This is a genomic window from Kitasatospora sp. NPDC001527 (assembly GCF_040298605.1).
GTDB lineage: Bacteria > Actinomycetota > Actinomycetes > Streptomycetales > Streptomycetaceae > Kitasatospora.
Genome location: NZ_JBEPAM010000008.1, coordinates 168,363 through 224,546, shown reverse-complemented (window position 1 = coordinate 224,546; position 56,184 = coordinate 168,363). Strand labels below are relative to the sequence as shown.

The 56,184-nt window shown below is 73.8% G+C and carries 53 protein-coding genes (2 of these 53 running past the window's edge); 37 read left to right on the top strand and 16 right to left on the bottom strand.

What is annotated here, in order from left to right; translation table 11 throughout:
* Positions 1-1,059: the 3' portion of a radical SAM family heme chaperone HemW gene (gene hemW, locus ABT238_RS11750; RefSeq protein ID WP_350566347.1), read on the top strand. The gene continues 171 nt to the left of window position 1, outside the view; the window shows 1,059 of its 1,230 coding nt (coding positions 172-1,230); the start codon falls outside the window, past its left edge; the stop codon is at positions 1,057-1,059.
* 40 nt (positions 1,060-1,099) lie between these two features.
* Positions 1,100-1,657: a Uma2 family endonuclease gene (locus tag ABT238_RS11745; protein ID WP_350756747.1), complete on the top strand. Its 558-nt coding sequence runs from the start codon at positions 1,100-1,102 to the stop codon at positions 1,655-1,657.
* Here ABT238_RS11745 and ABT238_RS11740 read toward each other — a convergent pair.
* The 4 genes from ABT238_RS11740 to htpX are packed head-to-tail and all read right to left on the bottom strand — an operon-like array spanning position 1,648 to position 4,877.
* Positions 1,648-2,481, bottom strand: a complete 834-nt coding sequence (locus ABT238_RS11740) for a DUF3097 domain-containing protein (protein WP_350566351.1) — start codon at positions 2,479-2,481, stop codon at positions 1,648-1,650. The genes ABT238_RS11745 and ABT238_RS11740 overlap by 10 nt on opposite strands.
* A gap of 20 nt (positions 2,482-2,501) precedes the next feature.
* A complete protein-coding gene (locus tag ABT238_RS11735; protein WP_350756744.1) occupies positions 2,502-3,281 on the bottom strand; it encodes a DUF2785 domain-containing protein in 780 nt (259 codons plus the stop codon).
* A 42-nt stretch (positions 3,282-3,323) separates the two neighbouring features.
* Positions 3,324-3,911 (bottom strand): PspA-associated protein PspAB, encoded by a 588-nt coding sequence (gene pspAB / locus ABT238_RS11730; protein WP_350566355.1) that lies wholly within the window; start codon positions 3,909-3,911, stop codon positions 3,324-3,326.
* Between the two features lie 45 nt (positions 3,912-3,956).
* The gene (htpX, locus tag ABT238_RS11725) at positions 3,957-4,877 is read right to left on the bottom strand and encodes a zinc metalloprotease HtpX (RefSeq protein ID WP_350566356.1); all 921 of its coding nucleotides are present in this window, start codon (positions 4,875-4,877) and stop codon (positions 3,957-3,959) included.
* Positions 4,878-5,150: 273 nt separating this feature from the next.
* Between htpX and hrcA the strand changes: the two genes are divergently transcribed.
* From hrcA to ABT238_RS11650, 15 genes are all read left to right on the top strand, one after another.
* Positions 5,151-6,185 (top strand): heat-inducible transcriptional repressor HrcA, encoded by a 1,035-nt coding sequence (gene hrcA / locus ABT238_RS11720; protein WP_350566358.1) that lies wholly within the window; start codon positions 5,151-5,153, stop codon positions 6,183-6,185.
* A gap of 73 nt (positions 6,186-6,258) precedes the next feature.
* Entirely contained in the window at positions 6,259-7,401 is a 1,143-nt protein-coding gene (gene dnaJ / locus ABT238_RS11715) for a molecular chaperone DnaJ (RefSeq protein ID WP_350566360.1), read from the top strand.
* 81 nt (positions 7,402-7,482) lie between these two features.
* A complete protein-coding gene (locus ABT238_RS11710) occupies positions 7,483-8,232 on the top strand; it encodes a 16S rRNA (uracil(1498)-N(3))-methyltransferase (protein WP_350566361.1) in 750 nt (249 codons plus the stop codon).
* A 75-nt stretch (positions 8,233-8,307) separates the two neighbouring features.
* Entirely contained in the window at positions 8,308-11,550 is a 3,243-nt protein-coding gene (locus ABT238_RS11705; protein WP_350566363.1) for a S41 family peptidase, read from the top strand.
* Positions 11,551-11,681: 131 nt separating this feature from the next.
* Entirely contained in the window at positions 11,682-12,035 is a 354-nt protein-coding gene (locus tag ABT238_RS11700; protein WP_350566365.1) for a histidine triad nucleotide-binding protein, read from the top strand.
* 5 nt (positions 12,036-12,040) lie between these two features.
* Positions 12,041-12,961 (top strand): ribonuclease Z, encoded by a 921-nt coding sequence (locus tag ABT238_RS11695; protein ID WP_350566366.1) that lies wholly within the window; start codon positions 12,041-12,043, stop codon positions 12,959-12,961.
* 197 nt (positions 12,962-13,158) lie between these two features.
* Positions 13,159-14,283: a PhoH family protein gene (locus ABT238_RS11690; protein WP_502884270.1), complete on the top strand. Its 1,125-nt coding sequence runs from the start codon at positions 13,159-13,161 to the stop codon at positions 14,281-14,283.
* A 14-nt stretch (positions 14,284-14,297) separates the two neighbouring features.
* A complete protein-coding gene (gene ybeY, locus ABT238_RS11685) occupies positions 14,298-14,792 on the top strand; it encodes an rRNA maturation RNase YbeY (RefSeq protein ID WP_350566368.1) in 495 nt (164 codons plus the stop codon).
* A gap of 19 nt (positions 14,793-14,811) precedes the next feature.
* On the top strand, positions 14,812-16,137 hold the full coding sequence (locus ABT238_RS11680) for a hemolysin family protein (protein ID WP_350566370.1): 1,326 nt from the start codon (positions 14,812-14,814) through the stop codon (positions 16,135-16,137).
* A 33-nt stretch (positions 16,138-16,170) separates the two neighbouring features.
* On the top strand, positions 16,171-16,407 hold the full coding sequence (locus ABT238_RS11675) for a hypothetical protein (protein WP_350566372.1): 237 nt from the start codon (positions 16,171-16,173) through the stop codon (positions 16,405-16,407).
* A gap of 48 nt (positions 16,408-16,455) precedes the next feature.
* The gene (locus ABT238_RS11670; protein ID WP_350566374.1) at positions 16,456-16,995 is read left to right on the top strand and encodes a DUF4383 domain-containing protein; all 540 of its coding nucleotides are present in this window, start codon (positions 16,456-16,458) and stop codon (positions 16,993-16,995) included.
* A gap of 33 nt (positions 16,996-17,028) precedes the next feature.
* A complete protein-coding gene (locus tag ABT238_RS11665; RefSeq protein ID WP_350756741.1) occupies positions 17,029-17,382 on the top strand; it encodes a cytidine deaminase-like protein in 354 nt (117 codons plus the stop codon).
* A 148-nt stretch (positions 17,383-17,530) separates the two neighbouring features.
* Positions 17,531-17,689 (top strand): hypothetical protein, encoded by a 159-nt coding sequence (locus ABT238_RS11660; protein ID WP_350566378.1) that lies wholly within the window; start codon positions 17,531-17,533, stop codon positions 17,687-17,689.
* A 55-nt stretch (positions 17,690-17,744) separates the two neighbouring features.
* Positions 17,745-18,674 carry a GTPase Era gene (era, locus tag ABT238_RS11655; protein WP_344337568.1) on the top strand — a complete coding sequence of 310 codons (930 nt, stop codon included), beginning with the start codon at positions 17,745-17,747 and terminating at the stop codon, positions 18,672-18,674.
* Positions 18,675-18,720: 46 nt separating this feature from the next.
* A complete protein-coding gene (locus ABT238_RS11650) occupies positions 18,721-19,434 on the top strand; it encodes an alpha/beta fold hydrolase (protein ID WP_350566380.1) in 714 nt (237 codons plus the stop codon).
* A 29-nt stretch (positions 19,435-19,463) separates the two neighbouring features.
* Here the strand turns inward: ABT238_RS11650 and ABT238_RS11645 are convergent, their stop codons facing one another.
* Both ABT238_RS11645 and ABT238_RS11640 read right to left on the bottom strand, forming a co-directional pair.
* Positions 19,464-19,730 carry a protealysin inhibitor emfourin gene (locus tag ABT238_RS11645; RefSeq protein WP_344337572.1) on the bottom strand — a complete coding sequence of 89 codons (267 nt, stop codon included), beginning with the start codon at positions 19,728-19,730 and terminating at the stop codon, positions 19,464-19,466.
* Between the two features lie 67 nt (positions 19,731-19,797).
* The gene (locus tag ABT238_RS11640; RefSeq protein ID WP_350756738.1) at positions 19,798-20,829 is read right to left on the bottom strand and encodes a M4 family metallopeptidase; all 1,032 of its coding nucleotides are present in this window, start codon (positions 20,827-20,829) and stop codon (positions 19,798-19,800) included.
* A 360-nt stretch (positions 20,830-21,189) separates the two neighbouring features.
* Here ABT238_RS11640 and leuA point away from each other — a divergent pair, with 360 nt between their 5' ends.
* The 4 genes from leuA (at position 21,190) to ABT238_RS11620 (ending at position 25,725) form a co-directional block, all read left to right on the top strand.
* Positions 21,190-22,986: a 2-isopropylmalate synthase gene (gene leuA / locus ABT238_RS11635; RefSeq protein WP_350566384.1), complete on the top strand. Its 1,797-nt coding sequence runs from the start codon at positions 21,190-21,192 to the stop codon at positions 22,984-22,986.
* Between the two features lie 280 nt (positions 22,987-23,266).
* Positions 23,267-23,920 carry a TerB family tellurite resistance protein gene (locus ABT238_RS11630; protein WP_350756808.1) on the top strand — a complete coding sequence of 218 codons (654 nt, stop codon included), beginning with the start codon at positions 23,267-23,269 and terminating at the stop codon, positions 23,918-23,920.
* Between the two features lie 208 nt (positions 23,921-24,128).
* The gene (recO, locus tag ABT238_RS11625; RefSeq protein WP_350566388.1) at positions 24,129-24,875 is read left to right on the top strand and encodes a DNA repair protein RecO; all 747 of its coding nucleotides are present in this window, start codon (positions 24,129-24,131) and stop codon (positions 24,873-24,875) included.
* A 4-nt stretch (positions 24,876-24,879) separates the two neighbouring features.
* Positions 24,880-25,725 (top strand): isoprenyl transferase, encoded by an 846-nt coding sequence (locus ABT238_RS11620; protein ID WP_350566390.1) that lies wholly within the window; start codon positions 24,880-24,882, stop codon positions 25,723-25,725.
* 90 nt (positions 25,726-25,815) lie between these two features.
* Here ABT238_RS11620 and ABT238_RS11615 read toward each other — a convergent pair whose 3' ends face one another.
* The 4 genes from ABT238_RS11615 to ABT238_RS11600 are packed head-to-tail and all read right to left on the bottom strand — an operon-like array spanning position 25,816 to position 29,005.
* A complete protein-coding gene (locus ABT238_RS11615) occupies positions 25,816-26,226 on the bottom strand; it encodes a Fur family transcriptional regulator (RefSeq protein ID WP_350566391.1) in 411 nt (136 codons plus the stop codon).
* Positions 26,227-26,261: 35 nt separating this feature from the next.
* Positions 26,262-27,230 (bottom strand): metal ABC transporter permease, encoded by a 969-nt coding sequence (locus ABT238_RS11610; protein WP_350566393.1) that lies wholly within the window; start codon positions 27,228-27,230, stop codon positions 26,262-26,264.
* Positions 27,227-28,006, bottom strand: a complete 780-nt coding sequence (locus ABT238_RS11605; RefSeq protein WP_350566395.1) for a metal ABC transporter ATP-binding protein — start codon at positions 28,004-28,006, stop codon at positions 27,227-27,229. Before ABT238_RS11605 ends, ABT238_RS11610 begins: the two co-directional genes overlap by 4 nt.
* A 12-nt stretch (positions 28,007-28,018) precedes the next feature.
* Positions 28,019-29,005, bottom strand: a complete 987-nt coding sequence (locus ABT238_RS11600) for a metal ABC transporter substrate-binding protein (protein ID WP_350756735.1) — start codon at positions 29,003-29,005, stop codon at positions 28,019-28,021.
* Positions 29,006-29,196: 191 nt separating this feature from the next.
* Between ABT238_RS11600 and ABT238_RS11595 the strand changes: the two genes are divergently transcribed.
* Positions 29,197-30,579, top strand: coding sequence for a glycine--tRNA ligase (locus ABT238_RS11595; RefSeq protein ID WP_350546272.1), 1,383 nt, complete (start codon positions 29,197-29,199; stop codon positions 30,577-30,579).
* Between the two features lie 94 nt (positions 30,580-30,673).
* Here ABT238_RS11595 and ABT238_RS11590 read toward each other — a convergent pair whose 3' ends face one another.
* The gene (locus ABT238_RS11590) at positions 30,674-32,011 is read right to left on the bottom strand and encodes a hypothetical protein (protein WP_350756732.1); all 1,338 of its coding nucleotides are present in this window, start codon (positions 32,009-32,011) and stop codon (positions 30,674-30,676) included.
* A 190-nt stretch (positions 32,012-32,201) separates the two neighbouring features.
* On the bottom strand, positions 32,202-32,795 hold the full coding sequence (gene ybiA / locus ABT238_RS11585; protein WP_350566401.1) for a riboflavin biosynthesis intermediates N-glycosidase: 594 nt from the start codon (positions 32,793-32,795) through the stop codon (positions 32,202-32,204).
* Positions 32,796-33,079: 284 nt separating this feature from the next.
* Here ybiA and ABT238_RS11580 point away from each other — a divergent pair, with 284 nt between their 5' ends.
* From ABT238_RS11580 to ABT238_RS11565, 4 genes are all read left to right on the top strand, one after another.
* Positions 33,080-35,389 (top strand): DUF7927 domain-containing protein, encoded by a 2,310-nt coding sequence (locus ABT238_RS11580; protein WP_350756729.1) that lies wholly within the window; start codon positions 33,080-33,082, stop codon positions 35,387-35,389.
* 379 nt (positions 35,390-35,768) lie between these two features.
* Positions 35,769-36,326 carry a hypothetical protein gene (locus ABT238_RS11575; RefSeq protein ID WP_350756726.1) on the top strand — a complete coding sequence of 186 codons (558 nt, stop codon included), beginning with the start codon at positions 35,769-35,771 and terminating at the stop codon, positions 36,324-36,326.
* Between the two features lie 308 nt (positions 36,327-36,634).
* The gene (locus ABT238_RS11570) at positions 36,635-37,141 is read left to right on the top strand and encodes an RNA polymerase sigma factor (RefSeq protein WP_350756805.1); all 507 of its coding nucleotides are present in this window, start codon (positions 36,635-36,637) and stop codon (positions 37,139-37,141) included.
* Positions 37,141-37,407 carry a hypothetical protein gene (locus tag ABT238_RS11565; RefSeq protein ID WP_350566407.1) on the top strand — a complete coding sequence of 89 codons (267 nt, stop codon included), beginning with the start codon at positions 37,141-37,143 and terminating at the stop codon, positions 37,405-37,407. Before ABT238_RS11570 ends, ABT238_RS11565 begins: the two co-directional genes overlap by 1 nt.
* Before the next feature lie 65 nt (positions 37,408-37,472).
* On the opposite strand, the gene ABT238_RS11560 is transcribed toward ABT238_RS11565, so the two are convergent.
* On the bottom strand, positions 37,473-38,945 hold the full coding sequence (locus ABT238_RS11560; RefSeq protein ID WP_350566409.1) for an MFS transporter: 1,473 nt from the start codon (positions 38,943-38,945) through the stop codon (positions 37,473-37,475).
* A gap of 100 nt (positions 38,946-39,045) precedes the next feature.
* Here ABT238_RS11560 and ABT238_RS11555 point away from each other — a divergent pair, with 100 nt between their 5' ends.
* Positions 39,046-39,954 (top strand): helix-turn-helix transcriptional regulator, encoded by a 909-nt coding sequence (locus ABT238_RS11555; protein ID WP_350566411.1) that lies wholly within the window; start codon positions 39,046-39,048, stop codon positions 39,952-39,954.
* A gap of 368 nt (positions 39,955-40,322) precedes the next feature.
* Here ABT238_RS11555 and ABT238_RS11550 read toward each other — a convergent pair whose 3' ends face one another.
* Positions 40,323-40,949, bottom strand: coding sequence for a hypothetical protein (locus tag ABT238_RS11550; protein ID WP_350566413.1), 627 nt, complete (start codon positions 40,947-40,949; stop codon positions 40,323-40,325).
* A 134-nt stretch (positions 40,950-41,083) separates the two neighbouring features.
* Between ABT238_RS11550 and ABT238_RS11545 the strand changes: the two genes are divergently transcribed.
* The 6 genes from ABT238_RS11545 (at position 41,084) to ABT238_RS11520 (ending at position 49,271) form a co-directional block, all read left to right on the top strand.
* The gene (locus ABT238_RS11545) at positions 41,084-42,313 is read left to right on the top strand and encodes a sensor histidine kinase (RefSeq protein ID WP_350566415.1); all 1,230 of its coding nucleotides are present in this window, start codon (positions 41,084-41,086) and stop codon (positions 42,311-42,313) included.
* Positions 42,301-42,945 carry a response regulator gene (locus ABT238_RS11540; RefSeq protein ID WP_350566417.1) on the top strand — a complete coding sequence of 215 codons (645 nt, stop codon included), beginning with the start codon at positions 42,301-42,303 and terminating at the stop codon, positions 42,943-42,945. Before ABT238_RS11545 ends, ABT238_RS11540 begins: the two co-directional genes overlap by 13 nt.
* Positions 42,942-43,835, top strand: coding sequence for a DUF4097 family beta strand repeat-containing protein (locus tag ABT238_RS11535; protein ID WP_350566419.1), 894 nt, complete (start codon positions 42,942-42,944; stop codon positions 43,833-43,835). Before ABT238_RS11540 ends, ABT238_RS11535 begins: the two co-directional genes overlap by 4 nt.
* A 259-nt stretch (positions 43,836-44,094) precedes the next feature.
* On the top strand, positions 44,095-45,168 hold the full coding sequence (dusB, locus tag ABT238_RS11530) for a tRNA dihydrouridine synthase DusB (protein WP_502884272.1): 1,074 nt from the start codon (positions 44,095-44,097) through the stop codon (positions 45,166-45,168).
* 563 nt (positions 45,169-45,731) lie between these two features.
* On the top strand, positions 45,732-48,440 hold the full coding sequence (gene ppdK / locus ABT238_RS11525) for a pyruvate, phosphate dikinase (RefSeq protein WP_350566422.1): 2,709 nt from the start codon (positions 45,732-45,734) through the stop codon (positions 48,438-48,440).
* 288 nt (positions 48,441-48,728) lie between these two features.
* Positions 48,729-49,271, top strand: coding sequence for a ribonuclease domain-containing protein (locus ABT238_RS11520; protein ID WP_350566424.1), 543 nt, complete (start codon positions 48,729-48,731; stop codon positions 49,269-49,271).
* Between the two features lie 130 nt (positions 49,272-49,401).
* Here the strand turns inward: ABT238_RS11520 and ABT238_RS11515 are convergent, their stop codons facing one another.
* The gene (locus ABT238_RS11515) at positions 49,402-50,403 is read right to left on the bottom strand and encodes a putative endonuclease domain-containing protein (protein ID WP_350756723.1); all 1,002 of its coding nucleotides are present in this window, start codon (positions 50,401-50,403) and stop codon (positions 49,402-49,404) included.
* Between the two features lie 110 nt (positions 50,404-50,513).
* Here ABT238_RS11515 and ABT238_RS11510 point away from each other — a divergent pair, with 110 nt between their 5' ends.
* Entirely contained in the window at positions 50,514-51,764 is a 1,251-nt protein-coding gene (locus tag ABT238_RS11510) for an ADP-ribosylglycohydrolase family protein (protein WP_350756720.1), read from the top strand.
* Between the two features lie 3 nt (positions 51,765-51,767).
* On the opposite strand, the gene ABT238_RS11505 is transcribed toward ABT238_RS11510, so the two are convergent.
* Positions 51,768-52,496 (bottom strand): GNAT family N-acetyltransferase, encoded by a 729-nt coding sequence (locus ABT238_RS11505; RefSeq protein WP_350566430.1) that lies wholly within the window; start codon positions 52,494-52,496, stop codon positions 51,768-51,770.
* Between the two features lie 706 nt (positions 52,497-53,202).
* On the opposite strand from ABT238_RS11505, the gene ABT238_RS11500 reads away from it, so the two are divergent.
* The 3 genes from ABT238_RS11500 to ABT238_RS11490 form a co-directional block, all read left to right on the top strand.
* Entirely contained in the window at positions 53,203-54,147 is a 945-nt protein-coding gene (locus tag ABT238_RS11500) for a PAC2 family protein (protein WP_350566432.1), read from the top strand.
* A 161-nt stretch (positions 54,148-54,308) separates the two neighbouring features.
* Entirely contained in the window at positions 54,309-55,307 is a 999-nt protein-coding gene (locus ABT238_RS11495) for an SGNH/GDSL hydrolase family protein (protein ID WP_350566434.1), read from the top strand.
* Between the two features lie 132 nt (positions 55,308-55,439).
* A protein-coding gene (locus ABT238_RS11490) for a deoxyguanosinetriphosphate triphosphohydrolase (RefSeq protein WP_350566436.1) crosses the window boundary here: on the top strand, positions 55,440-56,184 show its 5' portion. 572 nt of this gene lie beyond the right edge of the window; the window shows 745 of its 1,317 coding nt (coding positions 1-745); the start codon lies at positions 55,440-55,442; the stop codon falls past the right edge of the window.

The window sequence follows — 56,184 nt, the reverse complement described above, 5'->3', positions numbered from 1 at the left end:
TCCTCGGGCACCGTCGCCTCGCAGGAGACGTACGCGGACAACGTGGTGGCCGAGGTCCGGCTGGCCCGGCGGGTCCTCGGCGCGGACGCGCCGCCGGTGCGCACCGTCTTCCTGGGCGGCGGCACCCCGACCCTGCTGCCGGCCCGTGACCTGGTGCGGATGCTCGCCGCGATCCGCGAGGAGTTCGGGCTCGCCGAGGGCGCCGAGGTCACCACCGAGGCCAACCCGGAGTCGGTGGACCCGGCGTACCTGGCGGAGCTGCGCGAGGGCGGCTACAACCGGATCTCCTTCGGCATGCAGTCCGCCCGCCCGCACGTGCTGAAGCTGCTCGACCGCCACCACACCCCCGGGCGCCCCGAGGCCTGCGTCGCCGAGGCCCGCGCGGCCGGCTTCGAGCACGTCAACCTCGACCTCATCTACGGCACCCCCGGCGAGTCCGACGACGACTGGCGGGCCTCCCTGGACGCCGCGATCGGAGCCGGCCCCGACCACGTCTCCGCCTACTCGCTGATCGTCGAGGAGGGCACCCGGCTGGCCGCCCGGGTCGGGCGCGGCGAACTGCCGATGATCGACGACGACGTGCACGCCGACCGCTACCTGATCGCCGAGGAGGCGCTGGGCGCCGCCGGCTACTCCTGGTACGAGGTCTCCAACTGGTCCACCACCCCCGAGGGCCGCTGCCGCCACAACGAGCTGTACTGGACCGGCGGCGACTGGTGGGGCGCCGGCCCCGGCGCGCACAGCCACGTCGGCGGCGTCCGCTGGTGGAACGCCAAGCACCCCGCCGCCTACGCCCGGGCCCTCGCCGAGGGGCGCACCCCCGCCCAGGGCCGCGAGCGCCTCACCGCCGAGGACCGCCGCGTCGAGCGCGTCCTGCTGGAGCTGCGCCTGGCCGAGGGCATCCCGCTGGACCTGCTGACGGAGACCGGCCTGAAGGCCGCGCGGCAGCACCTGGCCGACGGCCTCCTCGCCCCGGAGCCCTGGTCCGGGGGCCGCGCCGCCCTCACCCTCCGGGGCCGCCTGCTGGCGGACGCGGTGGTGCGCGACCTGGTGGACTGAGTGTCGTTAACGTGGTGTCAGCCGTCGGAGGGAGCGCGCAGTGACCGCCATCGATGACCGGATGACGGGGATCTTCGAGAACCTGGAGGTCCCGGAAGGCTTCAAGGCCGAGCTCATCAGGGGGGAAATCGTGATGACGGCGGGGCCGGACATGGCCCACGACCTCATCGTCGAGTCGATCGTCGACCAGATCCCGCGCACGCGGTGGCACCGGCTCCAGACCCAGGACGTGGCGTTCCCCGCCGACGCGAGCGAGCCGCAGCCGGATCTGGTGGTGATCGAGCGAGGAACCGTCGAGGGGCCGGGGCGTCTGGTGCCCGCGCCGGCCGTGACGTTGGTCGTCGAAGTCGTGTCGAAGACCAGTGTGCTGCGCGACTACCGCACCAAGCGGGAGCTCTACGCGGAGGGTGCTGTCCCCCTCTACCTGATCGTCGATCCGATCAAGGGCCTCTGTGTGCTGCTGGCCGAGCCGACCGAGGCGAGTGCCTCGGGGCTGCCGGACTACGTGGCCGAGCGGACCACCAAGTTCGGCGAGCCGGTGCCGCTGGACCTGTTGGGCGTCGTTCTCGACACCTCGGAGTTCCGGACCTACTCCTGAGGCGGCAGGGTCACGAAGTCGATCAGCTCCTCGACCTTGCCCAGCAGCTCGGGCTCCAGGTCCCGGTAGGAGTCCACCCTCGACAGGATCCGCTTCCACGCCGCCGGGGCGTCCTCGGGCCAGCCCAGGCGGCGGCAGGTGCCGGTCTTCCAGTCCTCGCCCCTGGGGACGGCGGGCCACGCGGGGATGCCGACGGAGGAGGGCTTCACGGCCTGCCAGACGTCGATGTAGGGGTGGCCGACGACCAGCACGTGCGGGCCGGTGACCCGGGCGGCGATGCGGTGCTCCTTGGTGCCCGGGAGCAGGTGGTCGACCAGGACGCCGAGGCGGCGGCCCGGGCCGGGGGCGAAGTCGGCGACGATCGCGGGCAGGTCGTCGACGCCCTCCAGGTACTCGACGACCACGCCCTCGATCCGCAGGTCGTCGCCCCAGACCCGCTCCACCAGCTCGGCGTCGTGCCGGCCCTCGACGTAGATCCGCGACTCGCGGGCCACCCGGGCCCGGGCACCGGGGACGGCGACCGAGCCGGAGGCGGTCCGGCCCGGGGCGCGTGCGGGGGCCGGGCCCGGGGGCCGGACCAGGGTGACCGTCCGGCCCTCCAGCAGGAAGCCGCGCGGGACCATCGGGAAGACCCGGTGCTTGCCGAAACGGTCCTCCAGGGTGACGGTGAAGCCCTCGGCGGTCTTCTCGCAGCGCACCACCGCCCCGCAGAAGCCGCTCGCCGCCTCCTCGACCACCAGGTCCCGCTCGGCGGGCACCTCGGGGGCGGGGGTCTGTTTCTTCCACGGCGGGGTCAGGTCGGGTCCGTACTGGCGGCTGCGCATTCCACGGAGTCTACGAGGCGTCAGCCGGTGAACGGCGAGTTCACCACCAGGATCCCGGCGATCCGTTCGCGCAGCGCGGCCGAGTGCGGCAGCGGCACCGGGTCGCCGCCGCGCTCCATCCGCACGCCCCGGTCGGCGAGCACGTACAGCATCCGCAGCGTGCGCAGGGTGTTGGAGACGACGGCGGGCACGGCGCCGGTGGTCGCCGAGGGGCGGCGCGGCGGCTGGGCGGCGATCACGTCGAGCCAGCCCAGTGCCTGCCGCTCGGTCAGCTCGGGGCGAGTGAGGATCTGCGCGAGGGCGCGGCCGAGCCGGTCGTCCTCCAGGGCGTCCAGGACGTGGTCGGTGGGGGCGAGCAGCCGGGCGGCGACCAGCTCCAGCAGCGGCGTCGGGTCGGCGAGCAGCGGGCCGCGCCCGAGGGCGGCCAGGTAGTCGGCGCCGTGCGCGAGGGCGTGCAGCCAGCCGAGTTCGGCGTCGAAGCCGCGCAGGTCGGTCTCGGCGAGGTACCAGCGGGCGAAGGCGTCCAGCCAGGCGCCCCGGTGCGCACCGAGGTCGGCGAGGTCGGCGAGGACCAGCGGGGCGAAGGTGCGGGCCTGGATCTCGGGGTCGGACAGCCGCTCGGCCATCTCGTCGCCGAGGGCCAGGCGCTGCTCCGGGGTGAGCAGGGGCACCCAGCGGCACAGCTGCTCGTAGGCGCGGCTGTCGCGGGTCTCGGGGTCGGGCGAGCGCAGGGCGGCGCTCACCGCGGCGAGCAGGTCGGGGGTGGGTTCGGCGGTCTCGATACCGGTCCAGTCGATCATGGTCGGACCCTAGGGGCGCCGGACCGCCGCGGCCACCGGTTTTCACAGCCCCGGCGCGCCCCAGACCGGGAACCAGCGGGTGAGGTCCTTCTCCAGCCGCAGGTCGTTGCCGAGCATCGCGTTGACCTCCAGCTCCAGTGGGCTGTCGCGCTTCTCCCCGCCGCCCGGCAGCGGCGCGAAGGGGTAGAAGGTGCCGCGCTTGTACAGGTAGACCAGGGCCAGCGGCCGGCGCCCGTCGGCGTCGCGGAAGCCGACCAGCGAGCAGAGCAGCTGCGGCCCGAAGCCGTGCGCCTCCAGCTCGCTGTTGACCGCGTGCAGGTCGTTGACTAGCTCCGGCAGCTCCTCGGGGGTGTGCCGGGCCAGCAGCCAGGAGTAGCCGTACGCGTCCCTGGACGCCTCGACGGGGACGCCGCCGCGCTCGGTGTCGGCGTCCAGCAGGGCCCGGACCTGGCGTTCGACCTCGTCGAAGGCCCCGCCCTCGACCGAGGCGAAGCAGACCGAGCCGAGTCCGGTGGGCCGCAGTCCCGCTCCCGCCTCCAGGGTCAGCGCGGCGGAGGGAACCCCGAACAACTGGTCGAGGTCCGGCTTGACGGGCTTGGTGCGGCCGAACAGCGCGTCCAGGATTCCCACGGCGGTCCTTCCGGGTCGGGGCCGGCGGCTGAGCCGGTCGGCGGGTCAGCGGCCGAGCCGCGCGGAGATCTTCGCCAGCTGGGCCAGCCGCTGCTCCAGCGAAGGGTGGGTGGAGAACAGCTGGGTGGCGGCCTCGCGGGCGCTCAGCGCGGGGGCGAAGTAGAAGGCGTTGTAGGCCTGCGCCTGGCGCAGGTCCTTGGTCGGGATGGCGGCGATCTGGCCGGTCACCTTGGTGAGCGCCGAGGCCAGCGCGCTGGGCCGGCCGGTGAGCTGGGCGGCGGCCCGGTCGGCGGCCAGCTCCCGGTAGCGGGACAGCAGCCGGGTCAGCAGGAAGCTGATCGCGTAGACCGCGATCGACACCAGCGGAATGACCAGCGCGGCGATCGCCGCGTTGGAGTCGTTGCTGTTGCGCCCGCCGCCCATGAAGCCGCCGTACATGGCGATCCTGGTCATCGCGCCGGCCAGCACGCCGAGGAAGCCGGCCACCGTCATGACGGCGACGTCCCGGTGGGCGACGTGCGACAGCTCGTGCGCGAGCACGCCTTCCAGTTCCTCCGGCTCCAGCCGGCGCAGCAGGCCGGTGGTGACGCAGACCACCGCGTTCTGCGGGTTGCGGCCGGTGGCGAAGGCGTTCGGCATGTCGTTGTCGGCGACGGCGACCCGGGGCTTGGGCATGTCGGCGAGCGCGCAGAGCCGGTCGACGGCGCCGTGCAGCTGCGGGTACTGCTCGGGGGAGACCCGGTGGGCGCCCATCGCCCGCTCGGTGATCTTGTCGCTGAACCAGAACTGGGCGACGAACAGGCCGCCGGAGATCAGGACGATGATCGGCCAGGCGCCGCGCAGCAGTGCGATCAGCAGCCCGGTGAATCCGACGTACAGCAGTCCGATCAGGAACATCGTCCCCACCATCCGGCCGGTCAGGCCGCGGTCGGGGGCGAAACGGGTGTGCTGGCCCGGGGTCGACATCGCTGTTCCTCCGTTCGCCGTCCGCTTCCGATGCTGCCACCCGGACGGGCCCGCGGCATCATCCGCGCGCCGCGAACTGCGGGCAGGATCACCCCGGCCGGGCCGTTCCTGCCGTCGGACCCGGGCCTTACACTGGCAGGTACGGTTCTGGCACTCGGATGGTCGGAGTGCCAAGGCCGGGCCCTGCGGGGCCGGCCCGAAGCTCGGAACACGGACACGTGCCACAACGGCGTGTCACAACGGACAACGCGTGAAGACGGAGGTGCGTGCCCCATGGCCGGTGAGGTCCGCCAGCTCGACGACCGCAAGCTCGCGGTGCTTCGCGCGATCGTCCAGGACTACGTGGGGACGGAGGAGCCGGTCGGCTCCAAGGCCCTGGTGGACCGCCACAACCTCGGGGTCTCCCCGGCCACCGTCCGCAACGACATGGCCGCGCTGGAGGAGGAGGGCTACATCCACCAGCCGCACACCAGCGCCGGGCGCATCCCCACCGACAAGGGCTACCGGCTGTTCGTCGACAAGCTGGCCGAGGTCAAGCCGATGAGCGCGCCCGAGCGGCGGGCGATCCGGCACTTCCTGGACGGCGCGGTGGACCTCGACGACGTGGTCGCCCGCACGGTGCGGCTGCTGGCCCAGCTGACCCGCCAGGTCGCGGTGGTGCAGTACCCCTCGCTGAGCCGCTCCACGGTCCGGCACATCGAGCTGGTCGCGCTGGCCCCGGCGAAGGTGATGCTGGTGCTGATCACCAACACCGGCCGGGTCGAGCAGCGGCTGGTGGACTGCCCGGGCACGGTCGGCGAGACGCTGCTGGCGGATCTGCGGGCCCGGGTCAACGCGCGGGCCGCCGGCCAGCGGCTCCCGGACGTCCCCGGGCTGCTCGACGACCTGCCCGCGCTGTTCGAGGCGGCCGACCGGCCGACCGTCACGGTGGTGCTGGCGACGCTCTTCGAGACGCTCGCCGAGCAGAGCGAGGAACGGATCATGCTGGCCGGCACGGCCAACCTGACCCGTTTCGGCCACGACTTCCCCCTCACCATCCAGCCGGTGCTGGAGGCGCTGGAGGAGCAGGTCGTCCTGCTCCGCCTCCTGGGTGAGACCGCGGACGCCGGGATGACGGTGCGGATCGGCCGGGAGAACGCCTACGAGGGGCTGAATTCCACGTCGGTCGTCTCGGTCGGCTACGGTTCGGGCGACGAGAGCGTGGCCAAACTGGGTGTGATCGGTCCGACCCGGATGGACTATCCGGGCACAATGGGGGCGGTGCGAGCGGTGGCACGGTACGTGGGCCAGATCCTGGCCGAGTCGTAGGAACGGCGCCGTCAAAAATTTGACGGCGCCCAAGTCGCAAGCACTCTTACAGGCGGAACAAGCGGAGCATTTGGTGGCCACGGACTACTACGCGGTACTCGGCGTCCGACGGGATGCGGGGCAGGACGAGATCAAGAAGGCGTTCCGGCGCCTGGCGCGCGAACTGCACCCGGACGTCAACCCGGACCCGAAGACGCAGGAGCGGTTCAAGGAGATCAACGCCGCCTACGAGGTGCTCTCCGACCCGCAGAAGCGCCAGGTCTACGACCTCGGCGGCGACCCGCTCTCGCCGAACGGCGGCGGCGGGGCGGGCGGCTTCGGCGCGGGCGCGGCCGGCTTCGGCTTCTCCGACATCATGGACGCCTTCTTCGGCGCCGCCTCCGGCCAGCGCGGCCCGCGCTCGCGCACCCGGCGCGGCCAGGACGCGATGATCCGCCTGGAGATCACCCTGGAGGAGGCCGCGTTCGGCACCACCAAGGAACTCCAGGTGGACACCGCCGTCACCTGTACCACCTGCAGCGGCGAGGGTGCCGCGCCCGGCACCTCCGCGCAGACGTGTGACATGTGCCGCGGCAAGGGCGAGGTCTCCCAGGTCACCCGGTCCTTCCTGGGCCAGGTCATGACCTCCCGCCCCTGCCCGCAGTGCCAGGGCTTCGGCACCGTCGTGCCGACCCCGTGCCCGGAGTGCGCCGGTGACGGACGGGTCCGCGCCCGCCGCACCCTGACCGTCAAGATCCCCGCCGGTGTCGACAACGGCACCCGGATCCAGCTGGCCGGCGAGGGCGAGGTCGGCCCCGGCGGCGGCCCGGCCGGCGACCTGTACGTCGAGATCGCCGAGACCACCCACAGCGTGTTCCAGCGGCGCGGCGACGACCTGCACTGCACCGTCACCATCCCGATGACGGCGGCCTCGCTCGGCACCCAGGTGCCGCTGCAGACCCTGGACGGGGTGGAGGAGGTCGACATCCGGCCCGGCACCCAGTCCGGCCAGTCCATCCCGCTGCACGGCCGGGGCATCACCCACCTGCGCGGCGGCGGCCGGGGCGACCTGATAGTGCATGTCGAGGTGCAGACGCCCACCAAGCTCGACGCCGAGCAGGAGGAGCTGCTGCGCCGTCTGGCGGTGCTGCGCGGCGAGGAACGGCCGTCCGGCCAGTTCGCGCCCGGGCAGCAGGGGCTGTTCTCCCGGCTGAAGGACGCCTTCAACGGCCGGTAGCCGTCCCGCGCGGGGGTGCCGAGGCTTTCTCGGCACCCCTTTCGCGTCCCCGTTCCCCTTCCCACCCCGGAGGTTCCCCGCATGACCGCGCCCGTGTTCGTCGTCGAGACCGAGCGGATCGCCGGCGCCGCGCCCGGCGCGCTGGTGCGGCTGGACGGGCCGGAGGGCCGGCACGCGGCCGCCGTGAAGCGGCTGGAGCCGGGCGAGGCGCTCACCCTGACGGACGGGCTCGGCCTCGGCGTGGACGGCACCGTCGCGGCGGTGCCCGGCAAGGACGAGATCGACGTGACGGTGGCGGCCGTGCGCCGCGAGCCGGAGCCGGCGCCGCGGATCGTCGTCGTCCAGGCGCTGCCCAAGGGCGACCGGGGCGAGCTGGCCGTGGAGACCATGACCGAGGTCGGCGTGGACGTGGTGATCCCCTGGGCGGCCTCGCGCTGCATCACCCAGTGGAAGGGCGAGCGCGGCGGCAAGGCGCTCGCCAAGTGGCGGGCCACCGCGCGGGAGGCCGGCAAGCAGTCCCGCCGGCTGCGCTTCCCCGTGGTCCGCGACGTGATGACCACCCGGCAGCTGGCCCCGGTGCTGCTCGGCGCCGCGTTCGCGGCCGTGCTGCACGAGGAGGGCGCCGAGCCGCTGGCCGGCGCCGCGCTGCCGGGCACCGGGGACCTGGTGCTGGTGGTCGGCCCGGAGGGCGGGGTCTCCCCGGAGGAACTGGCCGCCTTCGCCGCGGACGGCGCCAAGCCGTACCGGCTCGGCCCGTCGGTGCTGCGCACCTCCACCGCGGGCGTGGCCGCCGGCGCGCTGCTGCTGGGCCGCACCGGCCGCTGGTCCTAGCACGCGTCCCCCGCAGGGGGCCGGGGTCGGGAAAGTCCGGGCGCGGGGGACCGGCCCCGTGCCAGGGTGACGGGTGTGAGCGAACCCGAGAGCACCTCCGTGGGCGCCTATCTGCGCCACCCGCACCTGCACGGTGACCTGATCACCTTCGTGGCCGAGAACGACGTGTGGCTCGCCCCGCTGGACGGCGGCCGGGCCTGGCGGCTGACGGCCGATCACGTCCCGGTCCGCCGCCCCCGGTTCTCCCCGGACGGCCGGCACGTGGCCTTCACCTCGACCCGGGACGGCGCCCCCGAGGTGCACCTCGTGCCGGTGGACGGCGGCCCGTCGCGCCGGCTCACCTACTGGGGCGACGCGCAGACCCAGCTGCGCGGCTGGACGGCGGACGGCCGCCCGATCGCCACCACCGCCGCCGGACAGGCCTCGCTGCGCCGCACCTGGGCGCACGCCGTGCCGCTGGACGGCGGCGAGCCGCAGCGCCTGCCGTACGGGCCGGTCGGCGGGCTGGCCTTCGAGCCGGGCGGCGACCGGACGCTGCTGGTCTCGGCCTTCGGCGTGGAGCCGGCCTGGTGGAAGCGGTACCGGGGCGGCAGGACCGGCAAGCTGTGGATCGGCACCGACCGCTTCGAGCGCGTCCACGAGGAGCTGACCGGCAACATCGAGTCGCCGCTGTGGGTCGGCGAGCGCATCGCCTTCCTCTCCGACCACGAGGGCGTCGGCGCCCTGTACTCCAGCCTCCCGGACGGCTCCGACCTGCGCCGCCACGGCACCTCCCCGGAGGGCTTCTACGCCCGCGACGCCGCCACCGACGGCACCCGGGTGGTCTGGCACAGCGCCGGGGAGCTGTGGCTGCTGGACGACCTGGCCGGCGCCGAGCCGCGCCGCCCGGACGTCCGCCCGTCCGGCCCGCTCACCGGCCGGCGCCCCCGCCCGGTGTCCGCCGCGTACTGGCTGGAGGGCGCCGCCCCGGACCGCACCGGCCGGGCCGGCGCGGTGGTGGTGCGCGGCACCGTGCACTGGCTGACCCACCGGGAGGGCCCGGCCCGGGTGCTGGACGAGACGCCGGGGGTGCGCGGGCGCCTCGCCCGGGTGGTGCCGGGCGCGGCCGGCGAGGACGCCGCGCAGGGCGTGGTCTGGGTGACCGACGCCGAGGGCGAGGACGCGATCGAGTACGCGCCCGCCGTGCTCGGCGCCGAGCGCCGCCGGCTGGCCGCCGGGCGGCTGGGGCGGGTCCGCACGCTGGTGGTGTCGCCGGACGGCAAGCAGCTGGCGGCCGGCGCCCACGACGGCCGGGTGCTGCTGGTCGCGCTGGCCGACGGGGCCGTGCACGAGCTGGCGCACAGCGCGGACGGCGAGGTCAGCGGGCTGGCGTTCAGCCCGGACTCGGCGTGGCTGGCCTGGTCGCAGCCGGCCCTCGGGCCGTGGTCGCTGCGCCAGATCGTGCTGGCCAACCTGGCCACCCGGACGGTCTCCGAGGCGACCCCGCAGCGGTTCATCGACACCTCGCCGGCGTTCACCGCGGACGGCCGGCACCTGGCGTTCCTGTCGGTGCGCAACTTCGACCCGGTGTACGACTCGCACGTCTTCGACCTGTCGTTCCCCAACGGCTGCCGCCCGTACCTGATCACCCTGGCCGCCGACACGCCGTCCCCGTTCGGGCCGAGCCGGGCCGGGCGGGCGGCCGGCGGCGAGGACGAGGAGCCCCGCGGCAAGCGGACGGATGGCGAGGAGGGCGGGGCCGACGCGCCGCCGGTGACCCGGGTCGACCTGGACGGCATCGCCGACCGGATCGTGGCGTTCCCGGTGGAGGGCGGCCGGTTCGGCAGCCTGCGGGCCGCCAAGGACGGCGTGCTGTGGACCCGCGTCCCGCTGGTCGGCGAGCTGGGCGACGAGGCCGCCTCGCTGGAGGACGAGCGCCCGCGGCCCGCCCTGGAGCGCTTCGACTTCCGCAAGCGCCGGGCCGAGCAGCTGGTGGACGGCCTGGACGCGTTCGCGGTCAGCGGCGACGGCACCCGGCTGGCCGTGCTGGACGAGGGCGAGCTGCGGATCCTGCCCGCCGACCACAAGGCGTCCGGCGAGGACGAGGAGATCGACGTCGACCTGGACCGGCTGCGGGTGAGCGTCGACCCGGCGGCCGAGTGGCGGCAGATGTACGACGAGAACGGCCGCCTGATGCGGGACAACTTCTGGCGCGCGGACCTCTCCGGGGTGGACTGGGACGGCGTGCTGGCCCGCTACCGCCCGCTGGTGGAGCGGCTCGGCTCGCACGACGACCTGGTGGACCTGCTCTGGGAGGTGCACGGCGAGCTGGGCACCTCGCACGCCTACGTGGTGCCGCACGGCCGGCACACCGAGCCGGCCCGCCGGCAGGGCCTGCTCGGCGCCGACCTGGTCCGCGACGGCGAGGTGTGGCGGATCGCCCGGATCCTGCCCGGCGAGTCCTCGGACCCGCGGGCGCACTCGCCGCTGGCCGCGCCGGGCGCCGCGATCCGCCCGGGGGACGCCGTCCTGGCGGTCAACGGCCGCCCGGTGGACCCGGTGACCGGCCCGGCGCCGCTGCTGGCCGGCACCGCCGGGCAGCCGGTGGAGCTGACCGTGGCCGGCAAGGACGGCACCGACCGGCGCCACCCGGTGGTCGTCCCGCTCGCCGACGACGAGGCGCTGCGCTACCACGACTGGGTGGCCGGCCGGAGGGCCGCCGTGCGCGAGCTCTCCGGCGGCCGGCTCGGCTACCTGCACATCCCCGACATGCAGACCACCGGCTGGGCGCAGATCCACCGCGACCTGCGCTCGGAGATGGCCCGGGAGGGCGTGATCGTCGACATCCGGGGCAACCGGGGCGGGCACACCTCGCAGCTGGTGGTCGAGAAGCTCTCCCGCCGGATCATCGGCTGGGGCGTCGCCCGGGACGTCGCCAACCCCTCGCCGTACCCCGAGGACGCCCCGCGCGGGCCGGTGGTCGCGCTGGCCGACGAGTACTCCGGTTCGGACGGCGACATCGTCAACGCGGCCATCCAGGCGCTCGGCATCGGCCCGGTGGTCGGCACCCGCACCTGGGGCGGGGTGATCGGCATCGACAGCCGGTACTCGCTGGTGGACGGCACCCTGGTGACCCAGCCGAAGTACGCGTTCTGGTCGGAGCGGGTCGGCTGGGGCCTGGAGAACCACGGGGTGGACCCGGACGTCGAGGTGCCCTTCCCGCCGCACGCCTGGGCGGCGGGGGAGGACCCGCAGCTCGCCGAGGGCGTCCGGCTGGCCCTGGAGGCGCTGGCCGAGCGGCCGGCGAGGACCGCGCCGCCGGTGCCCGGCGCGCGGTAGGAGCACGCCGGGGGCGGGGGCGCGGGCCCCCGCTCCCGGCGGCGACCGCCTGGCGTGATCCGAAAGAGAGGGCCTAGCATGCCGCCGTACGCACCGACCCGACCAGCACCAGCACCCCGCGAGGAGACCCGATGGCCGGCGAGCCGCAGCCCGACTGCCTGTTCTGCAAGATCGTGGCGGGCGAGATCCCGGCCACCGTGGTGCGCAAGACCGACCGGGTGCTCGCCTTCCGCGACATCGCCCCCAAGGCCCCGGTGCACGTCCTGGTGATCCCGCACGCCCACTACCCGAACGCGGCCGCGCTGGCCGCCGAGGAGCCGGAGATCGCCGGCGAGCTGCTCGCCGAGGCCGGCCGGGTCGCCGTCGACGAGGGCGTCGAGGACTACCGGCTGATCTTCAACACCGGCGCCGGCGCCGGGCAGACGGTCTTCCACGCCCACGTCCACGTGCTCGGCGGCCGGCCGATGACCGAGCGCATGGTCTGACGCTGGTGTCCCAGCGCGAACTCGTGGTCCTCGGGACCGCCAGCCAGGTCCCGACCCGGCACCGCAACCACAACGGCTACCTGCTGCGCTGGGACGGCGAGGGCCTGCTCCTCGACCCCGGCGAGGGCACCCAGCGCCAGATGCTGCGCGCCGGGGTCTCGGCCACCCAGATCACCCGGATCGCCGTCACGCACTTCCACGGCGACCACAGCCTGGGCCTCGCCGGGGTGATCCAGCGGATCAACCTCGACCGGGTCCCGCACCCGGTGGACGTCTACTTCCCGGCCTCCGGCGAGGTGTACTTCGAGCGGCTGCGGCACGCCACCGCCTTCCACGAGACGGCCGTGCTGCGGCCCCGCCCGATCGAGGAGCCCGGCCCGCTGCCGGCGCCCGGCGCCCGCTTCGCGCTGGACGCCGTGCGGCTCTCGCACCCGGTGGAGTCCTTCGGCTACCGGCTGCGCGAGCCGGACGGCCGCCGGCTGGTGCCCGGACGGCTGGCCGCCCTGGGCATCGCCGGCCCGGACGTCGGCCGGCTCCAGCAGCAGGGCGCGATCGAGGCGGCCGGCCGGCGGGTGACCCTGGAGGAGGTCAGCGAGCCCCGGCCCGGCCAGCGGTTCGCCTTCGTCATGGACACCCGGCTCTGCGAGGGGGTGCACGAGCTCGCCGAGCGCGCCGACCTGCTGGTCGTCGAGGCCACCTTCACCGACGCCGACGCCAGGCTCGCCGAGGAGCACGGCCACCTCACCGCCGGCCAGGCCGGCAAGGTCGCCGCCGAGGCGGGCGCCCGCACGCTGGTGCTCACCCACTTCTCGCAGCGCTACCCGGACCTCGGCCAGCACCTCGCCGACGCCCGCAAGCACTTCGACGGCCCGATCGTGCTTGCCGAGGACCTCGCCCGGGTACCTGTACCGCCCCGGCACGCATGACCGGCCCGCCCGGCCCGCCCGGCCCGTGAGCGGCCCGGAAAACCGCTCGCGCCACCCGGGCGCTCTGCCGCAGCATCGTCGGGTGCGGCCCCGCCGCCCGCCGCGTCGATCACGTGCGCGGCGTACCCTGGTGCCCCGGAGAGACCCAGCGGCACCACGAGACACGGATGGGATGAGGCAGGCCCCAGCGCCGACCTATGAGTGACACATCGCAGACCCGTACCAACGGAGGGCCGCGCCCCGAGCCGGCCGACAACGGCCGCGTCAGCGCCCGTTTCGTCATCCCCGAGAAGCATCCGATGGTCACCCTGCTCGGCGCCGCCGACTCGCTGCTGCGGGTGATCGAGGAGGGCTTCCCCGCCGCCGACATCCACGTCCGCGGCAACGAGGTGACCGCGACCGGCGAGCGCGCCGAGGTGGCCCTCGTCAAGCAGCTGTTCAGCGAGATGATGCTGGTGCTGCGCACCGGCCAACCCCTGACGGAGGACGCCGTGGAGCGTTCCATCGCCATGCTCCGCGGTGCCGCGGAGGACCCCGACAGCCCGGCGCCGTCGCAGGTGTTCACCGCGAACATCCTGTCCAACCGGGGCCGGACCATCCGTCCCAAGACCCTCAACCAGCAGCGCTACGTCGACGCGATCGACAAGCACACGATCGTCTTCGGCCTCGGCCCGGCGGGCACCGGCAAGACCTACCTGGCGATGGCCAAGGCCGTCCAGGCCCTGCAGGCCAAGGAGGTCAACCGGATCATCCTGACCCGTCCGGCCGTCGAGGCGGGCGAACGGCTGGGCTTCCTGCCCGGCACCCTCTACGAGAAGATCGACCCGTACCTGCGCCCGCTGTACGACGCGCTGCACGACATGATGGACCCGGACTCCATCCCGCGCCTGATGGCCGCCGGGACCATCGAGGTCGCGCCGCTCGCCTACATGCGCGGACGTACCCTCAACGACGCCTTCATCATCCTCGACGAGGCCCAGAACACCTCGCCCGAGCAGATGAAGATGTTCCTCACCCGCCTCGGGTTCAACTCCCGGGTGGTCGTCACCGGCGACACCAGCCAGATCGACCTCCCGGGCGGCACCCGCAGCGGCCTCAAGGTCGTCCAGGAGATCCTGGCCGACGTGCCCGACATCCACTTCTCCGTCCTCACCAGCACCGACGTGGTCCGCCACAAGCTGGTCGGCCGGATCGTGGACGCGTACGAGCGCTGGGACGCCCGCCAGGAGGCCCAGGAGACCGAGGAGCGCAGGCTCCCGGTCAAGCCCGCCCAGCGGCGCGGCTCGCGCGCACCCCGACAGTCCCATCGCACCGAAAGCTGAGTAACCAGCCCGTCATGTCGATCGACATCGCCAACGAGTCCGGTTGGGACGTCGACGAGGAGTCCATCCTCGACGTCGCCCGCTACGCACTGGAGAAGATGCGGATCCACCCGCAGTCCGAACTGTCCGTGATCCTCGTGGACGGGGCGGCGATGGAGGAGCTGCACATCCAGTGGATGGACCTCCCGGGCCCGACGGACGTGATGTCCTTCCCGATGGACGAGCTGCGCCCCGGCAAGGAGGGCGAGGAGCTGCCGCAGGGCCTGCTCGGCGACATCGTGCTCTGCCCCGAGGTCGCCGAGCAGCAGGGCAAGGCGGCCCCGTCGAAGCACTCGATGGACGAGGAGCTGCAGCTGCTCACCGTGCACGGCGTGCTGCACGTGCTCGGCTACGACCACGAGGAGCCGGACGAGGAGGCCGAGATGTTCGGCCTGCAGAAGGCGATCCTCGACGGCTGGCGGGCCGAGCGGGGCCTCGGGGGCATCTCCCCGGCCCCCACCACCCACTGAGCGCGGAGCGCGAACCCCTGTGAGTGGTGAGAGTACGAGTTTCATCCTCGGTGCCGTGCTGCTCGTCGTGCTCGGCTGGCTGGCCGCGTGCGCCGAGGCGGGCATCTCCCGGGTCTCCCGGTTCCGGGCGGAGGAGGCCGTGCGCTCCGGGCGCAAGGGCTCGGCCCGGCTGCTGGCGCTGGCCACCGACCCGATCCGCTATCTCAACCTGGCCACCCTGATCCGGGTGGCCAGTGAGATGGCGGCGGCGGTCCTGGTCACCGTGGTGTCGGTGCGCACCATCGACACGACCTGGCAGGCCGTGCTGCTGGCGTTCGGCGTGATGGTGCTGGTGTCGTTCGTGGCGGTGGGCGTCTCGCCGCGCACGATCGGCCGCCAGCACCCGCTGACCACCGCGACCGCGGCCTCCTTCGTGCTGCTGCCGCTGGCCCGGATCCTCGGCCCGATCCCGCGGCTGCTGATCCTGCTCGGCAACGCCCTGACCCCGGGCAAGGGCTACAAGGAGGGTCCGTTCGCCTCCGAGGCGGAGCTGCGGGCCCTGGTCGACCTGGCGGAGAAGAACGACGTCATCGAGGACGAGGAGCGCCGGATGGTGCACTCGGTCTTCGAGCTGGGCGACACCATCGTCCGCGAGGTGATGGTGCCGCGCACCGACCTGGTGATGATCGAGCGGCACAAGACCGTGCGGCAGGCGCTGACCCTGGCGCTGCGCTCGGGCTTCTCGCGGATCCCGGTGGTCGGCGACAACGAGGACGACGTGGTCGGCATCGTCTACCTCAAGGACCTGGTGCGCCGCACCCACATCAACCGGGACTCGGAGTCCGACGAGGTCGGCGCGGTGCTGCGGCCGGCGGTGTTCGTCCCGGACTCCAAGCCGGCCGCCGACCTGCTGCGCGAGATGCAGAAGATGCGCTCGCACGTGGCGATCGTGATCGACGAGTACGGCGGCACGGCCGGCCTGGTCACCATCGAGGACATCCTGGAGGAGATCGTCGGCGAGATCACCGACGAGTACGACCGGGAGATCGCCCCGGTGGAGGACCTCGGGGACGGCTCCTACCGGATCACCGCCCGGCTGCTGGTGGAGGACCTCGGCGAGCTGTTCGGGATCGAGCTGGAGGACGAGGACGTCGAGACGGTCGGCGGCCTGCTGGCCAAGCACCTGGGCCGGGTGCCGATCCCCGGCTCGTCCTGCGACATCCCGCTGCCGGAGGAGGTCCCGGGCGGTCTGACCGCCATCCGGCTGACCGCGGAGAGCTCGGCCGGGCGCCGCAACCGGATCGGCTCCGTCGTCGCCGCCCCCGTCCACGCCGGGCCGGACGCCGCCCCGGAGGGCGGCGAGTAGCGTTCGGGTGCGTCCGGGGCGACGATGGGAGGCATGACTCACCAACTTCGCGCGGAGTACGGCCCGCAGGGGAGCGCGGGCGGGGTGAAGGTCTGGCACGTCGTGCGGGAGGGGGATCCGGCCACCGCGCTGTGCGGCCGGACCATCCCCGCCGAGGCGCAGACCCGGCCGGAGCAGGAGTGGGGGACCGGGCTCCGGGGCTGCCAGCAGTGCGGCTCGCTGTACATGCACGAGGTGCCGCACATGGAGGGGAGCCACCCCTACAGCTAGCTGCACCCGGGTGCAGGGCAAGGCGCTACGGCCACCTCGGAGGTCGCCATGAAGCTGCAAGACGAACTGCCCGTCGACCACAAGCTGCTGCTGGTCTGGCGGATCGGGGCGGGGCTCGGCGGGGTCTTCCTGATCGTGTTCGGCTGCCTGGGGCTGGCCGACCACCCGGGCTTCCTGTCCACCGAAGGCAACGAGATCGCCGGGATGTCCACCAACGGCGCGCTGAGCATCCTGTCCATCGTGGTGGGCGGGATCCTGGTGATCGGCGCGTTCATCGGCGGGAACTTCGCCGCCAACCTGAACATGGCGGCCGGGGTGCTGTTCATCCTGTCCGGGTTCTACGGGCTGACGGTGCTCGAACGGCCGGACGCCAACCTCCTGAACTTCGGCATCCACAACGTGATCTTCGCGTTCGCCTTCGGCGTGGTGATCACCGCGTTCGGGATGTACGGGCGGGTCAGCAGTCACCTCCCGCACGACAACCCGTACTGGCGCAAGCGCGCGGATGAGGAGCAGGAGCTGCCCGCCGGTCCCAAGACCTTCGTGAAGGTGATGCGGCCCGGGCCGCCCAACCCGATCGGGCACTGACCGGCTCCGTCACCGGGGCCTATGCTCCTGGGCATGAGTGACATCGTCGAGCTGGACCCCGAGGACAAGAAGATCATCACCCTGGCCCGCTCCGCCCGCGCCCGCAACGGCGTCGCGGAGGGGGCCGCGGTGCGTGACGAGACCGGCCGCACCTATGTGGCCGGCACGGTCGCGCTGGAGTCGCTGCGGCTGAGCGCGGTGCAGACGGCGGTGGCGATGGCGGTGGCCAGCGGCGCGAAGTCGCTGGAGGCGGCGGCCGTGGTGACCGATGCCGAGCAGCCCTCGCCGGCCGACCTGGCGGCGGTGCGCGACCTCGGCGGCGCGGGCACCCCGCTGCTGCTGGCCGGCCCGGACGGCACGCTGCGGGTCGCGGCCGAGGCCCGCTGAGCGTCCGGGAGGCGCGCGCTCCGCACGGTGCCCGGGGTTCCCGCCCCGGGCGCCGGCGCGTTCCGGGACCCCTGGAATCGGCGGATAATCTCACCGGGGACGGGCGGGGAATCTGCGCGGGGAACCGGCGCGGTGAGGGGGCTGGGCGATGGGGCCGTACGCGTTCTTCGCGGGGCTGCTGCTGGGTGTGATGGGCATGGGCAAGTGGCAGGAGACCGGCTCGCCGTTCTGGCTCTGGGGCTCGGTCTCCTTCCTGCTGCTGGTGCTCGGCTGGGGCCTCGGCGCGCTGTTCGGCGGCCGGAAGTGACCGCCCGGACGGGCGGTGTCCGCCCCGCCGGGGGTGATCAGGGAGAATGGAGCCCATGAATGCCCCTTCCTCCTCGTACCGCTCCGGCTTCGCGTGCTTCGTCGGCCGGCCCAACGCGGGCAAGTCGACCCTGACCAACGCTCTGGTGGGGACGAAGGTCGCGATCACCTCCGACCGCCCGCAGACCACCCGGCACACCGTCCGCGGCATCGTGCACCGCCCGGACGCCCAGCTGGTGCTGGTGGACACCCCCGGCCTGCACAAGCCGCGCACCCTGCTCGGCGAGCGCCTCAACGACCTGGTCCGCTCCACCTGGGCCGAGGTCGACGTGATCGGCTTCTGCCTGCCCGCCGACCAGAAGCTCGGCCCCGGCGACAAGTTCATCGCCAAGGAACTCGCCGAGATCAAGAAGACCCCCAAGGTGGCCATCGTCACCAAGACCGACCTGGTCGACTCCAAGCGGCTGGCCGAGCAGCTGATCGCCGTCCATCAGCTCGGCGCCGAGCTGGGCATCGAGTGGGCCGAGATCATCCCGGTCTCGGCCGTCGGCGACAAGCAGGTGGAGCTGGTCGGCGAGCTGATCAGCAAGCTGCTGCCGGAGGGCATGCCGCTCTACCCGGACGGCGACCTCACCGACGAGCCCGAGCAGATCATGGTGGCCGAGCTGATCCGCGAGGCCGCGCTGGAGGGCGTGCGCGACGAGCTGCCGCACTCGCTGGCCGTCGTGGTCGAGGAGATGCTGCCGCGGGAGGGCCGCCCGGCCGACCGGCCGCTGCTCGACATCCACGCCAACGTCTACATCGAGCGGCAGAGCCAGAAGGCGATCGTGATCGGGGCCAAGGGCGCCCGGCTCAAGCACGTCGGCACCACCGCCCGCAAGCACATCGAGGCGCTGCTCGGCACCCCGGTCTTCCTGGACCTGCACGTCAAGGTCGCCAAGGACTGGCAGCGGGACCCGAAGCAGCTGCGCAAGCTCGGGTTCTGACCGCGTCCGACGACCACGACGTCCGAACACGGCGGGGGAGCCCGGCATGAAGCTGCACACCCACGAGTGGGGCACCGGCGAGCGGATCGCGCTGCTGGTCCACGGGATCATGTCCGACCACCGCACCTGGCGGTCGGTCGGCCCGGCGCTCGCCGAGCGCGGCTACCGGGTGATCGCCGTCGACCTGCGCGGCCACGGCGCCAGCCCGCGCGGCGAGGGCTCCACCGCGGTGGAGCGCTACGCCCCCGAGCGCTACGCCGATGACCTGGTCGACACCCTGCCGCGGGGTGCCGACCTGGCCATCGGCCACTCGCTGGGCGGGCTGACCCTGCTGCACGCCGTCGGGCGGCTGCGCCCGGCCCGGGTGGTCTACTCCGACCCGGCCTGGAGGTTCGCCCAGCCGGGCCTCTTCGACCCGGCGGTCTTCGTCCGGTTCAAGGAGGCCACCCGGGAGCAGATCACCGCGGTCAACCCGCGCTGGGACGCCGCCGACGTGGACGTCGAGCTGGCCACCCTGGCGCTGTGGGACCCGGAGACCGCGTTCGCGCTCTCCGCGCTGCACGGCCGGGCCACGCTGCCCGGCGCCCCGGCCGTGCCCTCGCTGGTGCAGCTCGCCGACAACAGCTGGCTGGTCGGGCCCGAGGACGCCGAGGCCCTGCGCGGTCTCGGCTACCGGCTGCGCACGGTGGCCGGGGCCGGCCACACCATCCACCGGGACGACCTCCCGGGCTTCCTGGCCTCCCTCGACGGCTGGCTGTGACCCGCCGGGCGGGGGTCCGGAGGCGGACCCTAGGCGCCTTCGCGCAGGACGAGGGAGACCAGCTCGCGCTGGGACTCGGTGAGCTTCGGGTCCGCGCAGTGCACCGTCCGGCCGTCGACGGTGATCTCGTAGTGGAAGCCGTCCGGCACCCCGTAGGAGGGCGTGCGCAGCCCGCCCGCGACGGCCTCGCGGGCGAGCGCGTGCACGTGCGGGGCGTCCACCCGCTCGGTGGTGTCGAGCTCCGCGCGGCGGACGTGTCCCGCGAGGCCGCCGGTCCGGGTCACCTGGATACGCATGGTGTCCATGGTGCTACCCAGCGATGGCGTTTGCCGGGGTTTTCCCGGACCTTGACTTAAGCGCGACTCAAGTCGGGCTGATGCCGACCTTCGCCCAGGACGCGGTGACCGTGTCGGCCACCTCGGGCTCCGGGTAGCGGGCCTTGGCGGCGGCCACGGTGGCCCGGGCGAAGGCGGTGAAGCCGGCGTCGGAGGGCAGCCGCCGGCCGGTCAGCGCGTCGTACCAGATCCGGCCCGCGCGCTCCCAGGCCGGGCCGCCGAGCGCGGTGGCGAGCAGGTAGAAGGCGTGGTTGGGGATGCCCGAGTTGATGTGCACCCCGCCGTTGTCCCGGCCGGTGCGCACGTAGTCGCGCATGTGGGCGGGCTGCGGGTCCTTGCCCAGCCGCGGGTCGTCGTAGGCGGTGCCGGGCGCCTTCATCGAGCGCAGTGCGACCCCCTGCACGCCGGGGGCGAGCAGTCCGGCGCCGATCAGCCAGTCCGCGGCGGCGGCGTCCTGTTGCAGCGCGTACTGCTTGACCAGCGAGCCGAAGACGTCGGAGACCGACTCGTTGAGCGCGCCGGGCTGGTCGCGGTACTCCAGGCCGGCGGTGAACTGGGTGACGCCGTGGGCCAGTTCGTGGCCGATGACGTCGATGCAGACGGTGAAGTCGCCGAACACCTCGCCGTCGCCGTCGCCGAAGACCATCCGCTCGCCGTCCCAGAAGGCGTTGTCGTAGTCCTGGCCGTAGTGGACGGTGGCGTCCAGCCGCAGGCCCCGGTCGTCGATGGAGTGCCGCCCGTAGACGGCGGAGAACAGCGTCCAGGTCGCGCCGAGGCCGTCGTAGGCGTGGTTGACGGACTGGTCGGGCAGGGGGCCCTCGCCCTCCCGGCGGACGGTGCGGCCGGGCAGCCGTTCGCGGTGGCCGGCGTCGGAGATCACCCGTTCCAGGCGGTCGGCGGCCCGTTCGGCGGCCCGTTCGGGGAGGACGGCGGTGAGCCGCGCGGCCCGGTGCGCGGCGTCGAGGGCGAGGGAGCGGGCGGCGGGCTCGTGACCGTCCTCGGCGAGGCGGTCCAGGACGTACGGCGGAACGATCGCGCAGAGCGTCGGTTCGGCTGTCATGTGGCCCAGCGTGAGGCATCGATGACGTGTTGTCACCGGCGCGGACAGGATTGCGCGCCGCCCGGCCGCCGCCGCGCGCCGTCTCAAGGACTGGGAAGATCAACCGCCCCGCTTCGGGCTCGCGCGGTGCTTTGTTAGGCTGGTTCGCATCATGCGCTACGGCCTGCTTCTTCTTAGCTGCCGCGTCGAGGGCCTGTAGTCCACCAAGGGCCGGCCCCCTCGCCGCGGGGACTGTGCTGCGCGCTGGATTTCGGGCGACCCGCCGAGGGGTCGCGAGCGGCAGCAGGCCGGCCGAGTCGGGTGAGGACACCGCCCCGACCAGCCCGCATCACGCACCACAGGAAGCCGAGACTCACCTCCATGACCGAGCAGAGTTCCGCCGTGCCCGTTCCCGCCGCCCGCGCGTTCGCCGGCCGCCCCACCCCGATCACCGCCGGCTCGGTACGCCAGCGGCCGTCCGGCATGCGGCACGGCCGCTACCTGCCCTTCGGCACCGTCGACCTGCCGGACCGCACCTGGCCGTCGAAGGTGATCACCAAGGCCCCGCGCTGGCTCTCCACCGACCTGCGGGACGGCAACCAGGCGCTGATCGACCCGATGTCCCCGGCGCGCAAGCGCAAGATGTTCGACCTGCTGGTCGCGATGGGCTACAAGGAGATCGAGGTCGGCTTCCCCTCCTCCGGGGCCACCGACCACGCCTTCGTGCGCTCGCTGATCGAGGAGGGGGCGATCCCGGAGGACGTCACCATCTCGGTGCTGACCCAGGCGCGCGAGGAGCTGATCGAGAAGACGGTCGAGTCGCTGGTCGGCGCGCCGCGCGCGACCGTGCACCTGTACAACGCGACCGCGCCGCTGTTCCGCCGGGTGGTGTTCCGCAACGACCGGGAGGCCACCAAGGCGATCGCCGTCGACGGCACCCGGCTGGTGATGGAGTACGCCGAGAAGCTGCTGGGCGAGGAGACCGTCTTCGGCTACCAGTACTCGCCGGAGATCTTCGTCGACACCGAGCTGGACTTCGCGCTGGAGGTCTGCGAGGCGGTCATGGACGTCTGGCAGCCCGGCGAGGGCCGCGAGATCATCCTGAACCTGCCGGCCACCATCGAGCGGGCCACCCCGAACGTCCAGGCCGACCAGTTCGAGTGGATGTCGCGCCACCTGTCGCGCCGCGAGTTCGTCTGTCTGTCGGCGCACCCGCACAACGACCGGGGCACCGCCGTCGCCTCCGCCGAACTGGCCCACATGGCCGGTGCCGACCGGATCGAGGGCTGCCTGTTCGGGCAGGGCGAGCGGACCGGCAACGTCGACCTGGTGACGCTGGGCATGAACCTGTTCTCGCAGGGCGTCGACCCGCAGATCGACTTCTCCGACATCGACGAGGTGCGCCGCACCGCCGAGTACTGCAACCAGATGGAGGTGCACCCGCGTCACCCGTACGCCGGCGACCTGGTGTACACCTCCTTCTCCGGCTCCCACCAGGACGCCATCAAGAAGGGCTTCGACGTCCTGGCGGCGGACGCGGCCGCGGCGGGCGTGCCGGTCGAGGAGCACACCTGGGGCGTGCCGTACCTGCCGATCGACCCGAAGGACGTCGGCCGCACCTACGAGGCGGTCATCCGGGTCAACAGCCAGTCCGGCAAGGGCGGCGTGGCGTACGTGCTGAAGAACGACCACAAGCTGGACCTGCCGCGCCGGATGCAGATCGAGTTCTCCCGGATCATCCAGGCCAAGACCGACGCCGAGGGCGGCGAGGTCACCCCGGCCGAGATCTGGCGGGTCTTCGAGGACGAGTACCTGCCCACCCCGGCGAACCCGTGGGGCCGGATCTCGCTGAGCGGCTCGCGCACCCTGACCACCGAGGACGGCCGGGACGCGCTGACGGCCGAGGCCGTGCTGGACGGCACGCCGGTCACCCTGGCCGGTACCGGCAACGGCCCGGTCTCGGCGTTCGCCGACGCGCTGGCGCAGATCGGTGTGGACGTACGGGTGCTGGACTACGCGGAGCACGCGCTGAGCGAGGGCGGCGACGCCCAGGCCGCCGCGTACGTCGAGTGCGCGGTGGACGGCCGGGTGCTGTGGGGCGTCGGGATCGACGGCAACACCGTGCTGGCCTCGCTGAAGGCGATGATCAGCGCCGTCAACCGGGCGCAGCGCGGCTAGTTCGTGCGAGTGGTCGTGGCCGGGCCGTCCCGTTCGGGGCGGCCCGGTGGCGTTCCCGGGCCGGGCCGGGCGGTCCCCGGGACCGGGGCGCGGCCGCTGTGTCCTGCGCCACATTTTTTCGGTGATCGGGCCGTTCGAAGTACTGACACGTGTCGGCAACCGTGGCAACATCGTCCCACCGGAAAGCCGGGTCGGTGGGACGGCCCGGTGGCCGGTCGCGTGACCTGCCCATTGTTGTGCAGGCCGCCTGCCATGTCTGGGGAGTGGCGCCGTGACAGGGATGTGGGGTGTTCGCCCGCGGTGGCGGACTGACGTTCTCGGTGACTTCTTCTGTCCAGGCTGCGGCGGGGACCGCAACTACCGCCGGCAGCACGGCCGGCGGTGGCTGCGGCTGCTGGGGACCCCGGTGCTTCCGCTCGGCCCGGTGATCGGCAGCGTGCAGTGCACCAGCTGCCACGGCCGGTTCGGGGTGGAGAGCCTGGAGCAGCCCACCTGCGTCCGCCTGGGCGGGATGCTGCGCGACGCGCAGTACACCGTCGCGCTGGCCCTGCTGGCCGCCGGCGGCACCGCGCACCGCGCGGCCCGCGAGGCGGCCTGCGCGGCGGTCCGCGACGCCGGGTTCGAGGACTGCGGCGAGGCCCAGGTGCTGGCCGCGCTGGCGGCGCTGTCCGGGCTCGGCGGCGAGCTGTACGACGCGCACGGCATGGCCGGCGGGCTGGCCGTGGAGCTGCACGCGGTGCTCGAACCGCTGGCCCCGCACCTGGCCCAGCCAGGCCGGGAGCGGCTGCTGCTGCAGGGCGCGGCGATCGCCCTGGCCGACGGCCGGTACCGGCCGCAGGAGCGGGAGGCGCTGGACGCCGTCGGGCGCTGCCTGGACCTGCCGCAGGCACGGGTGGGGGCGCTGCTGGAGGCGGCGACCCGCACGCCCTACTAGGCCCCTGTCGCACCTGGGGCTCCCTCTCCTCTTCCCTCCGACCCCCACAAAACCGGGCCCACCCCCCTCCGGGCCCGCCGTGACCCGCACCGTTCGGCGATCCCCCACGGCCCGGTGCGGGCACACGGCTGTCCGTGACCGGGGGACGGCTGGGGGACAATGGGGGGATGTCCGCACTGTTCGAGGTCCGCCGCGGCGAGGCGGGCGCATGAGCCTCTTCCGGGACGACGGCGTGGTGCTCCGGGCGCAGAAGCTCGGTGAGGCCGACCGGATCATCACCCTGCTCACCCGCCACCACGGCAAGGTGCGCGCGGTGGCGCGCGGGGTGCGCAAGACCAAGTCGAAGTTCGGGGCGCGGCTGGAGCCGTTCTCGCACGTGGACGTGCAGTTCTTCAGCCGCGGGAGTGAGCTGCTCGGGCGCGGGCTGCCGCTGTGCACCCAGGTGGAGACGATCGCCCCGTACGGCGGCTCGATCGTCACCGACTACGGCCGCTACACCGCCGGCACGGCCATGCTGGAGACGGCGGAACGGTTCGCCGAGAACGAGGGCCAGCCGGCCGTCCAGCAGTACCTGCTGCTGGTCGGCGGTCTGCGCACGCTGGCGGCCGGGCAGCACGAATCGCACCTGGTGCTGGACGCCTTCCTGCTGCGTTCGCTCGCCGTCAACGGGTACGGCGCGAGCTTCGACGACTGCGCCAAGTGCGGCATGGAGGGCCCCAACCGGTTCTTCTCGCTCCCGGCCGGCGGGGTCCTGTGCCCGGACTGCCGGGTCCCCGGATGTGCCGTACCCTCCCCTGAGACACTGGTACTGCTCGGGGCGCTGCTGTCAGGGGACTGGCAGACGGCCGACGCCTGCGAGCCGAGGTACTGGCGGGAGGGCAGCGGCCTGGTCGCGGCCTATCTGCAGTGGCACCTGGAGCGGGGTATCCGCTCGATGAGATACGTGGAGAAGTGAGCACATGGCAGCGCGACGGCTCTTCGGCGGCGGCAAGCAGAGGGAGTACCTCCCCCCGACCCCGCATCCCAGCGGTGCCCGGCCCCCGAAGATCCCCGGCGAGCTGGTCCCCAACCACGTCGCGATCGTCATGGACGGCAACGGCCGCTGGGCGAAGGAGCGCGGGCTGCCGCGCACCGAGGGCCACAAGGTCGGCGAGGGCGTCGTGCTGGACGTGCTGAAGGGCGCCATCGAGCTGGGCGTGAAGAACATCTCGCTGTACGCGTTCTCCACCGAGAACTGGAAGCGCTCACCCGACGAGGTGAAGTTCCTGATGAACTTCAACCGGGACGTCATCCACCGCCGCCGCGACGAGATGGACGCGATGGGCGTGCGGGTGCGCTGGGCGGGCCGGATGCCCAAGCTGTGGAAGAGCGTCGTCCAGGAGCTCCAGGTCGCCGAGGAGCAGACCAGGGACAACGACGCCGTCACGCTGTACATGTGCGTCAACTACGGCGGGCGGGCCGAGATCGCGGACGCCGCGGCGGCCATCGCGGCCGATGTGGCGGCGGGCCGGCTGGACCCGAAGAAGGTCAACGAGAAGACCCTCGCCAAGTACCTGTACCACCCGGACATGCCGGACGTGGACCTCTTCCTGCGCCCCAGCGGCGAGCAGCGGACGTCCAACTTCCTGCTCTGGCAGTCGGCGTACGCGGAGTTCGTGTTCCAGGACGTGCTCTGGCCGGACTTCGACCGCCGTGACCTGTGGCGGGCCTGCGAGCAGTTCGCGATGCGCGACCGCCGGTTCGGCGGGGCGATCCCGAACGAGGTGCCGGCCGAGCTGGCCGCCGAGGTGCCGGCGCAGCGCTGATCGCGCCTGCGCGTGTGCGCGAGGGCCCGCGGGAGATGACTCCCGCGGGCCCTCGTGTCGTTCGCGGTGCGGTGCCGTTCGCGGTGCGGTTCAGCCGAGCTTGGCGCACTCCGCGCAGGTGCCGAAGATCTCCAGGGTGTGCGCGATGTCGCTGAACCCGTGCTCGGCGGCGACCGAGTTGGCCCAGCGCTCGACGGCCGGTCCCTCGACCTCGACGGTGGCGCCGCACTGGCGGCAGACCAGGTGGTGGTGGTGCCCGCTGCTGCACCGGCGGTAGACGGCCTCGCCGTCGGCGGTGCGCAGGACGTCCACCTCACCGGCGTCGGCGAGCGACTGGAGCGTCCGGTAGACGGTGGTGAGGCCGACCGAGTCACCCCGGTGCTTCAGCATGTCGTGGAGCTCCTGCGCGCTGCGGAAGTCCTCGATCTCGTCCAGGACCGCCGAGACGGCGGCGCGCTGCCGGGTCGATCGGGCTCGCGGCGACGGGCCTGCGGTGGTCACCGTGGGTCCTCCTGGTGGTGTGGGCGACTGGCACCTCATTGTGCCAGCCCCGCACCGGGCGCCGGAGAGAGCGCGTCGGCCCGGCCCGGGGCGAGCGGGGCGGTGCGCTCCGGGGCGGTGTCGCCGGACTGCTGCGGGTCCGGCAGCCGGACGTCGCAGACCTGCGGTCCGGCTTCCGGGGTGCCGCGGTGGCGGCGCCGGGCGAGCGGTGCGGCGATCGCGCTGAACAGTGCGAAGACCGCGATGGCGAGGAGCACGATGGCCGGGCCGGACGGCACGTCGAGCTGGTAGGAGCCGGTGACGCCGGCCAGGGCGACGATCACACCGACCGCGATCGCGCCGGCCTGGGTGGCGGCGAAGGAGCGGGTGAGCTGCTGGGCGGCCGCCACCGGGACCACCATCAGGGCGCTGACCAGCAGCAGGCCGACCACGCGCATGGCGACGGTGACGGTGACCGCGGCCATCACCGCGAGCAGCAGGTTGAGCAGCCGCACCGGGACGCCGGTGACCTTGGCGAAGTCCTCGTCCTGGCAGATCGCGAAGAGCTGGCGGCGCAGGCCGAGGGTGACGGCGATGACGACGGCGCCGAGCGCGGCGATCGTGGCCAGGTCGGCGGGGGAGACGGTCAGGATGGAGCCCCAGAGGTAGCTCTCCAGCGAACCCGCGCCCGCCTGGGCGGACTTGGAGACCAGCAGCTTGCCGCAGGCCATGCCGCCGTAGAAGAGCATCGCGAGGGCGATGTCGCCGCGCTGGTTGCCGCGCGAGCGGACCAGTTCCATCGTGACGGCGCCGACGACGCAGACCAGGACGGCCGTCCAGACCGGGCTGGTCTGGAAGATGAAGCCGAGGCCGACGCCGGTCATCGCGACGTGGCCCATGCCGTCGCCCATCAGGGCCTGGCGGCGCTGCACCAGGTAGATGCCGACGGCGGGGGCGGTGACGCCGACCAGGACGGCGGCGAGCAGCGCCCGCTGCATGAAGTCGTAGCTGAGCATCTCGGTCATGACAGCAGTCCCCGGATCCGTTCGTGGTCGTGGCCGTGGTCGGCGTGCGGGTGGACGTGGTCGTGGCCGGGCAGGGCGTGCAGGCCGGTGTTGGGCACGGGCGGGCCGTCGTGCGCGACGCAGCCGTCGCGGAGCACCACGGCGCGGTCGATCAGCGGTTCCAGCGGCCCGAGTTCGTGCAGCACCAGCAGGACGGCCGCGCCGCGCGCGACCTCGGCGCGCAGGGTGTCGGCGAGCACCTGCTGGCTGGCGGCGTCCACGCCGGCCATCGGCTCGTCCATGATCAGCAGGTCGGGGGCGCCGGCCAGCGCGCGGGCGATCAGCACCCGCTGCTGCTGGCCGCCGGAGAGGTCGCCGACACCGTCGCGGGCCCGGTCGAGCATGCCGACGGCGGCCAGCGCGCGGTCCACGGCGGCGCGGTCGGCGCGGCGCAGCGGCAGCAGCCGGTGCAGCGGCAGCCGGCCGGTGGCGACGACCTCGCGCACGGTGGCGGGGACGCCGGAGGCGGCGGTGGTGCGCTGCGGGACGTAGCCGATCCGGTGCCAGGCGCGGAACCGGGCGAGCGGGGTGCCGAAGAGTTCCAGGCCGCCGCGCTCCAGCGGGACGGCGCCGGTGACGGCCTTGACGGTGGTGGACTTGCCGGAGCCGTTGGCGCCGAGCAGGGCGACCACCTCGCCGGGGCGGACGGTGAGGTCGACGCCGCGCAGCACCGGGCGCCCGCCGCGGGAGGCGACGGCGTCGTGCAGGCGGACGGCCGGGGGTGTCGGGGGAGTCATGCCGTGGTCCCGTCAGCTGGTGGGGGCGGTGGCGCCGAGGGCGGCCCTGAGGTTGGTCAGGTTCTGCCTCATGACCGACAGGTAGTCGTCCTTCGTCCGGTCCTTGACGCCTTCCAGGGGGTCGAGGACGGCGGTCTTGAGGCCGAGGTCCTTGGCGACGGTCTCGGCGAGCCTGGGGCTGGCCAGGGTCTCGAAGAAGATCGTGGTGACGCCGTTCTCCTTGGCGGCCTTCTGGACGTCGGCGAGGCGGGCCGGGGTGGGCTCGGACTCGGGGTCGACGCCGTTGATGGAGACCTGGGTGAGGCCGTAGGCCTCGGCGAGGTAGCCGAAGGCGGCGTGGCTGGTGACGAAGGTGCGCGTGGTGGCGTCCTTCAGCCCGTCCTTGAACTCCTGGTCCAGGGCGGTGAGTCGGCCGACCAGTTCGTCGGTGTTGCGCCGGTAGTCGTCGGCGTGCGCCGGGTCGGCCTCGGAGAACCCGGCGCCGACGCTCCGGGCCACGGCGGCGTAGCGGGTCGGGTCGAGCCAGATGTGCGGGTCGCCGGCGGCCTCGTCGTGGTGGTGGCCGTCGCCGTGCTCGTCGGCGTGGTCGTGGCCGTCGTCCTCGGTGTGGCCCTCGGCGAGGTGGTGGTCCTCCAGCGGGGCGGCCGCGGTGGCGTCGATCTTCTGCTTGGCGCGGGAGTCGGCGACCGCCTTGTCGACGGTGGGCTGCAGGCCCTTGAGGTAGACGACCGCGTCGGCCTTCTGGACGCGCCCGACCTGCTTGGCGGTGAGTTCGAGGTCGTGCGGCTCGACGCCGGCGGCGGTCAGGCCGGTGACCTTCACGTGCTCGCCGCCGATCTGCGAGGCGAGGAACTCCATCGGGTAGAAGGACGCGACGACGTCAAGCCGGCCGTCCGCGGACCCGGCGCCGCCGCTGCCGCAGGCCGTCAGGGTGAGGGCGGCGGCGAGGGCGGTGGCCGTCAGGGCCAGGACGCTGCGGGCACGTCGTCTGATCATCATGACAACCATTCTCAGATTAGATGGAAATGATTGTCAAATAACTCGGACGGGTGAACGGGCGGTGACGGTGAGTGGGCCGGTACCGGCGATACCGATTTGAACCCCGTACCCATATGGCCGGTAACCTGAGGTATTCGGGTACGCGCAACCAGCCGTGCCCTGACCGTGCCGTACGTACTGAAGAGAGCACTGTGGCAGCCGACAAGATCGAGACGATCGTCAGCCTGAGCAAGCGCCGTGGCTTCGTCTACCCCTGCAGCGAGATCTACGGCGGCACGCGTGCCGCCTGGGACTACGGACCGCTGGGCGTCGAGCTCAAGGAGAACATCAAGCGCCAGTGGTGGCGCGCGATGGTCCAGGCCCGCGAGGACGTCGTCGGACTCGACTCGTCGGTGATCCTGGCCCGCGAGGTCTGGGAGGCGTCCGGCCACGTCCAGACCTTCAACGACCCGCTGACCGAGTGCCTCTCCTGCCACAAGCGCCACCGGGCCGACCACCTGGAGGAGAAGTACGAGGCCAAGCACGGCTTCCCGCCGCCGAACGGCCTGCAGGACATCAACTGTCCCGACTGCGGCACCAAGGGCCAGTTCACCGAGCCCAAGGACTTCTCGGGCATGCTGAAGACCCACCTCGGCGTCACCGAGGAGGCGAGCGGCCTGGCCTACCTGCGCCCGGAGACCGCCCAGGGCATCTTCACCAACTTCAAGGCCGTCCAGACCACCTCGCGCAAGAAGCCGCCGTTCGGCATCGCCCAGGTCGGCAAGAGCTTCCGCAACGAGATCACCCCCGGCAACTTCATCTTCCGGACCCGCGAGTTCGAGCAGATGGAGATGGAGTTCTTCGTCAAGCCGGGCGAGGACGAGCAGTGGCACGAGTACTGGCTGCAGCAGCGCTGGGACTGGTACGTCGGCCTCGGCCTGCGCACCGAGAACATGCGCCTGTTCGAGCACCCGAAGGAGAAGCTCTCCCACTACGCCAAGCGCACGGTGGACATCGAGTACCGCTTCAACTTCGGCGGCAGTGAGTTCTCCGAGCTGGAGGGCATCGCCAACCGCACCGACTACGACCTGTCGGTGCACAGCGAGGCCTCCGGCCAGGACCTCAAGTACTTCGACCAGGAGTCCGGCGAGCGGTACTTCCCGTACGTCATCGAGCCGGCGGCCGGTCTCAACCGCGCCCTGCTCGCCTTCCTGCTCGACGCCTACTTCGAGGACGAGGCGCCCAACGCCAAGGGCGTCATGGAGAAGCGCGTCGGCATGCGTCTGGACCCGCGCCTGGCGCCGGTCAAGGTCGCGGTGCTGCCGCTGTCGCGCAACGCCGACCTCTCGCCGAAGGCCCGCGGCCTGGCCGCCGACCTGCGCACCGCGTGGAACGTGGAGTTCGACGACGCCGGCGCCATCGGCAAGCGCTACCGCCGCCAGGACGAGATCGGCACGCCGTTCTGCGTGACGGTCGACTTCGACACCCTGGAGGACAACGCGGTGACCGTGCGCGAGCGCGACACCATGACGCAGGAGCGCGTCTCGCTCGACCAGGTGAAGTCCTACCTGGCGGCGCGCCTCATCGGCTGCTGACGTCCGTCCGCCCGCGCGGAGCCCCCGTCGCCCTTCCGAGGGCGGTCGGGGGCTCCGTGCTTGGTGCCCGGTGCCCGGTGCTCCGCGTCCGCGCCTACCGGCGGCCCCAGCGGGAGCGCGGGCGGCTGGCCGGGGTGGCCGGCAGGCCGGCCGTGCGCAGGGCGGCGAGCGTGGTGCGGTGGCGCGCGGGGTCGTCGAGCAGCGGCGTGAGCAGCGCCTCGTACAGGTCCGGGCGGCCGGCCAGCGCGGCGGCCAGCCGGACCAGTTCGGCCGGCGGACGCAGCGCCGCCAGCTCGCCCAGCAGCAGGGTGGGCAGCGGCGGGGCCATGGTGACGGCGAGCGCGGCGAGGTCGCCGGTGGGCCGGCCGGCCGCCTGGCGCAGCAGGGTCCGGGCGTCGGCGGCGCGGTCCGCCCGGTAGAGCCCGGTGGCCAGCGCGGCCAGCTCGGCGGTCGGCGCGGAGCCCCACTCCCAGAGCAGGGTGGCGCCGTCGGCGTGCTGACCCGCCCGCTCCAGGGCGTCCAGCAGGGCGGGCAGGGTGGCGGCCGGGCAGGAGCGCAGCGCGTGGAAGAGGTCGCCGGCCTCCTCGGCGAGCCCCGCCTGGCGGAGTTCGGCGAGGGTGGTGGCGGCGTGCTGGGGTCCGGCGTGGACGGCGCTGCGGACCAGCTGGACGGAGGCGCCGGTCGGTCCGCGCCGGGCGAGCAGGGCGGCCAGTCGGGCCGTGTCGTGCGGGGTGAGGTGCTCGGCGCCCTGGTCCAGGATGCCGGCGGCCTCGTCCGGGGAGGCCCGGCGGTACAGGGTCGTGATGCGCTCGGCGAGGGCGGCCAGTTCGCCGGGGGAGCGGCGCCGGGGCGGGGCGGGGGGCGCCTGCGGCTCGGCGGCGGCCCGCCCGTCGTCCTGCGCGCCGCCGGAGCCGGCCTCGCTCCCGTGCGTGCTCCCGTGCGTGCCGCCGGTCGCGTCGACGGGTCCGCCGGCGCGCGTGTCGGCGTAGGTGTCGCCGGGCGTGCCCGCGGACGGGTCGGCGGACGCGGCGGCGGACCGGCCGGCGAAGGCGTCGGCGGGCGTCGCGAGGGGGGTGTCGAAGGGAGCGCCGAGGGGCGTGTCGACGGGCTGGCGCGGGATCCAGCGGCGGGGGGACGGCTGGCGCAACTGCTCCTCCAGCGCCTTCAGCCGGTCGCTGAGCTCCAGGCAGCGGGCGCCCAGCCCCTCGCGCAGCGTCCGCGCCTGGGTCAGCTGCCGCAGCAGCTCCCCGTCCGGGTGCTGCCGTTCGGGCAGCGCCCGCAGGGCCTCGGCGAGCCGCCGCTCACGCTGTCCCGCGTACTGCCGGGCGCGGAGCAACTCGTCCAGCTGCGCCCTGAGTTCGAGAGCCGCCTGCTCGCCCTCGCCGCCGCCCGGGTCCGCGCCGAGGGGCCGTTCCGTGTGCCGTGTACGCATGATCACCGCAACCTGTCCATCGTGACCCTGACGGCCAGACATCCTCGCGTCGAAATACGGCGACGGCGTTACGGGAGTACGTCCACTGGCTTGCGAGTGGTGTCCGGGGGCGCACGGAGTGCGCGAGTGGTGGGCGACCCGGCGCACGCGCCCCGCGGGAGCGCCGTCCCGCGGGAGGCGCCGGCGGCGCTCACCCGGCGGCGGCTGCCGCCAGCCGGGTGCGGGCCTCCATGAGGGCGAAGCCGAGCAGGTTCTCGCCGCGCCATTCGGCCGGGCGCGGGGCGCGCTCGTCGTCGGCGCCGAGGCCGATGCCCCAGATCCGGTCCAGCGGGCTGGCCTCCACCAGGACCCGCTGACGCGTCGACAGCAGGTATCCGCGCAGCTCCTCGTGGCCGCCGAACTTGGCGACATTGCCCCGGACGACCAGTTCGAACCGTCCGGCGGTCCAGGCCGCGTCGTCGAAGTTCCGGACCTGGCGGCCCAGCTTCTTCGCCTCGCCGGGGCTCGCCGCCGCGAGGATCCGGGCGAGCGTCCGCTCGTCCCCGAACATCCGGGCCTTGCCCGCCATCATCCAGTGCTCGGCGGTCGCGTACCCGACGCCGTCGACGGTGAACGGGTGCCCGGGCCACCACTGGCTCAGCACCCCGGGCCCGAGCGAGCCGTCCCGCTGCTCCTGGTGGCCCCAGAACATCAGCCACTTGGGCTCCGCCCCGGCCGCCACGGCGGCGGTCAGCGCGGCGCGGTCGCGGGTGTCGACGGGGTCGGTCGTGCGTTCGTCGCTCATATCGTCATGCTGACACGAAGGGGTCCGGTGCGGCCAATGGGTTATTTCTCCGCCCGGCGCCGCGGGGTGACGAACGTTCGTGAGAGGGAGATGAGCGAATGTGACATATTATTCGACCTGGTCGAATCCGGACGTAACGTCATGATTCGTCCGGGAGGGCCCCCTCACCCTCCCGTACCCTCGAACATCTCCTGGAGTCCCCCGTGAGAGACCGCACGCCACCCGCCACGCGCGGAGAACGCCCGGCATCCGGAAGCCGGGTCCGCCGTCTGCCCAGTCGCGCGGTGCTCGGTGCCCTCGCCGCCTCGGCGCTGGCGCTCGCCCCCTCCGCACCGCTCGCCGCCCCGTCGGCGTCCACCTCGCCGTCGGCTCCGTCGGCCTCGTCCTCATCGGGCAAGGCCCAGGATCCGGCGGGCAAGGCCGGCAAGGCGGTTCGCGGTCTCGGGACCCAGCGGCCGATCGGCCCGGACCCGGTGCTCGACCTGCTGGCGCACGGCAACCTCACGATGGCGTCGAACTCGGTGCTGACCTGTGACGACAGCGACGGCTCGGTCTGCAACGACACCGAGGGCACCAACAACGGCCGCACCAAGTACGTCAAGACCGACCCGAACGCGCCCGGCGACAACGCGTCCTCCGCGCAGCTGGTGATCCCGGCCGGCGCCCAGGTGCTGTCGGCCCGCCTGTACTGGCAGTTCAACCCGACCAACACCAGCACCGCCGGCGGCACCTCCGGGGACATCAACACCGGCAACCTGGTGTCCTGGAAGGTCCCGGGCAGCTCCTCCTACGAGCAGCTCACCGCCGACACCTACGACTGGTTCGACCAGCAGGTCGGCGGCAACCCGCCGGAGCCGCTGCTGGCCGGTGCGGGCGTGAAGGACGTCACCGCCCAGGTGAAGGCCGCCGGTCCGGGCAGCTACACCGTCGCCGACATCCAGGCGTGCGCCGGACGCTCCTCCGCGCAGAACTTCGGCGGCAACAACGTGGGCTGCTGGGGCGGCTGGTCACTGGTGGTCGCCTACGAGGACCAGGCGGAGCCGCTGCGCTACCTCCAGGTCTGGGACGGCTTCCAGCTGCTGCGCAGCCCCGACAACCTGGCGACGCTCACCCTCGCCGGCATCCGCACACCCGCCACCGCCCCGCCGGCCACCATGGGTGTCACCGTCGGCGACGGCGACGTGCCGATCCAGGGCGACCAGCTGCTGGTCGGCTCCTCGACCGACAACCTGACGCTGCTGCCGATGCCCAACCCGTTCGGCGGCGTCACCACCGACAACGCCTTCACCAGCCGGATCGACCACGTCGCGGCGGACGGCACCGGCACCAACATCACCACCCGGGACCCCGCGCCGGTCAACAACTACGGCTACGACGCCCGGATGATCGACGTCACCGGCAAGATCCCCGCGGGCAGCACCCAGGCCGTGCTCCGGATCAACGGCGCGGGCGACGCGCTGCACCCGCAGGCGGTCTGGCTCGCCGTCGACGCCCTCGAACCGGACCTGCAGATCACCAAGGCCAACAACCCGGCCGGCTCCACCACGGACAACCCGCCCGGGCTCGTCGACCCCGGCGCCGAGATCACCTACTCCTTCGCCATCGCCAACCGGCACTCGGACGGCAGCACCGCCGACCTGGACACCGCCACCGGCGTCACCCTGACCGACGTGCTGCCCGCCGGCACCACCTACGTCGAGGGCTCCGGCGCCGGCTGCACCGCCTCCGGGCAGAACGTCACCTGCACCGCCGCCGACCTCGCGCCGGGCGCCGAGGCGACGATCTCCTTCCGGGCCCGGGTCGACGCCGCACTCGCGCCGGGCACCAAGCTCGACAACACCTCGTCCCTCGCCTACCACAGCCCCCAGACCGGCCGTGACCAGCAGCGGACCAGCAACACCGTGCGCAACACCGTCACCGAGCACGCCGGCTACCGGCTCGCCAAGAGCGCCGACAAGGCGCAGGCCCTCCCCGGTGACACCGTCACGTACCACGTGGACATCACCAACACCGGCAACGCGGCGCTCACCGGACTGACCGTCACCGACGACCTGAGCGCCGTCCTCGACGACGCCACGTACAACAACGACGCCACCGCGACCGCCGGCACGCCGTCCTACGCCCAGCCGGTGCTCAGCTGGACCGGCGACCTGGCGGTCGGCGCCGTCGCCCGGGTGACGTACACGGTGAAGGTCAAGGACCCGGCCGCCGGGGACCACACGCTGCGCAACACCGTGGTGTCCGACCGGCCCGGCGGCAACTGCCCGCCCGGGACGACGGCGGGGGAGTGCACGGCCACGGTCACGGTGACCACGTCCTCGCCGTCGCCGACGGCGTCCCCGACCTCCTCCCCGACCGCCACCACCTCCCCGACGCCCGAGCCGACCGGCTCGCCCACGTCGGAGCCCTCGCCCACCGCGACCGGCAGTCACAGCCCGCACCCGTCGCACAGCGGCAAGCCGCACCAGCCCGGCGGTGGCGGCCTCGCCGAGACGGGCAGCCAGGTCGCGCTGATCGGCGGCATCGGTGCCGCCGTCGCCCTCGGCGGCGCGGCCCTCGTCCTCGCCTCGCGCCGTCGGCGCCACCGGCACTGACGTACCGCCCGTGAACTGAAGGCGGCCCCACCGCTGTTGCCGGTGGGGCCGCCTTCCCCGTTCCTCGCCGCTCTGCTCACCGAACGCGGTGAGCACGGCGAACGCGGCGAACGCGGCGAACGCGGTGAACCTCCCGCCTCGCCGTGACCGCCCGGGGCACGCGGCCTTCTGGTGGGCCACCGCAAGATCGTCTGGTTCACCTGACCACCCACCTGCCGGCCCCACCCGCCCCCAGCCGACCCGCCGCGCCTCGACCGGCTTGCCGGGTGGTCGCCTGACGGAGTGCCGCGCGACGGACGAGCACACGCTGCGGCTTCGAGGGCGCAGTAGGGTGGCGCGCGGCTCCGTCGTCGAGGTCTCCGAGGGGGGTGGGGGCTCGATGGTCATGGACAAGGCGGCCAGGGCCGTGTGGTGGGAGAGTCTGCCGGCCGGGATCCGCGAGGAGATCGACGGGTACGTCCTTCAGGACTCCCTGCTCGGTGCGGTGCATGTGATCACCGACGTCGGTCTCGTTCCGCACGGCATCGGGGTCGGAACCGCGCAGCTGATCGCCAACGACCGCTACCTCCACTACGGCGACCGGATCGCCCGCGAGCCGGAGAGTCCTCTCGACCTGGAGTCGCTGGCCTGTCGGGCGGCCGGGTGCGGCGGCCGCGTCGTGGCGATCGAGGCGATCTGGGACGGTGACACCGTCCGCGACTGGTTCGTGCGGCTGCTGGCCATCACGGCCGACCCCGTGGGCGAGGCCCGGTTGGCCACCGTCCACTGGTCGACGGCCGAGCGCTACCTCGGCGAGGAGGGGGATCACCACCCGCGCCACCCGGCGGCGGTGGCCGCCGAGCGGGCCGGCGGCGCTCTCGCCGCGCACCTGTCGGTTCCCTTCCACTTCGCCAGCCCCGACACCCCCGATGACGAGGCTCCGCGCCGGCGGCCCTGAGGGGCGGCGCGCGGTGACGGCTGGTCCGACCGGGCGCCGGCGGGAGGGCGCGGCGTTGCCCGGCGTCCCGTTCCGCTCCGTCCCGTTCCGGTGTGGGCGGGGGCGGGGGCGGGTGGGGTGAATCCTTTCGGGGGGTGGTCGCCTCTTATGGGTGGCTTCGGTGAGGGCCGGGGCGGAAGAGGAGGCTGTGATGATGGTCTGGGTGGCTGTGGCGGTCGGGGTGGCGCTGGTCGGGGCGTGCAGTGTGACGGTGCTGCGGAAGTGGGGGCGGCGGCGTGGCTGAGGTGGGGGCGTGGCCGGGGAGTTCGGTGGTGGCCGCGGCGCAGGACGGGGACGTGGAGGCGATCGCCGCGCTGGTGTCGGGGGCGCATCCGCACGTCCAGCGGTTCGCGCGGTCGCTGTGCGCCACGCCGGAGGACGCCGAGGACGCGGCGCAGGAGGCGCTGATCATCCTGTACCGCAAGATCGGGATGCTGCGTGCGACCGGGGCGCTGGGCTCCTGGATGTTCCGGATCGTGCGCAACGAGTGCCTGCGGCGGGCTCGCCTGGTGCTACGGGAGCGTTCGGTGGCGGGGGAGGCGCCGTACCGGTCGGCCGAGGAGGAAGTGCTGGGGCGGCTGGAGGCCGGGCGGGTGGCGGAGGCGATCGCCGCGCTCCCGGCGGACCAGCGGCGGGTGCTGATCATGCGCGACGTGCAGGGGTTCAGCGGGCGGATGGTCGCCGATCGGCTGGGGCTGAGCACGGCCGCCATGAAGTCACGGCTGCACCGGGCCCGGGCGGCGGTCCGCGCCGTCACCACCGCAGGGGAGTGGTGATGGCCGGGGACTCGGGGTACGCCAGCCGGACGCTGGCCGGGCATCTGGCACGCGGCGGGGTGGGATTCGCGGCGTTGCTGGGGGCCTTCGCGCTGCTGCCGTTCGCCGGGCCGGTGGCGTTGCTCCTGCTGCCGGTCGGGCTGCTCGCGTTCCGCGGGTGTCCGACGTGCTGGGTGATCGGGCTGCTGGAGACGGTGTCGCGGGGGCGGCTGCAGCGCGAGTGCGTCGACGGGCGGTGCGAGCTGCGTCCCGGCGGGGCCGAGTAGGACGGTTCCGTCGTGGCCGCCCGACCGGCGGTGGCCACGACGGAACCGGGGACCCGGCCCGGCCGTCAGCCGATGGAACGGGGGAGACGGGTCGTCAGGTAGAAGATGGTGAACGAGCCCAGGAGCTGGATGCCGAGGCAGAGGGCGAGCGCGCGGTCCATGCCGAGGCTCGGCGAGAGGGCCAGGTAGAGGGAGCCCAGGGTGGCGACGCCGAGAGCCAGGCTGGACTGCTGGCTGGTGGCGAGCACACCGCTGCCGACGCCCGCCCGGTCGGCGGGGACCTTGGAGAGGACGACGCGGAACAGCGGGGTGCCGATCAGTCCCTGGCCGATGCCGGCGAGGGCGACGCCCGGAGCCATCCGCAGCGCGGAGAAACCGTCCGGGTCGGCGAGGACGGTGGCGGCCAGGGTGGCGAGGCCGGCGGCCTGGACGGCGGCGCCGGCGGTGAGCACGCGGCTGCCGAACCGGCCGATCAGGCGCGGGCCGGAGAGGGAGGCGGTGAAGTAGCCGACGGCCATCGGGACCAGCGCCCAGCCGGCCGCGACCGGGCCGAGGTGCAGGCCCTGCTGGAGGGCGACCGCGATGACGAACATGAAGCCGCCGAAGCCGCCGAAGTAGGGGAGCGCGATGCCGAGGCCGCGCCGCATCTCGGGGATGCGCAGCAGGCTGGGCGGCACCAGAGGGGTCCCGCCGCGCCGCTCGGCCCGCCGTTCGACCAGGGCGAAGGCGGTGGCGAGCACGGGGAACAGCGCGAGCAGCACCCAGGACCAGAGCGGCCAGCCGGCGGCGCGGCCCTCCATCAGCGGGACCAGGAGGGAGAGCAGCGAGGCGGTGAGCAGCACGGTGCCGGCGGTGTCGATCCTGGCGGCCTGCTCGGCGCGGCTCTCCGGGACGAAGCGCAGCGCGAGGACGAGGGCCAGCAGGGCGAACGGGACGTTCAGCAGGAAGACCGAGCGCCAGCCGCTGCCGAAGAGGTCGGCGGCGACCAGCATGCCGCCGAGCACCTGGCCGATGACCACCGAGATGCCGCCGACCGCGCCGTAGACCGAGAGCGCGCGGCCGCGCCGGGCGCCGTGGGTGGCGGCGGTGATGGTGCCGAGGACCTGAGGGATCAGCAGCGCGGCCGAGGCGCCCTGGGCGGCCCGGGCGGCGACCAGGGACCAGGCGCCGGGGGCGAGCCCGCAGGCGAGCGAGGTCACGGCGAAGGCGGCGGCCCCGGCGACGAAGAGGCGGCGTCGGCCGAAGATGTCGCCCAGCCGTCCGCCGAGGACCAGCAGGACGGCGAAGGCGATGCCGTACCCGGCGGCGACCAGCTCCAGCACGGCGGGGCCGGCGGCGAGGTCGTGGTCGATGGTCGGCAGTGCGACGTTGACGATGAAGAAGTCGAGCATCGGGAGGAAGGCCCCGAGCAGGACGGTGACCAGTCCGGCAGTGCCGAGGGAGGGCGAGGAGGAAGGCGAGGCGGTGGCGGGAGAGGCGGCTGAGGTCGTTGAGGAGGTGGGGGTGAGGGGCTTGGCGGCGGTCAGTTGCTGGGTCACGGTCCTACGATCCGGCTCTCCGCACCCTGGTACCAGAGTGTGCTTATCCAGGTATAAGAAGTACCTGGCAACAGGATGGCGCCTGGCGCATGCTGGTGGCATGAGTCTGACCGCCGTCACGGCGACCACCGGGAAAGCGCCCGCCGATCCGCGGCGGAACCAGTTGGCGGCGTTCCTGCGCAGCCGCCGGGAGCGGATCACCCCCGAGCAGGTGGGGCTCCCGATGACCGGTCGGCGGCGCACGCCGGGGCTGCGCCGCGAGGAGGTGGCGCAGCTCGCGGCCGTCGGGGTCACCTGGTACACGTGGTTGGAGCAGGGGCGCGAGATCCAGGTGTCGGTGCAGGTGCTGGACGCTGTGGCCCGCGCCCTGCTGCTCGACCCGAGCGAGCGGGCCCATCTGTTCACGCTGGCCGGGGCGGAGGACCCGACACCGGTGCGGGAGTGCCTGACCGTCACCCCGAGCATCCGGCTGACGCTGGACCGGATGGCGCCCTACCCGGCCGCGGTGATCAACTCCCGCTACGACGTGCTGGCCCACAACGCGCAGTACACCGGGATCGTCGGGGACCTGGAGGCGCTTCCGCCCGAGGACCGCAATCTGATGTGGCTGGCGTTCACCCCCTCGCGCTTCCGTGACGTGCTGGTGGACCACGAGGACGAGCGCGACGTCATGGTGGCCCGGTTCCGCTCCGGGATGGGCGACCACGGGGGCGAGCCCGCCTGGCGGGCGCTGCTCTGCCGTCTGCGCAAGGCCTCCCCGGTGTTCGACGAGGCCTGGCAGCGGCATGACGTGCTGCGGCCGGGGAACGGGTTGAAGCGTTTCCTGTTGCCGGAGATCGGGCTGCTGCGCTTCGAGTACACCAGCTTCTGGCTGGGCCCGTCCCAGGGCCCGCGGATGGTCGTCTACACCCCGAAGGACGAGGAGACCGCCGCGCTGGTGACGCGGCTGCCCACCCGGCTGCCGTCGGCCGGGGCCATGGCGGGGGCCCCGGCGGCGCCGGTCCGCTGACGGCCGCCCGGCGCGGGCCAGCCCGAGGGCCAGGCAGAGCGCGGCGAGCGGCAGCTCGACGCAGCCCGCCATCATCAGCGCCGCGAGCGTCTCGGCGCCCGGGCCCGCGGTCGCGATGTCGACCAGGGCGTCCGCCGCGAGCAGCAGGGCGACCACGCCGGCGGGTGCGACGGCGGCCGGGCGGCGGTGGCGCAGCACGGCGTCCAGCCGGAGCAGGGCGGCGAACTCGCACAGGTCCAGGACGACCCACGCCGTCTCGCCGGCGGCCGCGAGCACCGCCACCCAGGGCAGCAGCGCGAGGGCGGCGACGGCGGGCACCCGCGAGGCGAACGGGGTGAGCGAGGCGAGCGCGGGGCGGACGGCGGCGTTCACCGGGCGCCCCCGCACTCCGCGTCGAGCGCGCGGGCGGCGCGGACCCTGGTCAGCGGGGACCGCTCGGGCCCGGCCCCGCCGGCCGCCTCGACGAGCACGCCGTCGAAGACGCCCTCGGCCCACGCGAGCCAGAACTCCCCGGCGACGGCGACCACCTCGCCCACCGCGACCACCGGCGCGGGCCGCCCCGGCAGCCGCAGCAGCCGCCCGCCGGTGAACCCGACGGTGGGCACGGCGCCGCCGTGCGGCAGCCGCCCCCAGGCGAGCCCGTGCCGGGTGCGCCGGCGCCCGCCCGTACCCGCGCCCGGACCGGCCCAGGCGCGGGCGCCGCGCAGCAGACCGCGGCGGAGCCGGGCCGCGACCAGCACGTCCACCAGCTCGCCGTGCTCGTACACCTCCAGCGCCGCCCGCCCGCACCCGCGCCCGCGGCCGGCCGGCACGCTGCGCACCGACCACGGCCCGACCGGGCCGCCGGGCTCGTGGAACCCGCCGAGCACACCGGCGGGCCCGACCGGCAGCCGGCCCTCGGCGCGGGCGGCCGGGGCGGCGGCCGCGCCGTGGCCGGTGCCGCGGTCCGGACGCCCGTGCGGCGGGTTGGCGGAGTGCGATGCGGTGTTCGTCATGCCGTCAAGACTCGCGGCCGCGCGCCGCGTTGTCGGTAGTGCACCGATCCGAATCCGGGGTGTACCCAGCTTCACCATTTCTCGGCAGCCCCCTTCATGGTGACGGTTGATCACCGCGCTCTAGGCTGTCCGCCATGCCCTCCACGACGCCGAACGCCGCGCTCGCCGGGAGCGCCTTCCGGCCCCCGTGGTCGGCGGTGGCCTGGCGGGACACCCGTTTCCTCGCCGCCGGAATCCCGCTCTCCCTGCCCGCCTGGCTGGCCGTCCTCACCCCGAAGGTGACGCTGGTCCTCCTGGGCGCGATCCTGCTCTCCATCCGCCCGCTCACCGTGGCCCAGCGCGGCCGGCTGCGCGCCCTGCGCGGGGTGGACATCCCGCCGCTGCTGCGCCCCGTCGCCACGCCCGCCGGGCTGTTCACCAGGCTGCGCACCGGCGTCAGCTGGCGCCAGGTCGGCTACCACCTGCTGGTCGGCCCGCTGGTCGCCGCCGGCGCGGCGGTCGTCGTCTACGGATGGGGCGCGGCCCTCGTGGCCTCGACGGTCTACGGCTGGGCCTGGCTGATGCCGGCCACCTCCCCGGTCCACCACCAGTGGGCCGAGCTGGACGTCTCGCTCACCGTCGGTGGCCTGCTGCTGCTCGTGGTGCTGCCCTGGGCGGTCCACCTGCTGGCCCGGCTGGACGAGGCGACCGCGGTGCGGATGCTCGGTCCGGGCCGCACCGCCGAGCTGGAGCACCGGATCGAGGAGGTGGTCGAGAGCCGGGCCGGTCTGGTCGACGCGGTGGACGCCGAGCGCCGCCGGATCGAGCGCGACCTGCACGACGGCGCCCAGCAGCGGCTCACCTCGCTCGCCATGAACCTCGGCCTGGCCCGCCGCACCCTCAAGGACGTCCCGCCCGACGCCATGCAGGTGATCGTCGAGGCGCACGAGGAGGCGCAGGCGGCCATCGACGAGCTGCGCGGCCTGGTCCGCGGCCTGCACCCGGCCGTCCTGGAGGACCGAGGGCTGGACGCGGCGCTCTCCGGGATCGCGGCCCGTACCCCGTTGCCGGTCCGGCTGGACGTCGACCTGACCGAGCGGATAGCGCCGACCGTCGAGGCGGTCGCCTACTTCACCGTCTCCGAGGCGCTGACCAACGTCGCCAAGCACGCCCGGGCCACCAGGGCGGACGTCTCGGTGCGCACCGTCGGCGGCCGGCTGCGCCTGATCGTCAGCGACGACGGAGTGGGCGGGGCGGAGGCCTCGCGCGGCACCGGCCTGACCGGTCTGCGCCGGCGCACCGCCTCGGTCGACGGGTCCCTGTCCGTGCTCAGCCCCGTCGGGGGCCCGACCACCATCACCGTGGAGTTGCCGTGCGTGCTGTGATCGCCGAGGACTCGGTCCTGCTCAGGGTCGGCCTGGTCAAGGTCCTGGAGGCGGTGGGCTACGAGGTGGCCGCCGCCGTCGGGGACGCCGAGGAGTTGCTCGCTGCGGTGCAGGAGCACCGCCCGCAGGTGGTGGTGGCGGACGTCCGGATGCCGCCCGGCTTCACGGACGAGGGCGTGCGGGCGGCGCTGCTGATCCGCCGGCAGTGGCCGGAGGTGGCGGTGCTGCTGCTCTCCCAGTACGTGGAGGAGCGGTACGCCGCGGACCTGCTGACCAGCAACACCAGCGGCGTCGGCTACCTGCTCAAGCAGCGGGTGGCCAATGTCGACGACTTCGTGGACGCGCTGCAGCGGGTGGCCGAGGGCGGCACCGCGCTGGACCCGGAGGTGGTCGCCCAGCTGCTGGTGCGCCGCCACCGCGATCCGCTGGAGCGGCTGACTCCGCGCGAGCGCGACGTGCTCGCCCTGATGGCGGAGGGCCGGTCGAACGCCGCGATCGCCGCCGCCCTGGTGGTCAGCGACAGCGCGGTGGCCAAGCACATCAACTCGATCTTCGGAAAGCTCGACCTGCCGCCCGCCGACGACAGCCACCGGCGGGTGATGGCGGTGCTCCGCTTCCTGGAACTGGGATGACGATGACGACGGAGCGGGGCGCGGCGCGGAACGGGACGGCGGAGGGCGCGGGGCGGCCGGCCCCGGGGCCCGCCCGCCGCGGCCACCGGGCCTGGCGGGTGTTCGGCACGCTCGCGCTCGTCGTGGCGCTGCTCGTCGGCGCCGTGCAGACCTGGGCGATCGCGGTGCAGCAGCGCACCCGCTCGGAGATGTCCTACCCGGTCGCGGTGACCAGGGTCCGGCTGGACACGGGCAACGCCAGCGTGCGGATCCGGCCGGGGGAGGAGGGCCGGGTGGTGGTCCGCCAGTACCTGAACTGGATGGTCCGGATGCCGGTCGTCTCGGCGCTCTTCGAGCAGGACCAGCTCGACGTCCGGATGGACTGCAAGCGGGTGCTGCCGGCCGGCGACTTCGGCTGCGGTGCGGTGATCGAGCTGGACGTGCCGCGAGGGGTCGCGGTGACCGGCAAGCAGTCCACCGGGACCATCGACGTCGCCGGGGTGGCGGGGGAGGTCAACCTGCTCTCCACCTCCGGGGAGGTCCTGCTGGCCGACGTGTCCGGCCCGGTGACCGTGCGCACCACCTCGGGCTCCGTCCGGGGCAGCCGTCTCACCTCTCCCGGCGTCAACGCCGCCGCGACCTCGGGCTCGATGGAGCTGGGCTTCACCGCGCCCCCGGCCGCCGTGGACATCGGGGTGACCTCCGGATCGGTGATGCTGGGCCTGCCGAGCGGGACGCGCTACGACTTCGACGGCGGGGCGTCCCCGCTGGCGCGCGGTGGCATCGACCCGACGCTGGCCGACCGCTCCAGTCCGAACAAGATCAGGATCTCGGTCAGCTCCGGAACGGTGTCGGTCTTCGCGAAGGACACCGCGAGGGACGACAGGCGGGAGAGCGTGCCCGACAGGTGACGGCCCCGGGCGGCTCGGCCGGGTGGGGGACAATGAAGAGTCCCCCACCCGCCGTCCCCGAGGTCAGCCGCGCATGACAGTCCCGCCCGCACCCACCGAGCCGAGCACCGCGACCGCCACCGCCACCGCGACCGGCCCCGCCGACGGCGACACCACCGCGGCCGCCACCGCGCGCGGCCCCGTCCGCCCGGCCGGCGGCGAGTTCGCGCCGCTGTCCATCGGCCCGCTGCAGGTCTGGCCGCCCGTCGTGCTGGCGCCGATGGCCGGCATCACCAACGCGCCGTTCCGCACCCTGTGCCGCGAGCAGAGCGGGGGCAAGGGCCTCTACGTCTCCGAGATGATCACCACCCGGGCCCTGGTCGAGCGCAACGCCAAGACGATGCAGCTGATCAAGTTCGACCCGAGCGAGAAGCCGCGCTCGATCCAGCTGTACGGGGTGGACCCGGTGACCGTCGGCAAGGCGGCCCGGATGATCGCCGATGAGGGCCTCGCCGACCACATCGACCTCAATTTCGGCTGCCCCGTCCCCAAGGTGACCCGCAAGGGCGGCGGCTCGGCGCTGCCGTACAAGCGCAACCTGCTGCGCGAGATCCTGCGCGAGGCCGTGGCCAACGCCGGTGACCTTCCGGTCACCATGAAGATGCGCAAGGGCATCGACGACGACCACCTCACCTACCTGGACGCCGGCCGGATCGGCGCGGAGGAGGGCGTCTCCGCGATCGCCCTGCACGGCCGCACCGCCGCCCAGCACTACGGCGGCACCGCCGACTGGTCGGCGATCGCCCGGCTGCGCGAGTCCGTCCCTGCGGGGATCCCGGTGCTCGGCAACGGGGACATCTGGTCGGCGGACGACGCGGTGCGGATGATGCGCGAGACCGGCTGCGACGGCGTGGTGGTCGGCCGCGGCTGCCTGGGCCGGCCGTGGCTGTTCAAGGACCTGGTGGCGATCTTCGAGGGCGAGGTGGACTACGCCCGCCCGACCTTCGCCGACGTGGCGCGGGCGATGGTCCGGCACGCGCAGCTGCTCGGCGAGTGGCTGGGCGACGAGGCCCGTGGCGTGATCGACTTCCGCAAGCACGTCGCCTGGTACACCAAGGGCTTCTCGGTGGGCTCGGAGCTGCGGGTGAAGCTGGCCAACTCCTCCTCCCTGTCCGAACTGGCCGAAACCCTCGCCCTGGTGGAGCAGTCCCAGGACTGGCCGGCCGGTGCGGACGGCCCCCGCGGGCGGACCAGCGGCAACAACCGGGTCGTTCTGCCGGACGGCTGGTTGGACGATCCGTATGACTGCGCCCGACCGGGTGAGGATGCCGAATCGGATACGTCTGGCGGCTGACCACTACGCATTGGCAAAATTGACCCCTCCGGTCGATTGCCGCGGCGTCCCAGCCCTCTTCGCCGATCTGGCCAAGAGGGCTCCTTTTCGGCAGCAGGACATCACGGAGCGGACTCATTTCTGGACGCTGTGCGACGAAGGGCGCAGTGGGCCTACGCTCGAACGATGAGATGCGCTCGTGACGCTGGCCACATACCCTGGCGGTCGGAGGTGGCCGACAGGACGAAATGAACAAGTCGGGGGCGGATCGCTTCCCGAAGGGGAGCGGTGGCGGATCGGGCACTGAGGGTGCAGGAAATCAAGCCGGTCCGTCAGCCCGGAGGGTCCGCGGCTACGGTGCGTTCCGGTGATGTGATCTTCCGGTTTCGCCGCCTTCAAGACTTGAACACTCGCTAGCGTCAACCGGACGATTTCACCACCAGAGGTGAACACGATTCAGGGCATTCGATCTAGCGGGTTACTTGCCGATCCTGACGACGTACGCCCTATTGGCGGCGCGGGAGCGCCTTCGAAATGGGTATGTTCTCCGGCGTCAGGGCAACCGTGTGCGAGGAGACCGACCCGTGGCGTCCCAGCAGAAGTTTGTTTACTCCTTCACTGAAGGAAACAAGGACCTCAAGGATCTTCTTGGCGGTAAGGGCGCGAACCTGGCCGAGATGACCAACCTGGGCCTTCCGGTTCCCCCGGGGTTCACCATCACCACCGAGGCCTGCAAGGTCTTCCTGGAGACCGGCAGCGAGCCCACCTCGCTGCACGAGGAGATCAGCGCCCATCTGGACGCCCTCGAGCACGAGATGGGCAAGAAGCTCGGCCAGGCCGACAACCCGCTGCTCGTCTCGGTGCGTTCGGGTGCCAAGTTCTCCATGCCCGGCATGATGGACACCGTCCTGAACATCGGCCTCTCCGACGCCTCGGTGGCCGGCCTGGCCGCGCAGTCCGGCAACGAGCGCTTCGCCTGGGACTCCTACCGCCGCCTGGTCCAGATGTTCGGCAAGACCGTGCTGGGCGTCGACGGCGAGCTGTTCGAGGAGGCCCTGGACGAGGCCAAGCACGCCAAGGGCACCGCCAACGACCTCGACCTCGACGCCGCGGACCTGAAGCGGCTGGTCGGGGTGTTCAAGGGCATCGTCGAACGCGAGACCGGCCGGGCCTTCCCGCAGGAGCCGCGCGAGCAGATGGACCTCGCGATCCACGCCGTCTTCCACTCCTGGAACGGCGACCGGGCCCGGCTCTACCGCCGCCAGGAGCGCATCCCGAACGACCTGGGCACCGCGGTCAACGTCTGCACCATGGTCTTCGGCAACCTCGGCGAGGACTCCGGCACCGGTGTCGCCTTCACCCGTGACCCCTCCACCGGCACCCAGGGCGTCTACGGCGACTACCTGTCCAACGCCCAGGGCGAGGACGTCGTCGCCGGCATCCGCAACACCCTGCCGCTGTCCGAGCTGGAGAAGCTCGACAAGAAGTCGTACGACGAGCTGATGGCGATCATGCAGAAGCTCGAGAACCACTACCGCGACCTCTGCGACATCGAGTTCACCATCGAGCGCGGCAAGCTCTGGATGCTCCAGACCCGGGTCGGCAAGCGCACCGCCGCGGCCGCCTTCCGGATCGCCGTCCAGCTGGTCGACCAGGGCCTGATCGACCTGGACGAGGCCCTGATGCGGGTCACCGGCGGCCAGCTCTCCCAGCTGATGTTCCCGCGCTTCGCCCCGAACGCCGAGTCCAAGCAGATCGCCTGGGGCCTCGCCGCCTCGCCCGGCGCCGCCATCGGCAAGATCGTCTTCGACTCCTACACCGCGGTGAAGTGGTCGCGCTCCGGCGAGAAGGTCATCCTGGTCCGCCGCGAGACCAACCCGGACGACCTGGACGGCATGATCGCCGCCGAGGGCATCCTCACCTCGCGCGGCGGCAAGACCTCGCACGCCGCCGTCGTCGCCCGCGGCATGGGCAAGACCTGTGTCTGCGGCGCCGAGGAGCTGGAGGTCGACACCAAGCGCCGCCGGATGACCACCGCCGACGGCCTGGTCCTCGAAGAGGGCGACATCGTCTCCATCGACGGTGCGACCGGCAAGGTCTACCTCGGCGAGGTACCCGTGCTGCCCTCCCCGGTGGTCGAGTACTTCGAGGGCACCCTGCACGCCGGCGCCGACGTCCAGGGCGGCCTGGTCCAGGCCGTGCACCGGCTGATGTCGCACGCCGACGTCCGCCGCCGGCTCGCCGTGCGCGCCAACGCCGACAACGCCGAGGACGGCTCGCGCGCCCGCCGCTACGGCGCCCAGGGCATCGGCCTGTGCCGCACCGAGCACATGTTCCTCGGCGAGGAGCGCCGCAAGGAGGTCGAGCACCTGATCCTGGCGGACAACGACAAGGACCGCGAGCAGGCGCTCTCCACCCTGCTGCCGATGCAGAAGGGCGACTTCGTCGAGCTCTTCCAGGCGCTGGACGGCCTGCCCGTCACCGTCCGCCTGCTCGACCCGCCGCTGCACGAGTTCCTGCCGGACATCACCGAGCTGTCGGTGCGCGTCGCCCTCGCCGAGGCCCGCAAGGACCCGAACGAGAACGACCTGCGCCTGCTCCAGGCGGTGCACAAGCTGCACGAGCAGAACCCGATGCTCGGCCTGCGCGGCGTGCGCCTCGGCCTGGTCATCCCCGGCCTGTTCGGCATGCAGGTCCGGGCCATCGCCGAGGCCGCCGCCGAGCGCAAGCTGGCCGGCGGGGACCCGCGCCCCGAGGTCATGATCCCGCTGGTCGGCACCGTCCAGGAGCTGGAGCTGGTCCGCGACGAGTGCGAGCGCGTGCTCGCCGAGGTCGCCCAGTCCACCGGCGTCCAGCTGGACATCAAGCTGGGCACCATGATCGAGCTGCCGCGCGCCGCCGTGACGGCCGGCCAGATCGCCGAGGCCGCCGAGTTCTTCTCCTTCGGCACCAACGACCTCACCCAGACGGTCTGGGGCTTCTCCCGCGACGACGTCGAGGCCTCCTTCTTCACCGCCTACCTGGAGAAGGGCATCTTCGGGGTCTCGCCGTTCGAGACCATCGACCGCGACGGCGTCGGCTCGCTCGTCAAGCACGCCGTCGAGGCCGGCCGGGCCACCCGCCCCGACCTCAAGCTCGGCGTCTGCGGCGAGCACGGCGGCGACCCGGACTCGGTCCACTTCTTCCACGAGGTGGGGCTGGACTACGTCTCCTGCTCCCCCTTCCGGATCCCGGTGGCGCGCCTGGAGGCCGGCCGCGCCGCCATCGAGTCCGCGGGCAGCGACTCGCGCTGAAAACGCCGGGGGGCTCCGAGCCCCCCGGCCCGGCGCGACCGCTGACCGTGTCCCCTCCATCGGGGAGGGGCGTACACCGGAGCTCGGCGCAGGAGAACCGGCGTACGTGAGAGCGGCCGGGGCGGGAACGGACAACGGCGTCCGTACCCGCCCCGGCCGCGCGGCTTTTCCAGAGGCCGGGGCGAGCCGCGCGGCCTTCCCCCGTGCCGTGCCCGAGAGCCCGGATGTGGCCGCGGCCACGCGTGTGGCTCGCCGGGTACGGGGCCGCCGGCTGCCAAGCTGGAATCCATGACCAGCAAGAACCGCCTGTGGACCGTCCTCGCCGTGCTGCTCTGCGCGATCGCCGCCGCAGTCGGCTACGTCGTGTCCGACGGCACCGGCGACAGCACGCCCACGGCCGCCGCGACCTCCACCGGACCGGCCGCCGCGTCGAGCGGCCCCTCGGCTTCGAAGCCGAGCGCACCCAAGCCGAGCGCGCCCAAGCCCTCCGCACCGGCCACCCCGCCCGCGGCCGGCTCCGCCACCGGCTGGGTGCCGACCGACCCGGCGATGGCCGACGTCTGCCGCACCACGCTGCCCGGCCAGGCCCGCGACACCCTCGGCCTGATCGCCAAGGGCGGCCCCTACCCCTACCGCTCGGACGGCATCGTCTTCGAGAACCGCGAGAACCGCCTCCCGCGCAAGGCCTCCGGCTACTACCACGAGTTCACCGTCGTGACCCCCGGCTCCGCCGACCGCGGCGCCCGCCGCGTGGTCACCGGCGACTCCGGCGAGCAGTACTGGACCGCCGACCACTACGGCACCTTCCAGGAGATCGACGCCCGCTGCTGAGCGTCCCGGCGGCCCCGCCGTCGAGCCCCTTCGATCCGGACAACCTCGGGCGGCTCTCGGCCGCCGCCGCCCGGGCAGACCGGCTACCACCGGCCGCCGGGTTCCAGGACGGGGGCGGGGCCCGCGCCGGTCAGCGGGCCCGGCGCCAGCTGATCCGGGCGTGCGGGCCGTGCGGGCCGGACGCGAGCAGCGCGGCCAGTTCGTGCAGCACGGGGCCCGGGTCCCGGCGCAGTTGGACGGGGGTGGTGCGGACCACCGGCAGGCCGGCGGCGGTCAGCCGGTTGGCTCGGGTCAGGCTCCGCTCGTGGTCGGCCGGCCGCAGGTGCCAGGCCCGGGAGTCGATCTCCAGCGCGACGCAGGCCGACGGCCAGTAGGCGTCCGGCACGGCCAGGAACCTCCCGTCCAGGAACAGCACCGGGTTCCACAGCGGCTCGGGCAGCCCGGCGCCGCGCACCGCGTCCCGCGCCTCGCCCTCGACCACCGAGCGCACCCCGGCGGTCAGCTCCTCCACCACCGAGGCCAGCCGGGGCAGCTCGCGCACGTCCGGCCGGGCCAGCAACTGGTCCAGCAGCTCGCCGAGTTCGCAGTGCCGGCGCTGGACGGCCTCGGCGCACAGCGCGCGGAACCGGTGCCGTCCGCTCTCCCGGGGCGCGAGGTCCGCCAGTGCCCGGGCGACCGAGGTGCTCCAGAGGCCGTCGTCGCGCTCGAAGCCGCCGGGCATCGGCCCGCTCGCCCGGTGGATCCGCACGAAGGCCCGGTCGGCGACCCTGCGCCGAGCGGGGATCAGCACGTCCACGGCGGTGAGGTCCGCCGGGTGCCCGGCCGAGGGGAGTCCGGCGTCGGCGAGCACCGCCACGCCGGTGAGCAGCACCTCCCCGCCGGGTGGCGCGGGCAGCCCCTTGGGAGCCGCGTAGGCGACGGCGGCCCGCAGCCGCTGGCGCACCGTCAGCCGGCCGGTCTGCAGGCAGATCACCCGGGGAAGGACCCGCTGCCAGGGCCCGCCGGGCCGCAGCCGGTGCGCGATGGTGCCGGACGGCACGCCGAGCCGGCGCAGCTGGGCGCGGGTGACGATGTGCTGCTGGTCGGCGCCGAGCAGCAGCAGGGGGTCGACGAGGGAGCCGGCGCTGGTCATGCCCCGGTGGTTCCCGCCCGGATCGGCGGTATGCGGAACGTCGCCCGCCGGGGGGCCGTCCGGTCAAACGAGGTTGACGCGGGGCGGTGCGGAGGGTGGGCTTGTCCGCGATGACGACTCCTCACACCGGCCCGGCGCTCGACGCGCTCAACGGCCTCTCCGTCGGCGACGCCCTCGGCGCCCAGTTCTTCGTCCCCGCCACCGCCCGCACCCACCTGACCGCCCGCACGGCTCCGCCCGGCTGCTGGCCGTGGACCGACGACACCGAGATGGCGTGTTCGCTGTACGCCGCGCACACCGAGCGCGGCGGGATCGACGTGTTCGACCTCACCCATGCCTTCGCCCGCCGGCACGACTTCGACCGGGGCTACGGCCCGTCCGCCAACCGCCTGCTGCGGCTGATCCGGGAGGGCGGCGACGCGACGGCGCTGGCCGCCGGGCTGTTCGACGGCCGGGGTTCGTACGGCAACGGCGCCGCGATGCGGGTCGCCCCGCTCGGGGCGGCGTACGCGGCCGACCCGGTGCGGGCGGTGCGCCCGGCCGCCGAGTCGGCGCTGATCACCCACACCCACCCGCAGGCCGTGGACGGCGCGATCGCCGTCGCGGTGGCGGCGGCCCTCGCGGTGCGGGCCCGGACCACGCGGATGACGCCGGAGAACTTCCTGGAGAAGGTCCGCCGGCTCACCCCGCGCGGCGCCGTCCACGACGGCCTGACCGAGGCGATCGCCCTTCTCGCCGAGCCGGACTCCGAGCGCGCCGCCCGGGTGCTCGGCAACGGCAGCCGCACCAGCGCCGCCGACACCGTCCCGTACGCGCTGTGGTGCGCGGCCCGCCGGCTCGCCGACTACCCGGCGGCGGTCTGGGAGGCGGTGGCCGCCGGCGGCGACATGGACACCGTCGCCGCGATCACCGGTGGCGTGGTGGCCGCGCACACCGGGACGGCCGGCATCCCCGCGGCCTGGCTGGCCGCCCGCGAGCCGCTGCCCGCCTGGGCGTTCCCGGAGCCCGGGAGCGTCCCCGGCGTCCCCGGCGGCCGGGGCGGCGCGGACATGCTGGTGCCGCGCTCCTGCCCGGTGCCGGACGTGGTGTGGACGGACGCCCAGTGGCGGGCGCTGCGGACCGGCGCGGAGCCGGACCGCGGCTGGCGGGTCCTCACCGGCGGGGGCGCCCTGCGGCTCTGCCGCGACGGCCAGCCCGTCTGGGAGCTGGCCGTCGCCCCGGGCCGGGAGGGCTGGCGCCCGGTGTCCGCCGTCGTCGAGACCTGTCCCCACCGCGCGCCCGGGCCGCGCGACGGCGGGGGCAGCGGCCTGCTGGTACGGCTGCTGCGGGCCGCCGCCACCGGGGAGCCGCTCGGGTCCTGACGGTCAGGCGGTGATCAGGTGCCCGGCGCCGCCGCCGTGTCTAAGGCACTCCTGGTTGATCGCCGGGTCCGGGGCGCTCGGCGAGGTGGCGGCGGCGATCCGCAGTTCGATGATGTCCCGGACGGCCGGCCACTCGTCGTCCAGGATCGAGTAGAACGCGGTCGACCTGACCACCCCGTCCAGCCCGCGCGAGTGCGCCCGGCGGACTCCCTCGGAGGTCGCGCCGAGCCGCTCGATGGCGGTGCGCGAGCGCAGGTTGCGGGCGTCGGCGCGCAGCGAGATCCGCTGCACGCCCCACACCTCGAAGGCGTGCCGGAGCATCAGCAGCTTGGCCTCGGTGTTGATGCCGGTGCCCTGGGCGCGCGGCGACAGCCAGGTGTTGCCGATCTCGGCGGCGTCCGGGACGGCGGTGTCCGGATCGCCGAACGGCACGCCCGGCACCGGCGGCCAGACCAGCGGCCCCTGCCAGTAGTCGAGTTCCAGGAACCGCGTGGAGCCCACCACCCGGCCGTCGGCCTGGTTCACCGTGGCGAACGGCAGCGACCGGCCGGCGGCCTGGTCGGCCAGGGCGCGCGCGACGTACTCCCGGGCCGCTTCCAGGCCGTGCGGGACGGGGGTGAAGGCGTAGGTCGTACGGTCCTCGGCGCCGGCCTTGGCGATGGCCTCGGCGTGGTGCGCGGCGAGGGGCTCCAGCCGCACGGTGCGGCCGGTGAGGATGACAGGTACGGGCACGGAACCTTCGGTCCTTCATCGGTCGGAGGGCGCTGGCCCGTGCCGGGGTGCGGCGCGGGCGAGCGATGACTGGTTCGCCCCGCCCCGGAGCGCGCCCACCGGTGCCCGCGCACGCCGGAGGTCCGGTCGAGCGGAGCGGGGAGCGACGGCCCGGAGACGGGCAGCGCGGTGCCGGAACGGACACGGGTCCACGGACCGGTCCGGCGGGATGAGCGAGGGGACAGTGTGCGTCCGCGAGATGGCCGAGGAGGAAACGAGTGCGCGAAGGGAAGCAGGCGGCCAGGTGAAGGCAAGATGCGTCGTGGGTGGCTGGCCGAACACCGGTCCGGGACGTGGTCGACGGCGTTACGGACGACGTGACGACGACGCGACGATGCGAGGCAGCGAGAGGACGATACCCGTCAGAAGGCGGTGCGTCACTTCGCGGCACACGAATGGCCCCCGGGACAGCGCCCGGACGGGTCGTCGCGCCCGTCCGCTCCCCGCTGACCTGGGCCTTTCGAGGCGGGTGCGATCATGGCCGGACCGGCCGGCCGGGGGCCCGCCGCGGGCGGTCCGGGCAAACGTCCCGGCCCGCCGGGAATTCCGGCGGCGCCCCGCACGCTGGACGAGGAGAGCCGGGCACGAGCCCTCCCGCGCGCGCCGACGCGCGGGGGAGCGGACGCGGCGAACCGCGACGAGGAGAGAAACGGGGTGTGGGTGAGCGGTGCGTGATCCCCAGGCGCTGTACGAGCTGGACGAACAGGGTGTGGCCGCCGTGGCCGCGGCGAGGGCCGCGCTGGCGGACACCGGTGCCGGCCTGGTGCTGCTCCACCACTTCGAGGGCTTCATGGACGCCGGCGAGGCGGGCGCCCAGGTGGTCGCCCACCTGCTGGAGACCGGGGCGCCGCAGGTGGTCGCCCGCTTCGACCACGACCGCCTGGTGGACTACCGGGCCCGCCGCCCCGCGATGCTCTTCGACCGCGAGCACTGGTCGTCCTACGAGCCGCCGGAGATCCTCCTCCAGCTGGTCCACGACACGGCCGGTTCGCCGTTCCTGCTGCTCACCGGCCCGGAGCCGGACGTCGAGTGGGAGCGCTTCGTCGCCGCCGTGCGCCAGCTGGTCGAGCGCTTCGACGTCCGGCTGAGCCTGGACTTCCACGGCATCCCGATGGGCGTGCCGCACACCCGGCCGGTCGGCCTGACGCCGCACGGCAACCGGCTGGACCTCGCGGCCGGCTACCCGCAGTGGTTCGAGCAGGCCCAGGTGCCGGGCAGCGCCCAGGCGCTGCTGGAGTACCGGCTGGCCGAGGCGGGGCACGACGTGCTGGGCTTCGCCGCGCACGTGCCGCACTACGTGGCGCGTTCGGCGTACCCGGCGGCCGCGGTGCAGATCCTGGAAGCGGTGCAGTCCGCGACCGGGCTGGTGCTGCCCGGCACCCTGCTGCGCGAGCGGGTCGACGTGGTGTACGCCGACATCGAGGAGCAGCTGGCGCAGGGCGACGGCGAGTTGCGCTCGGCGATCCGCGGCATGGAGGGCCAGTACGACGCGGTGGCCGGTGCCGAGGGCCGGGAGAGCCTGCTGGCCGAGCCGACGGACCTGCCGTCGGCGGACGAGCTGGGCCGGCGCTTCGAGCAGTTCCTGGCCGAGCACGAGCGCGGTCCGGAGTAGCCCCGGATCGGGGAGCGGACCGGGCCCGGAGGAACCGCGCCGGCGCCGGAAAGTCACCGCCCCGGGCGGGAGCGATCGGGCGCGCCCGTCCGTTGGGCCCTGCGGTGCCCGGGGGACGGGCCGTCGTAGGAAGATCACCGGCTCCTACCCGGGGGGATCCCGTGCCGCTTTCCGTACGCCCGACCACCGCGCTCACCGGCGCGGTGGGCGCGGGCCTCGCCGCCCTGCTGGTCGCCGGCTGCTCCGGTTCGACCGGCTCCGCGACCGTCGCCGCCGCCGCGGACGGCTCCGCGCCCGCGCGGGCCGCCGCCGCGGCCACCCCGACGCCCACGCCCACCGGCCCGTACGTGGCGCTCGGCGACTCCTACACGGCCGGCCTGAAGATCAGCCCGCAGGCGGGCGAGCCGAAGGGCTGCTCCCGGTCGGCGGTCAACTACCCGTCCCTGGTGGCCCAGGCGCTCGGCCTGACCGGGGAGCGGTTCCGGGACGTCAGCTGCAGCGGTGCCCGCACCGGCGACCTGAGCGGTGCCCAGAACACCGACGGCGGCAGCAACCCGCCGCAACTGGACGCGCTCACCACGGCCACCCGTCTGGTGACCGTCGGCATCGGCGGCAACGACGCCGGCTTCATGGACGTCGTCGGCCAGTGCGCCAGGGAGAACCTGGTGGACGCGTTCAAGGGCCTGGTCGGCTCGGAGCGCGCCGCCGCGCCCTGCCGCGACTCCTACGGCACCGCGGACGGCGGCGACCAGGTGCAGCGCAAGGTGGACAGCGCGGGCGAGCGGCTCGGCCGGCAGCTGGAGGAGATCAAGCGCCGCTCCCCGCAGGCCCGGGTGTACGTGGTCGGCTACCCGTCGCTGCTGCCCGCCGATCCGGCGAGCTGCCTCCCGGTGCTGGGCTCGACCGTGGCCGGCGGGGACCTGGGCTTCCTGGTGGAGAAGGAACAGCAGCTCAACGCCATGCTCAAGAAGCGCGCGGAGGCGGCCGGGGCGGTCTTCGTGGACCTCGCGGCGCCGTCGGCCGGCCACGACATGTGCGCGGGGGAGGGCGCCCGGTGGGTGGAGCCGCCGTTCCCGGCGCCCGGCCTGGCCGCAATCCACCCGAACGCCAAGGGCCAGGAGGGCGCCGCCGCGGCCGTCCTCAAGGCGGTCCGCGGCTGACCGGCGCGGGCCCCTCCGGGCGCCGGCGGACGGGGGTCCGACGACGGACCCTCAGGGTTCACACCCCGGCCCGCGCGCCGTCGCGCGCGGCACACTTCCGGTGTCACCGCCGCGGCGTACCGTGATGGTCATATGGACGACACCGCGCACCGCCTCACCGCCGCCCCGACCTTGAACCCGTACGATCGCGCCGCCGAGGCCCGCTGGGTTCCCGAACCGGACAAGCGCCCCGGCCGCACGGCGTTCCAGCGCGACCGCGCCCGCGTGCTCCACTCCGCCGCCCTGCGCCGGCTCGCCGGCACCACCCAGGTGGTCGCCCCGATGCGCAGCGACTTCCCCCGCACCCGGCTGACCCACTCGCTGGAGTGCGCCCAGGTCGGCCGCGAGCTGGGCGCCGCCCTCGGCTGCGACCCGGACCTCGTGGAGACCGCCTGCCTGGCCCACGACATCGGCCACCCGCCGTTCGGCCACACCGGTGAGGAGGCGCTCGACCAGGCCGCCGAGGCCTGCGGCGGCTTCGAGGGCAACGCGCAGTCGCTGCGCATCCTGACCCGTCTGGAGCCCAAGCGCTTCGCCCCGCAGGACGAGGCGCCCGCCCGGCTGGCCCCCTGGCCGGGCCGCAGCGTGGGTCTCAACCTGACCCGTGCCGCCCTGGACGCCGCCACCAAGTACCCGTGGCCGCACGGCGCCCACCCCGCCGACCCGGCCTCCCCCAAGTACGGCGTCTACGCCGACGACCTGCCGGTCTTCCGCTGGCTGCGGACCGGCTCCCCGGCCGGGCGCAGGTGCTTCGAGGCCACCGTCATGGACTGGTCCGACGACGTCGCCTACTCGACCCACGACGTCGAGGACGGCCTCCAGGCCGGCCACATCGACC

Excerpts from the sequence above, each read along its gene's own strand:
- ABT238_RS11740 (WP_350566351.1), bottom strand. The coding sequence starts at position 2,481 with ATGCGCAGCCGCCAGTACGGACCCGACCTGACCCCGCCGTGGAAGAAA.
- ABT238_RS11735 (WP_350756744.1), bottom strand. The coding sequence starts at position 3,281 with ATGATCGACTGGACCGGTATCGAGACCGCCGAACCCACCCCCGACCTG.
- htpX (WP_350566356.1), bottom strand. The coding sequence starts at position 4,877 with ATGTCGACCCCGGGCCAGCACACCCGTTTCGCCCCCGACCGCGGCCTG.
- hrcA (WP_350566358.1), top strand. The coding sequence starts at position 5,151 with ATGGCCGGTGAGGTCCGCCAGCTCGACGACCGCAAGCTCGCGGTGCTT.
- ABT238_RS11710 (WP_350566361.1), top strand. The coding sequence starts at position 7,483 with ATGACCGCGCCCGTGTTCGTCGTCGAGACCGAGCGGATCGCCGGCGCC.
- ABT238_RS11700 (WP_350566365.1), top strand. The coding sequence starts at position 11,682 with ATGGCCGGCGAGCCGCAGCCCGACTGCCTGTTCTGCAAGATCGTGGCG.
- ABT238_RS11690 (WP_502884270.1), top strand. The coding sequence starts at position 13,159 with ATGAGTGACACATCGCAGACCCGTACCAACGGAGGGCCGCGCCCCGAG.
- ybeY (WP_350566368.1), top strand. The coding sequence starts at position 14,298 with ATGTCGATCGACATCGCCAACGAGTCCGGTTGGGACGTCGACGAGGAG.
- ABT238_RS11675 (WP_350566372.1), top strand. The coding sequence starts at position 16,171 with ATGACTCACCAACTTCGCGCGGAGTACGGCCCGCAGGGGAGCGCGGGC.
- ABT238_RS11670 (WP_350566374.1), top strand. The coding sequence starts at position 16,456 with ATGAAGCTGCAAGACGAACTGCCCGTCGACCACAAGCTGCTGCTGGTC.
- ABT238_RS11665 (WP_350756741.1), top strand. The coding sequence starts at position 17,029 with ATGAGTGACATCGTCGAGCTGGACCCCGAGGACAAGAAGATCATCACC.
- ABT238_RS11660 (WP_350566378.1), top strand. The coding sequence starts at position 17,531 with ATGGGGCCGTACGCGTTCTTCGCGGGGCTGCTGCTGGGTGTGATGGGC.
- era (WP_344337568.1), top strand. The coding sequence starts at position 17,745 with ATGAATGCCCCTTCCTCCTCGTACCGCTCCGGCTTCGCGTGCTTCGTC.
- ABT238_RS11650 (WP_350566380.1), top strand. The coding sequence starts at position 18,721 with ATGAAGCTGCACACCCACGAGTGGGGCACCGGCGAGCGGATCGCGCTG.
- ABT238_RS11645 (WP_344337572.1), bottom strand. The coding sequence starts at position 19,730 with ATGCGTATCCAGGTGACCCGGACCGGCGGCCTCGCGGGACACGTCCGC.
- ABT238_RS11640 (WP_350756738.1), bottom strand. The coding sequence starts at position 20,829 with ATGACAGCCGAACCGACGCTCTGCGCGATCGTTCCGCCGTACGTCCTG.
- leuA (WP_350566384.1), top strand. The coding sequence starts at position 21,190 with ATGACCGAGCAGAGTTCCGCCGTGCCCGTTCCCGCCGCCCGCGCGTTC.
- ABT238_RS11630 (WP_350756808.1), top strand. The coding sequence starts at position 23,267 with ATGTGGGGTGTTCGCCCGCGGTGGCGGACTGACGTTCTCGGTGACTTC.
- recO (WP_350566388.1), top strand. The coding sequence starts at position 24,129 with ATGAGCCTCTTCCGGGACGACGGCGTGGTGCTCCGGGCGCAGAAGCTC.
- ABT238_RS11620 (WP_350566390.1), top strand. The coding sequence starts at position 24,880 with ATGGCAGCGCGACGGCTCTTCGGCGGCGGCAAGCAGAGGGAGTACCTC.
- ABT238_RS11610 (WP_350566393.1), bottom strand. The coding sequence starts at position 27,230 with ATGACCGAGATGCTCAGCTACGACTTCATGCAGCGGGCGCTGCTCGCC.
- ABT238_RS11605 (WP_350566395.1), bottom strand. The coding sequence starts at position 28,006 with ATGACTCCCCCGACACCCCCGGCCGTCCGCCTGCACGACGCCGTCGCC.
- ABT238_RS11600 (WP_350756735.1), bottom strand. The coding sequence starts at position 29,005 with ATGATGATCAGACGACGTGCCCGCAGCGTCCTGGCCCTGACGGCCACC.
- ABT238_RS11590 (WP_350756732.1), bottom strand. The coding sequence starts at position 32,011 with ATGCGTACACGGCACACGGAACGGCCCCTCGGCGCGGACCCGGGCGGC.
- ybiA (WP_350566401.1), bottom strand. The coding sequence starts at position 32,795 with ATGAGCGACGAACGCACGACCGACCCCGTCGACACCCGCGACCGCGCC.
- ABT238_RS11575 (WP_350756726.1), top strand. The coding sequence starts at position 35,769 with ATGGTCATGGACAAGGCGGCCAGGGCCGTGTGGTGGGAGAGTCTGCCG.
- ABT238_RS11565 (WP_350566407.1), top strand. The coding sequence starts at position 37,141 with ATGGCCGGGGACTCGGGGTACGCCAGCCGGACGCTGGCCGGGCATCTG.
- ABT238_RS11555 (WP_350566411.1), top strand. The coding sequence starts at position 39,046 with ATGAGTCTGACCGCCGTCACGGCGACCACCGGGAAAGCGCCCGCCGAT.
- ABT238_RS11550 (WP_350566413.1), bottom strand. The coding sequence starts at position 40,949 with ATGACGAACACCGCATCGCACTCCGCCAACCCGCCGCACGGGCGTCCG.
- ABT238_RS11545 (WP_350566415.1), top strand. The coding sequence starts at position 41,084 with ATGCCCTCCACGACGCCGAACGCCGCGCTCGCCGGGAGCGCCTTCCGG.
- ABT238_RS11535 (WP_350566419.1), top strand. The coding sequence starts at position 42,942 with ATGACGATGACGACGGAGCGGGGCGCGGCGCGGAACGGGACGGCGGAG.
- dusB (WP_502884272.1), top strand. The coding sequence starts at position 44,095 with ATGGCCGGCATCACCAACGCGCCGTTCCGCACCCTGTGCCGCGAGCAG.
- ABT238_RS11520 (WP_350566424.1), top strand. The coding sequence starts at position 48,729 with ATGACCAGCAAGAACCGCCTGTGGACCGTCCTCGCCGTGCTGCTCTGC.
- ABT238_RS11515 (WP_350756723.1), bottom strand. The coding sequence starts at position 50,403 with ATGACCAGCGCCGGCTCCCTCGTCGACCCCCTGCTGCTGCTCGGCGCC.
- ABT238_RS11510 (WP_350756720.1), top strand. The coding sequence starts at position 50,514 with ATGACGACTCCTCACACCGGCCCGGCGCTCGACGCGCTCAACGGCCTC.